Genomic DNA, 50,623 nt, shown 5'->3' with positions numbered 1-50,623 from the left:
CAAAAAAAATATTGCCGGCAAATGAGTTTCAAATCGAGAGTGCAGGGATTGAAACTCATGGGTTAAATCTAAATGCTGTTAAAGTTATGGCTGAAGATGGAGTAGATATTAGTAGCCACTACTCTAAATTAATTGATCTAAATTATTTGAACACTTCAGATTTAGTTATTACTTTATGTGGTGATGCCAAGGATAAATGTCCTATGCTTCCCCCTCAAACCAAGAGTTTACACTGGCCTTTATCTGACCCAGCGCAAGCCACAGGAACTTTAGAAGAACAACTACAAGAATTCCGTAAGGTTCGTGACGAAATTAAAAAATTAGTTACAAGTTTGAATAACTACGTTCATTAATAAAAAAACGCCATATAGTGCCGCAGTAAAACAGTCCAATTAATTTATTGACTTCTAAGGAAAATACCAGGGCTTTGGTTATGAGCTAGATATGTGACTAGGCACTCACTAAAATGCCCTTCCATTCAGGGTCTATAATTATAGGATGACTCCTAAATCTAAAAAGACAAGGCCCATTAATTTATTAACTAATAATATTGAATTTCAATTTCATAGGAAAACTGGTAAACTATTCAACACAATAGTTGAAAAGGTGGAAAGAAAATGTTTGAACAAGCAGTTAACTACAAAAATGGACTATATAAAGAACTATCTAAAATTGGTAAGGGGCTAAGCAGTGATCGACGATTAGAAATTCTTGATCTTTTAACTCAAGCACCCAAATCAGTTGAAACTATTGCCAACGGGGTCGGAATAAGTGTAGCTAACGCCTCACGCCATCTACAAATATTGAAGGACAGTCATCTGGTTAAAACAAAACGAAAAGGCAATCATATTATTTATAGCCTTAGTTCTCCCAAAATTAGTGATTTTGTGCACCTATTAACCGATATTGGCAACAGTGAACTTTCAGATATGAAAACAATTCAGGATAAATCAGACGCTCAAGATAACGTTAAAACCATTTCCTTAAAGCAAGCTCAAGAAGAATACAAAAATAGCTTTGTCCTTGATGTACGACCTTCTGATGAATATGCAGCAGGCCACATACAATCGGCAATTAATGTCCCATTGGAAACATTAAAAGAATCAATGCCCAAATTACCTAAAGATCAAAAAATTATTGTTTATTGCCGTGGAAGACTATGTGCTAATTCCAACATTGCCACACAGATCTTAAATAGAAATGGTTTTGACGCAGTTAGTTTAAATTCAAGTTACTATGATTGGAATAAAATAACAGAATAAACAGTTTAAGCACGATTTAGTCATTTATTGATTAAATCGTGCTTTTATATTGACTTACAAAAAGTATGTGATATTATTAAACTATTCAAGCAAACAATTGAATAATTGAAAGGCGGTGACATAACTTGTCTACTATTGATAAAACGCTAACCTTAATTAATTTTGAGAATAATTGGTGCGCCCAGTGTTACACGCAGCGACCAATAATAAATAAGATTAGCCATGACTTTAATTCATATTTAAACGTTCGGGTAGTGAATTCAGATGCTCACCCAGAACCAGCAAAAAAATACAATGTTTATTCCGCACCCAGTACTATTTTGCTGCGTGATGGAAAAATCGTTGAAAAAATTACCCGTTTTATTGATCAATCACAATTAACAACTTTAATTAAATATTACCTATAAAGGAGCGACTCTTATGGTTAAGAACTTAACTGACAAAGACTTTGTGAAAGAAACTAGTACCGGTGTTACATTAACTGATTTTTGGGCTACTTGGTGTCCTCCATGTCGAATGCAAGGACCGATTATTGAACAACTTGATAAAGAAATTGGCGATAAAGTCAAAATTACTAAAATAGACGTAGATGCAAATCAAAAAACACCAATAGCATTTGGAATTATGTCTATTCCAACCTTAATTATCAAAAAAGATGGCCAAGTAGTTGATAAGCTGGTTGGCCTCCACAGTAAGGACCAACTTAAAACCGTTCTTGCTCAATATACTAATTAGGTTAAGAGGGGAGAAGCTGAATGGAACAACTATCAGTAATGAATAAAAAAGAATTTGATAAAAAACTGAAGAATGGAAAATATATTTTAGTTTTTATGGCTTCTTGGTGCCCTGATTGTAGCTTTATCAAGCCTCATCTACCAGAGATTGAACAAGAATTCAAAGATTACACTTTCATCAGTGTCGATCGTGATGAGAATACCGAATTGGCTCAAGAACTAAATATCTTTGGTATTCCAAGCTTCGTTATTTTTAGAGATGGGCAAGAAATCGGAAGACTTGTCAATAAAGATCGGAAGACTAAAGAAGAAGTCGAAAATTTCATTACCAACACTATTAACTAATGAAGAAGTTTTTTACTATTCTTGGCGGTATGGGGACGTTAGCAACTGAAAGTTATGTCCGACTCCTTAATAAGAAAACTGAAACCCATAAAGACCAAGACTATTTAGATTATATAGTGGGTAACCATTATTGATGCACAAGAAGTCATTGTTAATCGTTCATTGGATAAGGGATTAGCGTTACGTGACGACTAATAAGTAGATTGGAGTGAAATTTAATGAGGAAATATGATGTAGTAGTGATTGGGGCCGGTCCTGGTGGAATGACCGCTGCCTTATATGCAGCACGAGCTAATTTAAATGTAGCAATGCTTGATCGCGGTATTTATGGTGGACAAATGAACAACACCGATGACATTGAAAACTACCCTGGTTTTACAACAATTAAGGGGCCTGAACTTGGTGAGAAAATGTATCAAGGAACCGTTAAGGCCGGAGTAAATTTTGTATACGGTGATGTCCAAAACGTTACCGTTGATGATCAACAAATGAAGCATATTCAAACCGATAGTGACGAGTTAGTAGCAAGCGCAGTAATTATTGCAACAGGATCTAATAATCGAAAATTAGGTGTACCAGGTGAAGAAAATTTCTCCGGAAAAGGGGTTTCTTACTGTGCAGTATGTGATGGTTCTTTCTTTAAAGGAAAGAACGTGACTGTAGTTGGCGGTGGTGATTCAGCAATTTCTGAAGGATTGTACTTAGCTAATGTCACTGATGGAGTTAATGTCATTCATCGTCGCGATCAGTTACGGGCACAAAAGGTATTACAAAATCGTGCTTTTGATAACGATAAGATAGATTTCACTTGGAATACTAGTGTGACAGAGATTTTAGGTGATGAAAATCATGTTACTGGAGTAAAAATTCATAACAATCAGGTCGGTGATGATACAACTCTAGACACTGATGGAGTTTTCGTTTACGTCGGTAACTTTCCAAACAGCCAAATTTTCAATAATTTAAATATTACCGATCAAGCTGGTTGGATTATAACTAACGATCAAATGGAAACAACAATTCCTGGAATCTATGCAATTGGTGATGTCCGGCAAAAGCAACTGCGGCAAATTACAACTGCGGTTGGCGATGGTGGTATTGCTGGGCAAAACGCCTTTGAATATTTCGAAGCCATAAAGCATCGGCAAACGGTTAAAGATTAAAGAGAGGAAAATTACTTTATGGAAATCAAATATTGGTCAGACATTGCTTGCCCCTTTTGTTATATCGGTTCTAACCGAATGAAACGAGCAATGAAGGAAATTGGTATTTATGACACAACTGAATTAGAGTTCAAATCATTCGAGCTTAACCCTGCAACACCAAAGGAAACCGATGAAGGATACATTAATCACTTCACTCAGGGAAATAAGGCAATGGAGCCACAGGCCAAAAAGCAAATGGCTTACATCGAACAAATGGCGCATAACGATGGTCTACCAATGGATCTTGACAGTGTAGTACCTACAAATACTATGGATGCGCACCGGATTATTAAATTCGCAGAAGCTAAAAATGATCCTGATTTGACTGAACGAGTAATTAGACGCTTCTACCAAGTTTACTTTAGTGATGGTCAATCGATTTCTGACCATGATGTGCTATTAAATGCGGCAATGGAAGCTGGGCTTGCTAAAGACGAAGTAGAAAAAGTGCTTAATTCTAACCAATATCATCAAGCTGTGGTCAATGACGAGGCAGAGGCTCAACAATCCGGTATTCATGCTGCACCTTTTTTTGTAATCAATAATAAGTATGCAATTAGTGGTGCTCAACCATATGAAGTCTTTGTTAAAGCCTTAAAGGGCGTTCAAGCAGAAGAAAATTAGGAGGAATTTACGATGACCGAAGATAAGCCACAATTTAATACAATATTTGGCGATAATAATGATGCTGCTGTATGTGGGCCAGACGGTTGTAATATCGCTGAACATCAAAAGCAAACTGAGGATAAGAAGAAAACAAAATAAATGGAGGAAAGCTATAAATGAAGTTTGACTACGTTGTTATTGGCAGTGGGCCATCAGTTTATCGTTTCCTATTGGGAATGCAGAATAGCGGAAAGAAAATCGCGGTTGTTGAAAAGAATCGGTTTGGCGGAATTTGCCCTAACGAAGGCTGCGAACCCAAGATTTTCTTAGAAGGAGCAGCACGAGCAACCTTAACTTCAATGCGTTTGCAAGGTAAGGGAATTACTCAACCAGCTAAGCTTGACTGGAAAGAACTTATTCAGCAAAAGAATAAGGCTATGGCGTCATTCCTAAATAATATGCAAAGTATGTATGAAGGCCTGGGTGCGACTACCATCAAGGGTGAAGCATCATTTGTTGATCAACATACCATTGAAGTTAATAATAAAAAAATCACTGCTGATAATTTTGTAATCGCAACCGGAAAAAAGCCGCATCCTCTTAACATTCCTGGCCACGAGTACCTACTTACTAGTACTAACCTTTTTGAACTCGAAGATACTCCAAAGAACGTCGCAATTATCGGAAGTGGTTACGTTGGTATGGAATTTGCTACATTGTTGTCTGCTGCCGGGGTTAAAGTAACAGTTATTGTCCGATCCGGCCAACCACTAGAGGGATTTTACAGCCAACACGTTCATCAGTTAGTTGATGAAATGAAAAACTCACTTGGTATTAATTTTATATTTAACACAAATGTTACAGCTGTTACCGAAGCACAAACTGGCTATGAGGTTCAATCAGCTAACGGCAACCTTGGCACTTTTGATAAAGTTATTAATGCCAGTGGTAGAGTTCCTGAAATTAATGCATTGAAACTTGATAATGCTGGTGTAGAGTACAGCAACCGCGGAATTAAAGTTGATAAATATTTGACCACATCAGCAAATAACATTTACGCAATGGGCGATATTGTTGATAAAACCGCACCAGCATTAACCTCTACGGCACAGTTTGAAGCAGACTACTTAAGTGCCTTACTTACTAATAAAACAACTGAACCTCTTAGGTACCCAGTAATTGGAACCGTTACGTTCACATTCCCCCAACTCGCTCAAGCTGGAATTAGTATTGATAAAGCAAAGGAAGACAGTAATTATTCAATTAAAGATATTGATATTACTCAAGGTGACTTTCTTTATGCTGGAACAGATGATCACGCACGATTATCATTAGTCTTTGACAAGCAAAATCATCTCGTGGGCGCTGCTGAAATTAGCCAAACAGCAGTAGATGATATCAATTCACTAATTCCTGTTATGGCAATTGATGTTGATCCAGAGGTTTGGAAAGAAAAGATGCTAATGGCTTTCCCTGGTTTAGCATATAAAATTAGAACATTAATTTAACAACAAGAGGGTCTATTTGTGATTAATGACTCCTCGAAAAGACTATTAAAACAGCCCCCATTATCTGACTAGTAGATAATGGGGGCTGTTTTTTTGTTCGGCGGTATAATAGCGCCTAAAAAAAGAGGTCGATGATCACATGCCCAATCACATATTTATCAGCCGAGAGTCAGGGAATGATAACATTTCAATATTCTATGACGAACCATCATTTGTGGTCATTGCGAATAAAGACGATTTAGCTAGCATTCAGTTGATTGATGAGTCTAAAAAACCTGGCATCTATATATTGTTGGGTGATGATAAACGATATATTGGTCAAGCATCAAATGCTATTTTTAGTAGACTGCAGCAACTGCTTAATAAACTAGCGCTGGTGGGCGTGTTGTTGACTTGACTGGGGCCGATAAGCGGCAACTAAACCTGTCACAGCGTCCAAAGTCATAATCAGACCCATTCATAATCAGACCCATTAACCACATCGCTGCCATATTGTGCATGGTACCAATTAGAATCAGCAGCACCACATTTAACGCCAGCATGAGCCAGCCCATTGTTTTCGACATTTGTTGCATGAAAATCCTCCTCAAGTGTATGGATAAGACCTATACCATTTTTCGATACTACTTTAGGTTAATTCTAAATTATGTTTATGGCAACCCTAAAAAGTGTTAAAATTCTTGTCAGAAGGAGAAATCACGATGAAAACCTATACGAACTATTTCTTTGATGAGCCAGCGTTTGATCTCCACGATGGCGGGTACGTGCCGCTTGAGGTCAGTGATGCGCCTGAGAAGCCCTTAAATGTGCCGCCGTTGTTGAAACCGGATAAAGAGACGGCGACCGACGTTTATTACACGGTGACAGCAGAGGCTGGGGAAACGCAACTGTTACCTGGGGCGAAGACCAAGACGTGGGGCTATAATACCAGTCTGTTAGGTCAGACGATTGTGTATCGCCGTGGTCAGCATACGCATGTGACACTGAAAAACACCCTGCCTGAGTTGACCACTTTTCATTGGCATGGGGCTAATGTCAGTGGCCCTTATGTTGATGGCGGATGCCATGCGCCGGTTTATCCGGGTGAAAGTAAGCATATCGACTTCACATTGGAACAACCGGCGACGACTTTGTGGCTGCACGCGCATCCGTGCCCATCCACAGCCGAGCAGGTTTGGCATGGTTTGGCTGCCATGGTGATTGTCAAAGACGACCATGAAGCCAGCCTGCCATTGCCAAGGAACTATGGCGTTGACGATATTCCGGTCATTTTGCAAGACCGGCGTTTTCATGAGAACAACCAGTGGGACTACCGGGCTGATTATGATCCTGACGGTGTTGCTGGGCCAACTGCAATGATTAACGGTACAATCAATCCCTATTTTGATGTCACCACGCAAAAGGTCCGGTTGCGTTTTCTGGATGGTGCTAATCGCCGTGAATGGCGGTTGCATTTTTCCGATGACCTGCCATTTACGCAAATTGGCGGGGATGGCTCACTATTACCGGAGCCGGTCAAATTTACCCATTTGATGCTGACTTGTGCTGAGCGTGCCGAAGTGATCGTTGATTTTGGCCAATACCATGAAGGCGACGAGGTCACCTTATATACGGATGATGTGCCATTGCTGAAGTTCCGCATTCATGCGTTCAAACCGGATCAGACTACCTTGCCTGATAAGTTGTTCGATGTGAAGGCACCAGTGGTTGACCCGGCTTTGCCAGTTCGCCACGTTGTGATGCAGGGGATGGACGAAGGTGTTGCGATTGATGGTAAAAAGTTTGCCATGCAGCGGATTGATGCCACGCAACCAATTGGCAAAGCCCAGTACTGGGATGTTACCAATAGCAATGATGCGCCTGGAATGGTTCATCCATTCCATGTGCATGGAACCCAATTCTTAGTCTTGTCGCGGAATGGGCATGCGCCGTATCCAAATGAACATGGTTTCAAAGATACCGTTGGCGTGAATCCTGGTGAAACGGTTCGGCTGCTGGTTCGCTTTGATTTGCCAGGGGTTTATATGTATCACTGCCATATCATTGAGCACGAAGATGGCGGCATGATGGCACAGATTGAAACATTCGATCCAGCCAAGCCAAAGCAAGAATATAAATTGATGGATATGGATACGTTAATGATGGCCTTGGCTAAAGAACGTGGCGTCAAACCATCTGAGATTTGGATGGGCGGTATGCAGTCTTATGAAAAAATGGGAATGAAAATGTAAACGTCCCACAATACTAATATAGAAAAAGATGATTTTAATATGAACTCTCCAACGATCAAACATCGCGGGGCTTTGCTCAGAAGTCAATAAATTGGACTATTTTTATTCAGTTACTTAGGCAACATTTGAGATACGATTGCGATTATAAAAATTGATATACCAACCAGTGGCTGCTTGGACTTCAGTTAATGTTTGGTATGCCTTCAGATACACCTCTTCACGCTTCAATATTGAACGAAACGCTTCCATACGGCCATTATCGTACGGATGGCCTTTGAGTGAATATGAATGTTTCAAGCCATAATTTTGACATTTAATATTAAATTCAGCACTCGTGTATTGCGCCCCCATATCTGAATGAATAATTAATGGCTTTCGATGCTTATCTAACGCCATCTGTAAGGCACTTGTGGCTAGCTCGGCTGTCATTGTATCGCCAATTTTATAGCCCAATACTTTTATCTTCTCAGGATCCAAAACGGTCGCTAAATAGACCCATCTGTGATTAGTCAACTGAATATAAGTGATATTTGTCTGCCAAACACCGCTCAAATGCTCTTATACTTAATGTTATTTTCCTATTGTGCGCCGTAATAATCTTAATTTACATGATGATCGAAAACAAGCTCACCTCAGATAATTCCTTTTATATCATTCTGACAATCCTGGTTGTAATCCATACCAGTTTTGATTTATTAAAATGGTTACCAAAAAAACGCATGTAGTTGGTTTACAGGGTATAGGGGTAATCATTTGGGATTTAAATTAATACGCTGGAAAATTATATTAGCATTCAAAATCAGTTGAGATAGATACAGATACTATCTCAACTGATTTTTTTATGTGGTTAAGCTGACATCAGCTTGCCCCACGCGGGTAGCGTTCTGCATGACATGCTCCCGCTGAAGGTGATCTTGCAATGATAAATTGCCCCGTCACGGCGTGACCCGCCGGAGGTTTTACAAGCCGGATAAGTGGCGCTGTAAAATAGCAGTTTCCCCAGCAGGAAGGGGAAACGCTACTGTCAGCGCTTGTCGATGACTCGCCTCGCAGAGCCTGTCCAAAATAGAATTTTGGTATAACAGGCTATACCAGATTTTTAACGGTGTTATACTGGTCTCGGAAAACCTTTTTTGAGGAGGCATTTTTTATGGCGCATTTAAAGAAAAATACCCGTGGTGCAGTGCCCGGTTTAGCTGTTCATTTTGAACGTAAAACTGACCATCACAGCAACAAAGAGATTGATGTGGCGAAAACATACCTCAATCAAGATCTCATGACGGATGGTTCAGATATGCTGTCCCGCTTCAATGAGCGGTTAAATGCCGTTTATTGCATGAAAAGAGACGATGTGAAAGCATTAGCGACTTGGATAGTCACTTTACCTGAAGAGTTATCAGAATCGTCCTATGAGCAACAGAGCGCCTTTTTTGAAGCCACCAAACAATTTCTAGACAATCGCTATGGGAAAGAAAATGCCATGGCCGCTGTCGTTCATTATGATGAGACAACACCCCATTTGCACTATGCCTTTGTGCCAGTGGTTTTTGATGCAAAAAAAGAGCGTTATAAAGTTTCTGCTAAAGAAGTCCTCACACGGCATGACTTACAAACTTTCCATGATGATTTAGATCAGGATTTAAAAAAGGTGCTACCCTTTTATGAGAAAGGCGTTCTGAATAACAAAACCTTACCGTTTGAGAATGTCGCTGAAATTAAAAAGTACAATGATCAATTTAAAGCGTTAAAAGAGGAATTAGCTAATGTCGAGGAAAATATCAGTGCTAAAAAAGCCTTACTCAAAGTTACGAATCAAGCTCTAACTGAAGTTGAATTAGCTGAAAAACAAATTGATGACTTTAAACAGGCGTTATCTAAAAATTTATTTGGTAAGACCGTCATTAAACCCGATGATTTAGATCTATTTAAAAGCGTTTTAGCCAATATGAAAAAAGCCACCCTGCAAAGCCAACGTGATGCAGCAGATAGCAAACAAGACTTATTAAAAAGCAAAGCCCAATTAGCAGAGTTGCAAGCTGACTATCAACAGCTGAAAGATAGGCATCAAGCACTTCAGCAGCGAGTGAGAGAAAAGCAACAGATGGACTATGCGATGCGGGATATGCTTAAAAATGATTATGGCGTCGAAAAGATACCCCATAGTGATGTAGAGGCCCGGTATGTCCTTTATAAGCTGGATCATGAAGAACTCACTAAAAGTAAAAAAGAGGCAACGTCCTGGTTAGCTACGCTAAAGACTGCGCGAGAGAATCCAGATAGCAAAATCCTCTCTACAAGATTAGAGCGAGGGATTGAACAAGTTAAAGCATTAATTAATCGGATTATCGAATTAACACGGGATCTATTTAAAGGGCCAAGTCTATAGATTTAAAACGCTTTATTAGCCGTTTTAAGCGTTTTTAACGATTTGATTAATAAATACTCAACAAAGATGTTAAACGCGCTCTATGAGCTTAATAAGTGGTGATAATGTTAAATCGTTATTGAGACGTCAGTTGAAAGATACAATCATCAAAAAAGAGAACATCGCAGCTATTCAATTTTGTTGCCAATGTTCTCTTTTTGTTTTTTTAGGGGGTTAATAAAAAGGCGAAGCCTATTATAAGTTTATCTTTTATATTTTAATCTTTTGTTCTTTTGCGCGGTTATAAAGTCAGTATTATCAAGGGTTTACAAGATTATGTACCCACAAAATACTATGTATACACCCACAAAATACTATGTATACACCCACAAAACACTATGTATACACCCACTTTTAATTTAAATAAGTGGGTGTGTAGGATATAATAAAAAGCATAAAGAAAATCCTGTCTAGAAGTTTTTCTTTATACTTTTTCAGTAACACGCACAAAGGAGCGTATTTATATGTCTATTCTACCAGAAAATAACGTAAGGCAGGTGCAGAGCTTGAATGAACTGTCCAAACGAAAAGTGGTTGAACATAATAGTTTAATCACTTCGATTGCCAAAATGGATAAAACGCCACTAAAAATGTTTGAATTGGCAGTTTCTTTAATTGACACTGAAAATCCACCTAAGGATCATACGGTGTATTTATCAAAGCGAGAGTTATTTGCTTTTTTTAAGGTCAATGATAGCAACAAACATAGTCGTTTTAAAGAAGCCGTTGAAAAAATGCAGAAACAAGCTTTTTTTCAGATTAAAAAAGAACAAGATAAAGGCTTTAAATTTATTAGTATTGTACCAATCCCTTATGTTGAATGGACGGATTATAACGATGAAGTAAAAATTGAATTTCATCGTGAAATCATGCCTTACTTAATAAATCTTAAAAATAATTTTACACAACATGCATTGTCAGATATTGCAGAATTGAATAGTAAATATGCCGTTATTTTGTATCGTTGGTTATCGATGAATTACAATCAATACGAGCATTACAGCGTTAAAGGTGGACGGAGAGAGGAACAGGTTGAAAGTTACCGTAATCCTGAAATAAGTATGCGAGATTTACGTCAAATGACAGATACAATTGATGAATATAAACGATTTGATCATTTTGAAAAAAGAGTACTGAATGAACCATTGTCAGAAATTACTAGACACACAACGTTCAATGTAACTTACGAAAAGCTCAAAAAAGGGCGGAGTATTGATAGTATTGTCTTTCATATCACTAAAAAGCAGGTAGCAGATGATAGCAGTTACAAGTTAGATGATCAAGCTTATATTGACGGTAAGATAAGGCAAGAAGAAAGCGAAAAAGACCTTGTATATGAAGCTATGAAAAGTCCATATACAAAGTTGCTGATGGAGCATTTCTTATTGTCATACATTGATTTGACGGATACGGCTATTTTGTCAGGGCTACAGAAAAATGTTTATCCACTCTATGATGAATTAAAAGACTTACGTGGCCTAAATGGTGTTAAAGAGCATTTGGCATATATCAGAGATAAGCAAGATGATTATTCCAAAAAGAACATTGCTAAGTACCTTAAAAAATCGATTGAACAGTATCTACCAGTCGTTAAAAGGCAGGATATAGGTCATGAGTGAAAATTTAAAAACAATTCGAGAACTCGCTGAGGAGTTAGGTGTCAGCAAGACTGCAATTAATAAAAAAGTATCAGATAAAGAACGAAAACAATGGTTTTCGAAAAACGGAAACCGGTTTTTGATTAACGAAAACGGACAAAAGGCTATAAAATCAATGTTTTTAGATGGTTACGAAAACCAGAAACCAGAAACCGAAAACTCCGAACGACAACAAGAATCAAAAACCGAAAACTTACGTAATGATGACAATATAAATTATGTACGCGATATTATTAATTATCAAAATGCACAGATAGAAGATTTAAAAGAAACTAAAGCTCAACAATTTAAACAATTAAATCAGATGCAAAATCTCCTAGATCAGCAACAACGGTTAGCGTTACAAGACAAAAAACTGCTGGAAGAATACAAAGCTGAAATTAAAGACTTAAAAGCTTTAACAACCCAGACACAATCATCAACGGATGAACAGGGGTCTGTGAATGAGCAAAGTGATGTAGAAGAACCGAATCATCCAGAGACAGCTAAGTCTAAAAAATGGTGGCGTTTTGGTAAATAACTATTAATTGCTCTTATGATGAGATTCCGTACTAGTTTTTCTAGTTTGGTAAAATATCATCATAGGAGCATTTTTATTTATGGTTACATGTTATGAAGAGGACTTTAAAAAGTCCATCGTCGAGATGGTTAAAGCGGGACGTCAGACCGATGAATTAGCCAAAGAATAAGGCCCTTCAACCGATTCAATTCGGAACTGGGTTAAAAATTACTCGCCCGTTGAGATCAACGGTGAATCTATCTCAGCGGATGAGTTGAAAAAATTGCGCAAAGAACGCGCAATTTTAAAAGAGGAAAATGAAATTTTAAAACGAGCGGCGGTGTTACTGGCAAAACATTAGTTTTGCGCGGTAGAAGTGTTGTTTTGTGCTCTTATACTAAAAAAATGGACTATTTTTATTCAGTCCGTAAAATGAAAGTATAGGAGTATTTTTATGTCAATTCGTTATTCACAAGATTTTAAAGATTCACTGGTTAAACTTTACCAAGAAGGACGTTCACTTAAATCATTAGCAGAGGAATTTGGACCTTCAAAAGATTCTATTGCGATTTGGGTCAAGCAAGCTACCCCAGTCATGATTCAGGGTCAGTCAAAGACGTTAAAGGATGTCAAGCAATTAGAGAAGCGCCTCGCTATTTTGGAGGAAGAAAACGAAATTTTATCACGCATAGCCTGACAGGCATTGAGCGGCCATCTTCCTAGCCAAAAAATTGATTGTCCAAAAATATCTGAATATATGACGCTCAAATTAGGGCGTGAATTAGGGATTAAATTACGCATGCAAAAACGTTATCGCAAGCCAAAAAATGTGGTGACTGTTAATCAAAAGCCCAATCTGATTAGACACTTGCATGATTTGAGCGGTGTTTGGCAAACAGATATCACTTATATTCAGTTGACTAATCACAGATGGGTCTATTTAGCGACCATTTTGGATCCTGAGAAGAGAAAAGTATTGGGCTATAAAATTGGCGATACAATGACAGCCGAGCTAGCCACAAGTGCCTTACAGATGGCGTTAGATAAGCATCGAAAGCCACTCATTATTCATTCAGATATGGGGTCACAATACACGAGTGCTGAATTTAATATTAAATGTCAAAATTATGGCTTGAAACATTCATATTCACTCAAAGGACATCCATACGATAATGGCCGTATGGAAGCATTTCATTCAATATTGAAGCGTGAAGAGGTTTATTTGAAGGCATACCAAACATTAACTGAAGTCCAAGCAGCCATTGGTTGGACTATCAATTTTTATAATCGCAATCGCATCTCAAATGTTGCCTAAGTAACTGAATAAAAATAGTACAATTTATTGACTTCTGAGCAGTTTCTTATGTGACAAGTAAATCGGTCAAAGGTTTAAAAAGATTGAGGCGTCAGTTCCAATCTTTTTCATGTTAAAATAACGTGTACAGGAGATCTCTATGGTAACAATACAAGATATTGCAAATAAATCCGGATTTGCTATTTCGACGGTTTCGCGCGCGTTGTCTGACTCACCGAAAATTAGTGCTAAAACAAAGGAACGCATAAAAAAAATTGCACAAGATATGGGATATACGCCAAATTTTGCTGCACGGAACTTAACACAAAGTGAAAGCAACACGGTTGGGGTTGTTTTTCAACCACAAGCTGAAGATAGTGCTGAAAATGTTTTCTCAATGCAATTACTATTCGGGATTAATTCTCAACTCGTTGCCCGACAATACTTATTGACCACTGCGACGGGCAACAATTGGTCTGAAGTCTACAATGCCGTTAAAATGATGGTGGAAGCTGGACAAGTTCGCCGTTTTATACTGCTTTACACTGTTGAAAATGATCCAATTTCTGAATTATTACGAGAAAACAACGCCCGGGTTGTTGTCACTGGTGAACCCGAGCAAGCTAATGATGTTTTATATGTTGATAATGATAATCGTCGAGCTGGTGAAGAGGCAACTAGACAGTTAGTTGGCCATTTTAACCTAAAAGCACCGCTTCTTGTTCGCACTTTGGCTGATTGGCGTTATGAGCGAAATCGTGAAATCGGCTTTCATATTGCACAACCAGACGGTCAAGTCTTATCTTTACCACTTGATTTTCAAGCGCAAAAACAGGTATTGGAAAGTTATTTCGAATTGCATCACGAAATTGACGGCATTATTGCTAGTGATGACGAAATCGGTTATCTGGCACGTAATCAAGCACAAGCTCATTTACCCACACATCCAAAATTGCCAACGATAGCTTTTAATCGTTCTGAATATGCACGACTTGGTGGTAAGGATTTCTATTCAGTTGATGTGTTGCCACGTAGTTTGGGCAGTGAAGCGGTTCGATTATTGTTTAACGATCAGCGTTCTGTCCTGGAGCAAACTAAGGCAACCAGCGTGATTGTGCCGTACCGTTTACCTGAATTTTGTGATGAGACGTGGTGAATTAAAATAATATTGCACGAAAGGCGCATGTCTCAAAAATGACACTTAGCCATGTAATTAATCATCCAGATCAAGTGTCACCTGAACTGATGGTGCGAGTACAACATGCAATAAAAAAAAGACCGTTGGCTATCTGCCAAATCAAGTCGTACGGTCATTAGTCAACCAACGCCATTATGTCATTCGTTTCTTACTTTTAGAAGATGTTACAACAGTTGAACCGAATTATTGATTCGATTAGCTATAATTTACAACAAAAAGGTTAGACACTGAAAATTAGCTTAGATATTACGGCAGAGACACAATCTATTGACGTGAATAATCGAGCAGGCATTGAATAAACGACTGAATATATGTGCCGGCAGGGATATCGTGATATTTATTATATTGTTTTATCGTTAGATTAGTATTGAACTTAATGCACAATTTCTAATTGCCGACTACGATTATCCGTGCGAGCGATTAGATTGCACTTGTTGTGCTAAGTGCGGTTCAGCCGAAATTAAACACCCATAAGACAAGCGCTTGCCTTAATTGTTGAAAAAATTGTCGCACAAATTATTTCTTAAATTGAATCAAAAAACGATAGAATTAGGAAATACCAGCATTTCAGCAGCTATAGCTGTTCGATAAACAATAAATTTGCATAATGTTATCGTTAACATTGTGCAAACGCTTCCATTAATTATCCAAATGGTCTATACTATAAAATGTAAGCGGTCACATATATTGGTGTTCAGAACATGTTCCTGATTTCTAAAAAAAACAGTTTCATCACGAATTGTTCATATAAATGGTGCATGATTAAAGCAAATCAGTTATGTTTCAAAAAAATTTTGGAGGAAGTAATGATGGTAGATAAGAAAAAAGGGCAGGGGTTGCCAAACCTGCCGCTAAGCACCATTTGGATGCTGAGTTTTGGATTTTTGGGTGTGCAGATGGCATTCTCATTGCAGAGTTCCCAAATGGGACGTATTTTTCAGACATTGGGTGCTGATCCCACTAAGTTAGGATTTTTCTTTATCCTACCACCGTTGGCAGGGTTGTTTGTTCAACCACTAGTTGGTTATTTCTCAGATCGCACATGGACAAAACGTTTTGGTCGTCGTATGCCTTATTTATTGGTTGGCGCTCTTGTGTCAGTTATCGTAATGTTCTTGTTGCCTAACTCAGGTAGTTTTGGTTTTTCAACTACTGCTGGGTTATGGTTTGGAGCTATCACAATTTTGTTCATGGATTTGAGCTCTAACGTTGCGATGCAGCCCTTCAAGATGGTTGTTGGTGACATGGTTAATGAAAACCAAAAGTCATACGCATACTCAATTCAAAGTTTCTTATCTAATGCAGGATCTGTGTTGGCAACTATTTTCCCATTCTTGCTGACAGTGATTGGTGTTGCTAACACAGCGCCTAAGGGTCAAGTGCCAGCATCTGTAATTATTTCATTCTATGTTGGTGCAATCGTCTTAGTTGTCTTTTCACTGATTGCGGTCTTTAACGTAAAAGAATACGATGATGCCACTTATGAGTTATATCATGGCTATGCTTTGAACACACCAAATGATGGTGAAGGTGGCTTCTTGACTTTGTTAAAGCGCGCGCCAAAAACATTTTGGATGGTTACTTTGACTCAGTTCTTCTGCTGGATGGCATTCCAATATTTGTGGACCTACGGTACTGGTGCTGTGGCAGACAATATTTTCCATGCAACTGATCCAACAACGGCTGGTTACCAAAATGGTGGAAACTGGTTTGGTATCATGTCAGCGGTTTATGCTATTGCAGCCGTTGTGTGGTCGCTAGTATTATCAAAGATTCCAGCGAACAAAAACAAAACAGGTTATGCTTTGTCACTATTTTTGGGGGCAATTGGGTTCACATCAGTCTTCTTTATTCATTCACAGTATTTGTTGATTGGCTCATTTATTCTAATCGGTATTTCATGGGCAGGCATGATGGCATACCCATTCATTATGGTAACCAACGCATTGCCCGGTGATCATATGGGGACTTATCTAGGATTGTTTAACGGTTCAATTTGCTTGCCGCAAATTGTAGCCTCAGTTGCTAGTTTTGCACTATTCCCAGCACTTGGTTCACATTTCCCATCAATGATCTTAGTATCCGGAATCTTAATGTTAATTGGTGCTGTTAGTGTTGGATTTATCAATGAAATTCACAGTAATCCAGTAGATGCACAATAATGGCTAACGCTTCGGCGTTAATATGTGCGACCGGTCGTCGTAGATATTAGCGCTGAAGCTAAGCATTAGAAAAATTGAAGAGGTAGAAATCCTTATGAAACGAATTTTTGAAGTTGATCCTTGGACAGTTACGTCACATGATTTGAATCCCGAAGATAAACGTCTCCAAGAATCTATGACGAGTTTGGGCAACGAATACATGGGCATGCGTGGCATGTTTGAAGAAGTCTATTCCGGTGACACACATCAAGGAATTTACGTTGGTGGTGTTTGGTTCCCAGATAAAACACGTGTCGGTTGGTGGAAAAATGGTTATCCGCTTTACTTTGGAAAAGCTATCAATGCGCTAAACTATGTCAAAGCAGACATTTACGTTGATGGCAATCAAGTTGATCTAGCTAAGAATGATGTGACTGATTTTGAAGTATCATTGGATATGAAAAATGGTGTTTTGAATCGAACGTTTACTGTGTTTGGCGTAACGTTTAAAATCACGCGCTTAGTTTCAGCAGCAGTTAAGGAATTGGCAGATATTCACTATGAGTTGTCATCTGCTGATGGTCAAACGCACACAATTCGTTTTGATGCTAGTATCGACGCCGACGTTGTCAATGAAGATTCAAATTATGATGAAAAGTTTTGGCAAGTTTTGGATGCAGGTAATGACACTGATTCATCATTTATCGCTACGCAAACAATTGAAAATCCGTTTGGTGTGCCACAATTTACAGTTGTTGCCCGTCAGAGCTTTGTTGGCGGTGAAAAGCATGGTGTGAACCGCTCTGAAAAAGAAGTGACTGATAACTTTGACGTTGAAGTACCAGCTAAAAGTTCAGTTAGTTTTGAAAAGCGCGTGATTGTGACAACTTCACGTGATTATGATGGCCTAGCTCAAGTGATTAAAGCAGGTGAAACACTAACTGCGGATCTTGCCGCACAAACATACGACGACATATACACAGCGCATGCACAAGAATGGGCTAATCGTTGGGAAAAAGCTGATGTTCAAATCGAAGGAGATGATGCGGCGCAGCAAGGTATTCGCTTCAACCTATTCCAGTTATTCTCAACTTACTATGGTAATGATCCACGCTTGAATATCGGACCAAAAGGTTTCACTGGCGAGAAGTACGGTGGTGCCACTTATTGGGACACCGAAGCGTTTGCTATTCCTGTTTACCTTGGTGTTGCTGATCCGTCTGTGACCCGTTCATTGCTACAATATCGTTTTGATCAGTTGGATGGTGCATTCCACAATGCCAAAGAACAAGGCTTAAAGGGTGCTTTGTACCCAATGGTGACCTTTGATGGTATCGAGTCACACAACGAGTGGGAAATTACTTTTGAAGAAATTCACCGTAATTCGACAATTGCTTATGCGATTTATAATTATACAAACATCACGGGAGATCACTCATGGCTTGACGGTGATGGCGCACAAGTTTTGTATAATATCGCCCGCTTCTGGGCAGATCGTGTCCACTATTCTGCCCGAAACGATAAGTACATGATTCATGGTGTCACGGGTCCCAACGAGTACGAAAACAATGTTAATAACAATTTCTATACAAATTGGATGGCTAAGTGGGTTTTGCAATACTCACTTGAACACTACGATGAAATTAATGCTGATGAAAAAGCTAAGTTGGCTTTGACAGATGAAGAATTAGCAAAGTGGCAAGAAATTGTTGATAAAATGTATTTGCCAGAGGCTGATGTTGAAACCAAGACGGGTAAAAAGCATATCTTTGTTCAACACGATACATTCTTGGATAAAGATTTGACTCCAATCGCTGATATGCCACAAGATATTCGTCCAATTAACCAAAACTGGTCATGGGATCGCATTTTGCGCTCACCATATATTAAGCAATCTGATACATTACATGCCATGTTCTATTTCCCAGACGCGTTTACAGAAGAAGAAAAGCGTAACAACTTTGAATTCTATGAACCATTGACAGTGCATGAGTCATCATTGTCGCCATCTGTTCACTCAATTTTGGCTGCTGACTTACAAATGGAAGATAAAGCAGTTGAAATGTACGAACGTGCGGCCCGTTTGGACTTAGATAATTATAATAATGATACGTCAGATGGTTTGCATATAACCGCTATGACAGGTTCATGGTTAGCGATTGTGCAAGGATTTGCCGGCATGCGTGTGCGTGATGGTAAACTCCACTTGAAGCCATTCTTGCCAAAGAATTGGACAAAATATGCTTTCCGTTTGGTATTCCGAGGTCATGTTTTGGAAGTGTCAGTGGATGGTCAAGGTGCACATGTTGACTTGATTTCAGGTGAACCATTAGTTATTGACCTATTAGGACAAGATGTCGAATTGACAAAGTAATAAGCCTGATGATGAGCGAGAAATCGCTCATTTGCTGTATAGCAGGAAAGGATATCATGAAAGTAGTAGAGAAGGATTTTGGACAATTACCTGACGGAAAAATCGTGACGGCGTTTACCCTAGAAAATATTAAACACACACAGATTACTGCGATTTCGTACGGAGCAACTTGGCAGTCATTTTCCGTTGAACATGATGGTGTCAAACAAGAATTATTAGTACAATTTAATGATTTAGCCGCGTATTTAGATAATCCATTCCATTTTGGAAACACAATTGGTCGCGTTGGTGGCCGTTTATCAAAAACTGACTATGATATTAATGGGGCACATTTTACATTAACACCAAATGATCATGACAATGTTTTACATTCTGGCATCAATGGCTTTGATGCGGTTAATTGGCACGGTGAAGCAAGAAATTTGGGTACAGCAGCGGAAATTAATTTCACACGTACTTTTGATGATGAATTCGCCGGACAATTAGCTGCCCAAGTAACCTATCGATTGGACGATGAGGATCGTCTAGATATTATATTTAGTGGCGTTTCAACTGAAAATACATTGTTCAACCCAATGACGCACGTCTACTTTAATTTAGTTGGTAAGGATCAAGATATCAGTCAGCATAAATTACAAATTGCGTCACATCAACATCTTGAAGTTGATAATCACGCGATTCCAACCGGTAACGTGCTTGATAATCAAAATACAAAATTTGATTTTGCGCATTTGCACGCCTTGGGACAAGAGCATTATGATGATGCTTGGGTATTAGATCCAAGCCGTCAAGGGGAGGGAGTAGGACTAACTTCACCCGATGAAAGTTTGACCTTGACAGTGGATTCAGATCGCAATGGTGTTGTTGTATTCACTGCCAATCCTGACGATAGCAGTGACATTAAAACAGCGCTTGCTATTGAGATGCAGACTTTACCTGATGCGGTTAATCATGAAGGTTTTGGTGATATTGTTTTGCCAGCAAACGAAACAAAAACTTATACCGTAACTTACCAAATTAAAAAAAATGAGGATAAATAAAAATGACTAAATTTTCAGATATTAAAGGTTTTGCCTTTGATTTAGATGGGGTTATTGCTGATACGGCGCGTTTCCATGGCGAAGCTTGGCATCAAACAGCTGATGAGGTTGGCACAACTTGGACACCAGAATTGGCTGAAGGTTTGAAGGGCATCAGTCGCATGGCTTCCTTGCAAATGATTTTGGATGCTGGGGATCATGCCGATGATTTTTCTCAAGCAGATAAAGAAGCATTAGCAGAAAAGAAAAATCATCATTACCAACAACTCATTTCAACATTGACTGAAGATGATATTTTACCTGGCATGAAAGATTTCATTCAATCAGCTAAGGCGGCCGGCTATACAATGTCGGTGGCATCAGCTTCTAAAAACGCACCAATGATTCTAGATCATTTGGGATTGACCAAGTATTTTGTTGGCATTGTTGATCCCGCCACTTTGACAAAGGGAAAACCTGATCCTGAAATCTTCGTTCGTGCTGCGGAAGTCTTACATTTAAATCCAGAAAATGTTATTGGATTGGAAGATTCAGCTGCTGGTATTGTCTCAATCAATGGCGCAGGTGAGACATCACTAGCCATTGGTAACGCAGATGTTTTGTCAGGAGCGGACTTGAATTTTGAGTCTACTTCAGAAGTGACCTTAGCAAATATTGAAGCTAAAATGCAATAGATAACTAAAAAGAGTGTCAGTACATAAAAACACTGACACTCTTTTGTTGTTTTAATTAACATTTGCCACCGTATTGCCCTGCTTGAGTGTGATATCGGTAAAAGTTACGGTATGCGGTGTTGTATGTGATCAACGAGAGCCGTAATAGCTAATTCATCCATCTGTGTAAATTTTTACTGCACAGGTGCTAAAATAGGACGTGCTAATTGGGTTAATTCTGTCCAATCGATGATCACAATTGATAGATTCTCAGAGACAGAAATGCCAACACCTGCTCCTATGCTATTAGTTTACAGGGCAGAAGAAAATCTGTCCATAATCTTGACATCAGCGCCCTATACTAGAAAACATCAGTACATTCCTTAACTCAGGGTCTATAATTATATAATGACCCCTCAAAAAGACTATTAAAACAACCCTCATTATCTGACTAGTAGATACCGGGGGTTGTTTTTTTATAAAATGATATAATACTCCCTAGATAGGAGAAAACGTATGTCTAGACAAAAACGATCAATCAAGGAAAATAATGATAAATTAAAAGTTCAATTAGAACTCCTCCGTAGTTATACGGAACACTTTGACTCAGGTATGATTCATATGGCTTTGCCAATGGCTACACAGGTTCGTGTATTAATACATCAAACATTATTGACTTCTGAGCACTTTTTCATCCGGCTGTTGTCGGCGCCGATCATTGTGCGATCGGGGGTGGGCATATGAATTCATTGATTAGTTTAGAAAAAGTTAATTATCAAATCGCTGATCAACATATTTTACATGATGTTGATTGGCAGATTCCAGCTGGGGCTCATATTACATTGACGGGACCATCCGGTGGTGGGAAAAGTACGTTATTACGGATCATTGCGGCCATGATTTCTAAAACAAGTGGGACCTTGATTTTTGATGGGCAGCCGATTGAAAGTTATGACCCAATCATGTATCGGCGGCAAGTCTCATATTGTTTCCAACAACCGACGTTATTTGGTGAGACGGTGGCAGATAACTTAGCTTTCCCGTACCAAATTCGTAAGCAAGTCATGGATACGCAACGAGTGGTAACGGCGTTAAATAATGTTGGGCTGTCCGAACGAACCCTGCATCAGCCGATTATCGAGCTTTCCGGTGGTGAACGGCAGCGGGTCGCGCTGATTCGCAACATCTTATTCTTACCAAAAGTGTTGTTATTAGATGAGGTGACAGCTGGTTTGGATGAAAATAATAAGCAAATCGTGCACGCCTGGTTACGACAGTTAAATGAGCAGGATCACGTGACAACGATCTTGATTACTCATGATGCGACAGAGATTGCTGCGGCAGATCAGTTAGCGAAAGTGGTTGCTGGCAGATTGGAGGTACACGCATGAATTTAGCAGTTAATAATACGTCGCTATTTTTGGCGGCAATGTTAGTGCTCGTCGCGTTAGGAATTAGTTTGTGGCAGAAACTTGGCTTAGATAGGGACATCGTCATTGGTGTCGTGCGGGCTGTTGTACAACTATTTATCGTGGGTTACTTGCTAAAGTATATTTTCCGAGTCAACAATTTGTGGCTAACGCTGGCGATGATAGGCTTCATTATCTTCAATGCGGCTTGGAATGCGAAAAAACGGGGGCCGGGGATTGACCATGCATTAGCCATTTCGTTATTAGCCATTTTTGTTAGTACGGGGGTAACACTCGGCGTCCTCGTGCTATCTGGTGCGATTAAGTTTGTGCCATCGCAAATGATTCCCATTTCTGGTATGATTGCGTCGAATTCAATGGTCGCAATTGGGCTGGCTTATCGCAGCCTCAATAGTCAGTTTCATGACCAGCGGCAAGGTGTGCTTGAACGGTTGGCGTTAGGGGCTGGTCTACTTGATGCTTCGATTGCCATCGTGCGTGAGGCGATTCGTACGGGGATGTCACCAACCATTGATTCGGCAAAGACTGTGGGTCTAGTCAGTCTGCCAGGGATGATGTCCGGTTTGATCTTTGCAGGGGTCGATCCAGTACGGGCCATTAGGTATCAAATTATGGTCACGTTCATGCTCTTATCAGCGACTAGTTTGGGGTCAATCATTGCGTGCTATTTAGCTTACCGTAATTTCTATAATGAACAAAAACAGTTGAAGTAATGACTCCTGATTGCAGTCCCGCGGGGAGTCCTTTATGATGGAAACTGATCTTTTTTGTCCGAACAGCGTTCGGATTAATTTTACAATCTACCACTACGATAAAAATAATTGGTCATTCATTGACAAAAGTGAACCAATTATAGGCAAGGACTGTTCTATTATTGAGGTTAAATAGATATGCAACAAATCGTACTCCCAATCAAAGACTCTAACGTCTTAAAAATGGTGCAAGACACCTTACTAGATAGTTTTCGGGCAGGTCGCCGTAACTACACCATCTTTCAAGTTGGCAAAGCCACCCTGCTGCGGGTGAGTGATGTGATGACGTTAAAGAAATCCGATGTCTATAATCCAGATGGCTCTGTTAAACACACGGCCTTTATTCATGATAAAAAGACCGGTAAAGCAAATACACTATATTTAAAGCCCGTGCAACAAGACTTGTTGCAATATCATGATTGGCTAGTCCAACAGAATATCAATTCAGACTGGTTATTTCCCTCAACGGCCCATCCAGACCGTCATATCACTGAGAAGCAGTTTTATAAGGTGATGGCACGCGTTGGTGATCTCTTAGGCATCAACTATCTGGGCACACATACCATGCGTAAAACAGGCGCCTATCGCGTTTATACGCAATCAAACTACAATATTGGTTTAGTCATGCACTTATTGAATCATTCGAGTGAGGCTATGACGCTTACTTATCTGGGGTTAGATCAAGCAAGTCGCGAAACAATGTTAGATCAAATTGATTTTGGGTAATAACGCCAACTAATCTCCCTAAATTAGCACGTATTTGTTCATTTTGACGCCACTATGGAGGTATTTTTAATGACTAGGATTACTAAGGCACAATTAGACAACATCATTACACGTTGCCACCATCCGAGGTAATTGGTGCCCCATTGTCTGAAACTGCAACTAAAGGGTTGCTAGGTAATACTTTTTGAGTCATAATTTTAGACGCTCCAATTTTTGAGTATTTGGTTTGTTTTTCACTAACAAAATATCATAACAAAGAGCTCCTATGGTTTTCACCCAACGGGTGAAAGCGCAAAACCCGCTGAAACGGTATTAACTTGCTGTTTCAGCGGGTTTTTGTTTGTCTTGATGAATAATCCGGGTATTAAGTTCTACACCATCTCACTTTTCTCGACCATAGAGCGTCTTTCTAGATATCCCCGAACAGATTTACTCACCTGTTTGGGGTTTTCTTTACAAAAAAGTGTTTTTTGTCAGCAGGCGTGTTGGTAACCACTAAAAGTAACTCCCTAAGGACACCATTTTCGATGACGTAATATAACATATCGTTTCTTTGTATACATGGTTAGCTATTACAGGTCGACTCAATTAAAGGTGTTCTAAAAATATGATTTAAAATTTTACCCGGATTATTTCTAACGAATCGACAGGCAAGCACCCTGATGCGCTATACTCTGCTGATTTAATGAACGCAGCTAAAGAAGAAGCTAAGCATCGAGGATTGTTTGACTTAAATAATCTATAACTGATTACCATATAACTAAATATCTAAAAAGAAAAACGTCTTGAATATTCAAGGTGTTTTTTTGTCTACAAATAATAATTCAGTAAGATACCAACGCCATAAGCAACAATTGCAGCGACGTACCCGACAGAAAGTGTGCGTAGAATTTCTGTTCTTACTTTCTGCTCTGACAGGTTGGCCTTCACCCAGCCTAGCAACGCCAAAGAGACACCGACGATGACAAAGGCGATTGGAAAGGCGATGTCTTTGTCGTGAATGAGCGCATTTGTAATTAAGTAGGCACCTAGTGGAATTAAACCGAAGACGTTAAACGAAATGAATGTCGCGATACCAGCTGCCAATGCTTTACTTTTTGATTGATTGTTATCCGATGTTGCTGACAGGTAGGCACCGGCCCCCATTGAAAAGCCATCGGCTAATAAGTTTGAGAATCCCAAAATGATGATAACGATGTTTGAAACGTTACCACCGACCGATCCAGCAACGACTGCGAACGTCGTGATAATGCCATCTAAGCCACCGTAGACGATGGCTGAAACGTGTTTTTTCATTTATTTTCTCCAGTTTCTCTCAGTGGTGATAAAACCAATATATAAGAAAAAAGTGACCAATTATCGGTAATTTCACATCGGATTAAAAATGTTTCAAAAACGAAACAAATAAAACCCGGATTATTCATGCACTAAATTTTTAACCACAGCTAAATCAGTAAAATACGATAAAACACCTTGAAACTGCCATTACCTTGGCACAGTTTCAGGGTGTTTTTTCGATTGAGCGTTTTTTGAGAAAAATAGGAACACTAAAACCAGCCAGATTTTGCTATTTTTTTTAAAATCTACTTCGTTGTTTTATTGCCACAAAGCATTTAGTCGTTCCCAAGCTCGCCAGAACAGACCATCGAATTGTTCTTGGATGCGGCTATCTAACGTCAAAATCACCTTGCGGGCGTGCTTAGTGACACACGTCCACCGATTTTTAACAAACGGTCTCGAAAGGTATTGATTGTCCACGATTGTTGCTGGTCGTCCAACGCAATACTCTTCATCAACCGCATCAAGTTTGATGCAATTACTGAGATCCACATGCGCGCTTTGTTGGCGAAAAATGAACTGCTATCAGTTTTGCCAAAGGCAAATCCACCTTTAAGCTCGCGAATAATATCTTCAATCGCCGCAAGCTTGCGGTAAACACGGACGATGTCTTTTTGTGGAAGACTTAGGTTAGTGACGATGAACTGTGTACCGCCATGTTCATCATTTAAAACGATATCCTTATTTTTAAGTATAAATCGACTTAACTTGATACAAATAATAATTCATCTAAATCAAATATCTCAACACATTTTTGGGTGTGCCGTTTAATTAGACCTCTCTCTTCCAATGATGAGAACTTACGGCTTATTGTTTCTGGAGTTGTCCCCAGGTAAGTAGCCAAATCTTTTTTTGACATGGGTAAAGTCACATAAGTATGGTTTTTTTCATCTTCAACATTTTCTGATAGAAAATCAATAATTCGAGCTTCAACAGGTTCAGTACTGACTTGCACAGTTTGTTTTTCTGATAACTGTAGTCGTTTTGTAATATCCGATAATATTCGTCGCATGATTTCTGGATAGCGATCTAAATATTGATCTAAATCCTTTTTATGAATCCTACAAATACTTGTTTCCGATATTGCTTCAGCATAATTCGAATGATAACCCTCAGTCTGTAAAACAGCAACTTCCCCCATAAAATCACCCGGATGTAGGATACGTATGGTTTGCTCACGACCAGATTCACTTAGGCTATAAATACGTACACGTCCATTGTTTATGATATATAATGTGTCATCTTTATCACCAAACCTAAATAATAGCTCATTCTTTACGTATTGTACTTCATGCGCTGATTGAGCAATTAGATGCATTTGTTCATCATTGAGATGATTGAAAATCGGCACTAAACGTATACAATCTACATGACTATGATGATTATGGTCTGCCATACCTTTTTCCTCCTAATTAATCGTTATCTATATAGTCATCGTCTTCTAAGGCATCCTTATTAATAAATGCTTGAAGTTGCCAAATATTTACGTCTAAATAAGCTTTATAACTAATTAGTGAATCTTCCGAAGCATCATTTTCTTCTTCCTGTGCTAAGCGAATTGCACGAATAGTAAATTCACGATTAGATCTAAAATCTTCTACTATCTGTAGGACCATCTCATCAGCAGTGTAATATTTTTCCGAAGAATCTTCAGAAATCGTTGTAAATTCTTGAAATTCAGTAGTTGTTGATGCTGGCTTAAATCCTGAAGCTAGTAAACGTTCTGCAATTTTATCAAACCATGCCTCATTCTCGTTATATAAATTTTCAAAAACATTATGCAATGCATAGAAATTTTTGCCTTTTACATACCAATGATATTGATGCAATTTTACATGTAATGTATGAATATTAGCAAGTATATGATCTGTAACAGCTGCAGAATTAATCTTAGTATGATGAATGTGTTCTTTATATGCTTGTTCGGCAGCTAATTTTTCTTGCCTTTCATTTACCGTTGTCATTTTATGCACCTTCCTTTACTTTTGAACTAATTACTGGGTATCCTAAGTCTTCAATTGCTTTTTCAATTGTATTCAAATTGACCTGATTTTCATCAAAATCCACTTTTACCTTACTCGCATTGAAAAGTACTTTTACAGAATCTTTTTTTACACCAGCAGTCTGTTTTAAACCACGTTCGATTTTTTGTAAACATGATGGACAAGTTAATGTTTCTAATTTTAATGTTGCTTTAGTCATATCTATCACTCCTTTAAATAAATTATATAGGCCATTCTTTTTAAGATAATTGATATAGATCAATTATCTTAATTGATAACCTCTTAATCTCATTGCATTTAAAATAACTACTAAAATACTGGCCTCATGAACCAACATCCCAATTGACATAGACATCCATTCACTAAATATTAAACTAACCAATAGTATTATCACGACGCCAACAGCAATTAGAATATTTTGTCGCATATTCGCATATGTTCCTTTTGCTAGGCCTAAAGCATGAGGAAGGCGGTTAAAGTTAGAATTCATTAAAACAATATCTGAACTTTCAATTGCGACATCTGTTCCATTCCCCATAGCTATACCTACCTCTGCAGTAGCCAGAGAGGGACTGTCATTAACGCCGTCACCGATAAAAACGACTATTTCACCTGAGTCCTGTCGTCTTTTTAGAAATGCTTGCTTGTCCTCTGGTAGCATATCACCATGGGCTTCGGTTAAACCTAGTTCCTTTTTAACTGAATTAACTGTACCTTGGTTATCACCTGATAATACAATGAGATTTTTAATACCAAGTGATTTTAATTTTTGTAAGTCCTGTTTAACACCTGGTCGAACTTTGTCGCGGATACCCATTAACATGATTAACTTATGATCAACTGCCGTTAATACAATTGAATTACCGGTTCTTTCTAATTTATTCAATTTTTTAAGAACATCATCAGATAGCGGTATACTTTCTTGTTTCATTAAGGTTTTATTTCCTACTGAAACAACGTGCCCATCTACGTGAGCAATTACGCCCCCACCTTTTACAACCTGTGTATTTTCTATAGGCCTTACTTTATATTGTGCTAATTTATTTGCAATAGCGACAGCTAATGGATGATCAGACTCACTTTCAACTGAAAGCAATAGAGATAAATCCTCCTCCTGATTATTTCCATAATGAATAATATCGCTCACTTCAGGCTTTCCTTCAGTTAAGGTACCTGTTTTATCGAATAACACTGTATCTGCATTGGCAAAATGACTAATCACTTCAGAACCTTTAAATAGAATACCATTTTTTGCGCCATTTCCTATCCCCGCAACATTTGAAACAGGTACACCAATTACCAAGGCTCCTGGGCAACCAAGTACTAATACAGTAATCGCAAGTTCTGTATCTTTGGTTAATACCCAAACCAACAGCCCAATTGTAAGTACTGCAGGTGTATACCAGCGAGAAAACTGGTCAATGAATCGTTCTGCTTCTGATTTAGAATCCTGTGCTTCTTCTACCAACTCAATAATTTTTCCAAATGTAGAATCTTCCCCTACTCTATCAGCCACTATTTGAATAGTACCATTGTCCATAATAGTACCGGCAAATACTTCATCGTCTTTTTCTTTCTTTAAAGGTAAAGATTCACCTGTGATATTAGCCTCATTTACATATCCTTTTCCAGTAGTTACCCTACCATCTACGGGAATCTTGGCACCAGTCTTTACTAGGAGAATATCCCCTTCTTCTACTTCATCAATATCTACTTCTGCAAATTGTCCCCCTGTCAATTGCTTAAAAGCAGTTTCTGGAGCCATTTCCGTCAACTCTTTAATAGCTGATCGTGTTTGGTTAAGTGTTCGTTGTTCTAAATATGATCCAAATAAAAATAAAAAAGTAACAATTGCTGATTCTTCATAATTTTGAATAAAGAGAGCACCAATGACCGCTATCGTTACTAAAACATCAATACTTACTACTTTTACTTTCATAGCCTGATAAGCCTGTAAAGAAATGGGGGTAGCGCCTAATATCGAAGCTATAATAAAAGCACTATTAAAAATTATTGTATTGGCAAAAATAAAGTGTGAAATTAGTCCTAAGGCAATGAGTAAGCCAGTGATACTCATAATTTTATTTTTATATTTAAGAATATTATGTTGCATATGATTTCTCCCTTAATTTTAGTTCAACTAAAGTGTATTAACTTTTGGGAGATATAAACTTGACGTCCATCAAGTTTATGAAATAGTTCTAAATAAGTAAAAATATTATAATATTGGCTTAGTCATGCACTTATTGAATCATTCTAGTGCGGCCATGACACTGGCTTACCTTGGTTTAGATCAAGCCAGCCGTGAGACTATGTTGAATCAAATTGATTTTGGTTAAGCTCATTAGCTATAACTACGGCTATAGTTGTAGTTATAGCTAAGGTTTGCTTATTTTTAGTAGGCTTCATATGGGGCAGAAAATCGCAAGAAAATTATATCCTTGATCTAGCAAATGATGTTGATCGCCTAGAACAAGCACAAAAATAATACATAACTATTTTCCATTTTAAACCTATCATCATACACTATAAATTATTGAAATTAAGACTTAAAATATCTGTTAATTGCATAAAACAAACTAATTACGTTATAATATATGTACATTAACTAATAGGTTTGGAGATTCCAATCCTTTCGAGCTCATCGCTGGCAGGCGACGAGCTTTTATTTTACAAAAAAACCCCGTCTGGCAGGACGAGGCACATGCATTAACGACGATCGTCGAAATACTTTTGCAACCAGATTAACGTTATGCCAACAAAAATTTGCCATAATGCAGCGTTGAGCAGTTGCAATTCATTAACTAATAGTATCAAGGAGACCCACCTCCCTTCACGGCGCTTAATCTTAACGCCTCGGTAACTAATATAACAGATTTAATTTTTGTTGACTATTTCAATAATTTTCTTCTAAGGTTACTTTTATAGCGTCCGTTTTGTTTGTTAGTATTTTTCGTTCATCAACCGTCCGCTTATCAAAATTGATTTTAATTCAAAAAGGGATTGGGAATTTCCCAAACAAAAGCATATCAATATTGATATGTTTTCACCTCATGTGTGGCCACACATAGTATGCTCGCAACAAGAATTTTTGATAGTTTTTAAGTTGTCGCCTATAGCGACTTCTGACACACTGCTTTCTAGCAATTAATCAACCAGTTTCTTGGTGGAGTGTAAGTGCGCATTGACCTAAAAAATAGGTCATACGGACTACCATAGAATTTTCTATGTGTAAGTGCGCATTAAACTCATTTTATTCGTTTTGCTGACGGATTATTTTGCTTATTAGTATAATTAGACTAGATACCATTTTAAAGACAACAAGGAGCTTAAATTATGGCTGATAAAAATATTTTTGAAGAGTTGTTTTTGGAAGCTGAAAAAAACAACTTACAAGTATTAATGGACAATGCTTTAAACGAAAAGGATCCTGATAAGAAAAAAGTCTTAATGGAAATTTACACCTATGCCATTGGTAAGAAACAAAAAGAATTACTTAAAAACAAAGAATTTGTGATTTGAAAAGAAAGGTAGTTTATGTTTTCAATGCTAGTCGATTTAATCAGTTTAATAACCGATACACTTTCAAACTATCTATGGTATTCTGATGAACAAAAAAATAAATAATAACTACATCCATTATTTAGCCTAGATTTAATCTAGCTATTTTATACTCAATACATAGTCAATTAGATGACTATTCTCTTCTCTCCCATAAATTTTATTCATCAATTATTCTCTCAAAAATTCTCTCAAAAAAAAGCCATTCCCCCAGAATGGCCTTTTTTATTGAAAGTAATTATCCAAAAGAATAAAAAGTACTAACACCAAATAATAAGGTATCAGTACGTATGTTAAAAATTGCAATTTATTTTTTCTCAAGAATTTCTGTAATTTGTTTCAAATATTTTTCTGTATTGGTTTCTTCAACAACTTTTTCTTCAACACGTTTCTTATTTACTTTGTTAAATACTTTAACCATTATAAATATTGAAAAAGCAATAATCAAAAAGTTAATAATTGTCTGTAAGAATGATCCATAGGCTACAGTAGCTGTTCCAACTTTTACAGCCATCTTAGAAATATCAATCCCTCCAATTAATATACCCACAAGTGGCATAATAATATCATTAACCAATGATTTTACAATTAATCCAAAAGCACCACCTATAATGACAGCCACTGCTAGATCGACGACATTTCCCTTAAAGGCAAAGTCTCTAAATTCTTTCCACATAAAAAATCTCCCTTATATTTTAATTAGAACGCCCATACGCCCATACATTATTATCTTAAAAAATCATAAAACTAGCAAGATTAACGCTTACCATTATTACTATACTTAATTTTTCTGCTAAAAAACAATTAACTTATGGTAGATTGCAAGAATTAACCGAACACTGCAAACTGCTGAAAAACCTTTCGTGGTGATTGCCAGTTGAGTGTTTTCATTGGTCTCGCATTGATCCAATGATTAATTTGATCTAATTCTTTGGCGCTAACTGTTTCAATTTTGCGTTCTTTCGGTATAAAACGACGGACGTATCGATTTAATATCTCATTACTCCCACGTTCTTCTGGTGAATATGGGTGCGCAAAATAGACTGGAATGCCTAGTTTTTGCTCGATTTCGTTATATTTTGCAAATTCTCGCCCACGATCAACAGTGATTGACTTGGCATTTTTGATCCCTTGAAAAAAATGAATTAAGACTGGTCTCACTGCCTGACTATTGCGCCCAGTGACCTGTCTCACGATATGTTGCCGGCTTAGTCTTTCAGTAATTGTCACCAGCACATCGCCACGTCTTTTACCCGATTGCATGGTGTCAACTTCAAAATGTCCAAAGGTTTGTCGTGCTTTCACACTTTCAGGTCTCGTTTCAATCGAACAACCATGCACAAATACTTGTCGTCTACCATCAGATTGACGCTTTTGACGGATACCTTTGTCAGGTAAATCAGCCAATGATAGTTTGAGTCGACCAGCATTGAGCCAATTATAAATCGTTTTGAAAGGTAACCCTAAAACATGCGCAGCGGTTTCTGGTGACCACTTCAATATACCAATGTGGTGATTCAAAAAGACAGCGATAGCTGGTGTTAGCGTGTCATGACGACCACGTAGATGACGTTTTTTCAATGCCAACGCATGAGCAATCTCAGCTTTATAGGGTGTAACTTGATGAATTTCAATCGAAACGGTTGAAGGAGAGCGTTTAATAAAGCGCGCAATGGCACGAACAGAATAATTCAATTCGAGTAAAGTTTGAATGACAGTGCGTCCTTGAGATGATAAACTAGTCATGAGTCGCAGTTCCTTTATGGTTGTTTTAGACAATTACCATTAAAGGCGCTGCGGCTTTTTTATTCAAGTGTTCGGTTTAATTTTACAATCTACCATATAAAAATCCTCAAGGACTTATTCCTTGAGGATCTCTATTTTAATTTGTTATAAATGATTTATTAGATTTGATCAAACAAATCATTTAATGCCTCTGTCATTGTTGGATGGGTGTATATTTGATCGCGCAAAGCTTCAGCTGGAAGGTGATTCTGCATCGCTAGGCTAATGATATTAATCGTTTCAAATGATTCTTCAGCATAAATTGTTGTACCCAAAATCTGATGACTCTGTGGATCTATCAATGCTTTATAAATGCTTCTTGGATTACCAATTACTTGTGCTTTAGGCACACTAGCTGCAGATATTTTCAATACTGTATAATCAATGCCTGCCTCACGGAGCTGTTCCTCTGTTCTTCCAATACTACTAATAGCCGGATTTAAAAAAATAGTGTTCGCGAATACTGGTCGATTTAAACGACTTCGTGTCTTATTACCATACAAATTATTAGCAATAATGCGCCAATCATCTAATGAAATATACGTGAATTGTGGTCCACCAGTAACATCGCCTAAAGCATAGACATCTTTAGCATTTGTTTCTAGTACATCATTGACTAAAATTTCACCGTGACTACCTGTTTTAATGCTGGTTCGTTCTAGGTGCAAATCGGTCACATTAGCTCGACGACCTGTAGCAACTAGTAGTCCATCTGCCTGTATTTCTTTCATTCCTTCTGGTGTGCTTATTGTTAATGTAACACCATTTAGCGTGTCATTTACATTAGTTATATGGCTTTCTAACAAAAAGGATATCCCATCCTCTTCTAAATCATGTTTAGCTTGTTGAGCAACCTCAGGTTCAAATTTCCCCAAAATCTTAGGTGCCTTATCAACGATCGTTACATGGCTACCAAATTGTGTATACATTGATGCAAATTCTAATCCAATGGGACCACTACCTAGAATAACTAACTCTTTTAATTGTTTATCTTTTGCAAGTAGATCTGTTGATGAATAAACCTTTTTACTATTAAGCAATCCATCAATATTAGGCCAAACTGGTGTGGCCCCTGTATTAATAAAAATTCGATCTGCTTGCAATGTTTCCTGCCCTGAATTATCAGATACTTGCAGTGTATGATCATCTAAAAATTCAGCAGTAGCTGTCAAAACTGTTACGCCGCTTAAATCAGCCACCTTATGATAATTTTTATTACGTAGCTTTGCAGTTAGATCATTTTTCTTTTTTAAGGCAGCTTCATATCTTATGCCACGGTGTGCATTGATAATCATATTTTTAGTTGGTAAACAAGCAATATTTATACACGTACCACCATACATGTTGGGGTCTTTTTCAATAACTAATACTTCTTCACCATGCTTTGCAAGTGTGCCTGCAAGTGTTTTACCCGCTTTTCCAAATCCGATAATAATATTACTAAAATGTTTCATTATGCACCTTTCTATTCAATAATTTAACTATGTGATCAAATCTCAAATCAGGATCTAAAATAATTAAGTAATTAAATTTATTTAGAAATAACTTTGCAAATAATTCCCAATTTGTATGTTATTTTTTTGTACAAGATTATTGCAACAATATTCTGATATTTTCATGATCTGATTCCCCCTCAATCAATTATAGATAATTCAATTATTTTAGCGCAAATTTCTTTTGGATAACAAATAGTCGTAAAGAGGCATTCATTGGTGATAATCTATCCTTGTGGAATGTTAGCCAACCAGCAACTATCAAAGTAATTGTAAACAAGAATGATCATATACTCAAAAAAACCATCCATTTTTTGAATATATGATTCATCTTTTTTACTGTATTTTATGTGGTTAAGCTGACGCCAGCTTGCCCAACGCGGGTAGCGTTCTGCATGACATGCTCCCGCTGAAAGCGATCCTGCAATGATAAATTGCCCCGTCACGGCGTGACCCGCCGGAGGTTTTACAAGCCGGATAAGTGGCGCTGTAAAATAGCAGTTTCCCCAGTACGAAGGGGACAAGCTACTGTCATCGCTTGTCGATGACGCGCCTCGCAGAGCCTGTCCAAAATACTATTTTGGTATAACAGGCTATACCAGATTTTCAACGGTGTTATACTGGTCTTGGAAAACCTTTTTCGAGGAGGCATTTTTGATGGCGCATTTAAAGAAAAATACGCGTGGCGCAGTACCCGGTTTAGCGGTCCATTTTGAACGTAAAACCGACCATCACACTAACAAAGAAATTGATGTGTCGAAAACCTATCTGAATCAAGAGCTCATGGCGGATGGTTCTGATATGCTGTCACGCTTCAATGCGCGTTTAAATGACGTTTATTGCATGAAAAGAGACGATGTAAAGGCGTTAGCGACTTGGATTGTCACTTTACCTGAAGAACTCGCAGAAGCGCCCTACGAGCAACAGAGCGCCTTTTTTGAAGTAACCAGCAATTTTCTCAATGACCGTTATGGTCAAGAAAATGCCGTGGCAGCTGTCGTGCTCAGAAGTCAATAAATTGGACTATTTTTGTTCAGTTAATTAGGCGACATTTGAGATACGATTGGGATTATAAAAATTGATATACCAACCAATGGCTGCTTGGACTTCTGAGCAACCCAGACTGATGTCGACTATTTAGTGAAACCAAAACAATTTTAATCCAAATAACATAGTATTAGTATTTTCAGAAATAGCTTTTGAATCAAAGCCCTTTCAATCCCTTTAAAAGCCGCTTTAAGATATAATAACTTTGCATAGTCTATTGATACACAAAATCTTAAAAAGCGCCTCAAATCGTTAACCAGCAACCATTAATTACTAAAGTACGTAAAAAAAACAGCCTTTCTGTTCAAAAAAAGAACGAAAGGCTGTTTTTAATCCAAATCACACGTGACTAAAAAGAATTTTTCTGTTGTAAGCGCCAAATACACCACTTTAAAAATTCGCTTTCATTCAAAATTTCAACGCTGTGCGTCTCAGCATACTTAATTTTTTTGGTGGTTAATATTTCGAACATGGACTGCTCTATTTGACCAGCAATCACATACTTTATTTTTTGATTCATGTTAGTTTGAGGAAACGCCCCTAACATCGCTGCCAATTGTTGGGCTTGTAGTCGTGTCAAACTGTTAAGTTTACCAGTAAAGATAATCGGTTGTTGCGATAAATCTTTCATGCCAACACTTCCTCACTAAAAATGACTATAAACACTGATTCCTGATTATAAAAAAATGCAATTTAAAGTCTGAATAGATTATGCCAAGTCACGTGGAGAACAGACTGGTCAGTTTTAAAAGGTAGCCTAATCGTCCTGGTTTATTGTATCGAATATAGGTCAAGACGCTTCTTATGTCATCACAATATATAAATATTTACTAACTGGGAGACTAAAAAAGTATCTATATCTTAGCAAAAAAACGAGGTTAATAACAGATCCCGAACATTGCAACAATATACAACTAAAAATTCACAATATTAGTGTTGATAAAACAGTAATAAAGAAATTCATAGTCATAAAAAGTGGCTACTTATATTCATTACAATAGTTGACATATGCCGATTTAAATGATTGTTTTATTATATTGTCTCATTTTTGAAAACATATTATAGGACATGCTAGGTAATTTTGCACATTGATACAAAACTCCTGTAACCCTTAACCCCCATACGAACTTGGGGGTTTTACTAGTTGTCTTTCGGTTAATTTACCCCCCCTATTAGTAATTTGGGGGCTACGCGATTTTTCTCATCTTTAGCACCTTATCCTTATAATAAAGCACTTTGACCCATCACCGGTCCACGACCTATCGGTCTTAGTCCCTGGTCACAGCAGAGCTGTTCCCTGATGGGTCACGCGAAAAAAATAATTACCTTAAGTATACCATATTTTATTACCATGAATATATGATTAAAGATCACAATAGCTAAAAAGATCGAAATATATACAATCCGTCGTAATTAAAACAATTAGGAGCAGGACTTCTTCCTGCTATGATATATCTTAGGCGTTGTGATTAGACGCCCAGAAGGGAGGTGTTCCTTCGTGAAAGCTTCTATAATTGTACTGCAACAGCTACAAGCCACACTTTGGCAGATTTTGGCTGGCTTAGTGTTAATCTCGTTGCAGAATTATATTGAGGATCACAATCATTAATTTACAACCCCCCTCGTCTGGCAGTATGGGGGTTATTTTTTTAAATCAAAAAGCTTATCACTGGCAGGTGACAAGCTCTGGATTATCTGCCACTAGAAACGGAAACCGCGCAACTGCCAACACAACAGTTAAGCTCGCCCGTGGTTATTATTATTATTGTGGCTTTTTTTAATGTCTTTAAATCAAAACCAATAGAGAAAACTAAAAGAAGTTATTGACACAAGCAAGTCACAAATGCTTGATTGAGAGTGAGGGAAGTTTAGAGCCGAAGAAAGTTTTTCCCTTGTTTTGGGAAGAAAAAAACTTTAATCAAACAAACACTTGACCGATCGTTCAGTCGTCCGTCACCTTATCCATACAAGCTTTGGTTTTACCCACTTGCTTTAATCAATTACTTAGTCATTGAACCAATAAAAAAACGCCCTTATTGGCGCTGTATCACTATATTTATTCTCTTTGTCACGATACAGTTTAAAGACAAGCTCTGTGTCCTTGAACACCGTTTTACCTGCCGAGCCGTTAATGGTCGCTCTCACCCTACTACACGCCCAGTATGGATTGTTTGTGTAGCACCCAAATATTTTTGTACAGTAGTGTCTGGGAAAATGGCACTTGTCTATTTTTTCGTATACCTGATACAGCAATTTGGATCTACCGAGTTGCAAGAAACACAACTACCCCCTACCTGTCATATCAACCATACCCCTTAAAGTGTTTGGCTTCACTCTTTTTGAAATCACCCACATTTACAACACAAAGGTTATGTTGTATAATAGAGCTACATTGATCAAACAAATAAGATGTATGTAGCTATCAAGGACGGCAATCCTTGGTGGCTTTTCTTTTATTCTTTTTTATTAACACTATCAATATAATACACCCTAATCACCCTGTCAACAATATATTTGTTTAATAGTGATATTTAACTATTTAACTATTTATAAACACTATAAAACCAGTATGTACAGCCGGTTAAATAGTTAAAAAGTTATATTTATCTATTGATATATTTATATATAGTGATATAGTTATATTTATAAATAGTTATATAGTTATATATTATTTTTTTATAAAGGACTAATCATGGAATTAAAAACAAATAGAAAACAAGCAATCACGCTAACAGTTGGAAACTTCAAAGGTGGTGTAGGAAAAACTACTAATAGTATTCTAATAGCATATACATTAGCGCAAAAAGGAATTAAGACCTTAGTTATTGATCTTGATCCCCAAGCAAACGCCACAAAAACACTAACTTTAACAAAGTTAAACCAAGATGAAGACGGAATACTCACGTTTGAAAAAACACTTATGCGTGGTATTGCTGACAATAAAATTGATGATCTACCAATAAAAATTATTGATAATTTATTTTTAATGCCTTCAAATATTGATTTCGAAGAATTTGCCAAGTTTTTATACCAAAACACAGACAATCAAACAGACGAAGATTTTTATTTTTCAAAACTATTAGATCCAATAAAAGAAAGCTTTGATATTATTATTATTGATGTTCCACCAATGTCTAAAGAAATTACACGTAATGCTGTTACTAGTTCTGACTATGTTTTAATTTCACTACAAACACAAGAACATTCACTAACTGGTGCTGAAAATTATATCGAAGAGTTAAATAAACTAAATGAAAAATATGATCTAAATCTAACAGTTGTAGGTTTACTGCCAGTTCTTTTAAAAAATACTGGAACAGTTGATGAATATATTATTGAAAATGCCAAAGAAATTTTCGGTGAAAGCAATATTTTCTCAACAATTGTGCCACAAATGGAACGTATTAAACGCTTTGATATAAATGGAATTACAAATCATGATAGACATGACTTAAAAGTTCTACAAAAGTATAACGAAGTCACAGATGAGCTAATTACTAGACTAAATTTTTATGAAAAAGAGGTAAACTAAAATGAGTAATAGCGTACTAAAAGGAATGAGCCCAAGAGTACAAGGTAACATCCCAGCTAAAGAACAATTTTCTTTAAATGATAGTAGAGAAAAGAAAGTAGCACCAAAACCACAATCTACAATTAAAACAGATACTATTGAAACTAAAAACAAAAAATCTAATAAAGAAAAATTTGTCAATCAAAAGTCGCAGATTAAAATTTCTGAAAGTATTAAAACGGAATTAGCTGCACTCAAAGCTATTAACAAAACAAAGTTTGACTACGAAGTAATAGAATTATTGATTGACAGTTATGTTCAAAATTCACTAACATCAACACAAAAAAGAAAATTTAAAGCATTAACCAGTGACGATTTTTAAATTGGTATAGATTGTGAAAAAAGCTTAAACCTGACTTTGTGAACTGTCGGAAAAGGTCAGGGGGATCACAATACACAAGTGCTGATTTTAATATTAAATATCAAAAGTCTGGATCGAAACATTCATACTCGCAGCAATGGCAAACATACGACAAGGGACATATGGAAGAGTTATATTGAAAACATACCAAACATCAACTGAATTCCAAGCAGCTATCGGGTGGTATACTAATTTTTATAATCGCAACCTTACCTCAAAATTTCAAATGTTGCCTAAGCAACTGAACAAAAGTAGTTCAATTTATTGATTTCTGATCATAAAATATCGCCGACAATTCAATATTATCAAAACTAACATTCCTAAAATTTGTATCTTCTTTACTTTTTTCATCATTTCTCCTCATACACTGAAAAAAAAGCGCTTATGCGCTTTTGTCAAATAAATGTATGCTTTGTTAAATTACTCTTCAGAGCCTTCAAGCTCCCCTTCTTGAATGATAGCTTCTTCCTTGGTCGATTCTGTAACACCGTGTTCATGCTTAACTGGTGAATAGATAGAGTAGCACTTCATAACCTGATCACCAACATTGATAACATTGTGCCAAGTATTATCAGGAATAATAATGGCCTCACCAGGAGTAATATCCTTATCAATAGTCAATTTCTCTCTATCTTTTCCCATCTGAACATGTCCGACACCTTCAACTAAATAAATAAACTGGTCATTACCATGATGAATTTCCATTCCAATATCACCACCATTAGGTGGAATTGCCATTAAAGTAACTTGAAAATGATCTCCTGTCCACAAGGTTGTGCGATAATTAACATTTTTTATAGCCGCCTGATTAAGGTCAACAGCAAATGGATGTGGTCCGTAATCTTTCAACTTCATCTCATTGTTAGTCATTATTTAATTCCTCCTTTGCTCATTATAGCACAAATACATGATCTTATACTTAATTAGTGGGCGTCAAATAATGAGACCAAACCACTTATTTGATCAGTATAAGATCAATGAAAATAATCAACTGTGTATCACCACGGCATGTTTTGCAGTAATTTGTAATGTTCATTTAATTCTTGTAATTAACCGTAAAATAAAATGTTATAATTTACACATGGATATACAAATTAGTAAAAAAATAAATATTCTACGTGCCATTGTGATGGGAGCGAACGACGGTATTATTTCAATTGCTGGCGTTGTTTTTGGTGTTTATGGGGCCTCAATGAATACTTGGACAATTTTTCTGGCTGGCCTGACAGCAACAATCGCCGGTACTTTTTCAATGGCCACAGGTGAGTATGTATCCGTAAATTCACAATTAGATTCAGAGCGTTCAGCTAAAGACGAACAAAGAAGTGCGCTAGTTAATAATTTTTCACAAGAAGCTCAATTTCTGATACAACACTATCAAACAGATGGCATCAGTGAGGAAAATGCACGGTTACTTGCGCAACAAAGCATGCAAAAAGATGCATTAGGAGAAACCTTACACGCACGCTATGGCATAAATGAGGATGATTTTATCTCGCCAGCTGAAGCTGCTATTGCTTCAATGATGGCTTTCCCCCTTGGTGCCATCTTGCCAATGGTCGGTATGATCTTTGTCCCGATGACATACCGTGTCGTCATAACTCTTATTTTTGTAATTTTCGCCTTGGTTTTAACCGGCTATTTCTCAGCCGTGTATGGAAATACACCAAAAAAAACAATGATTTTACGAAACGTACTGATGGGGCTATTAACAATGTCCGTGACATACTTAATTGGCTTATTAATGGCTGCGTAATATGGAATACAAAAAATTGACTTTATCAGAAAAATTAAATATTATTCGTGCTGGAGTGTTAGGTGCCAATGACGGAATTATTGGTGGCGCTGGTGTCATCCTCGGTATTACTGGTGCGACTACCAATAATACAGTCGTCTTTGTAGCTGGTATTGCTGAAATGCTCGCTGTTGCTTTTTCTATGGCGTCAGGGGAGTTTGTTTCGGTTTCGTCACAAAAAGATACAGAAAAAGCAGTGGTTGCAAAAGCTGAGACCCTTTTGGCCACCCAACCTACAATTGTGCATGATGAAATTGCTATATATTATGAACAACGGGGTGCTGATCCTAAATTAGCCACACGTGTGGCGGATGACCTGATGACAAATGATGCTTTGAAACACTATGTACAAATTAAGTACGGTATTGTAGTTGGAAAGTATTTAAGCCCTGGACATGCCTTAGTATCATCATTTATTGCCTCAATATCTGGTGGTATCTGGCCATTACTATCCGTGATATTACTACCCGACAATCTGAAAGTTATAGGAACAATTTTGGCAACGCTTTGGGCACTTTTTTTAACTGGTTGGCTAAGCGCTTGGGCGGGACGAGCACCAATAATTCCAGCTATTTTGCGCAACATATTCACAGGAGTGCTCACAATGGCCTTCACTTATTGGCTTGGAACCCTATTTAAGTAGCAAAATGAAATTTTATAACGCATAACCTGACAGAAACCAATCAGCCATCTGCTAATATAGCAACTTTTATAATTGTAATATCAAATCTTTTTGAACAGTGGTTTCATGATTATCGGAGCTACTATTGTTGAAACGATGACAGCAACAATAAACTCCGCTGAAGTATAATCATCAATAATATGTGATGATATACCTATTTGAATAATCACAAGGACCATCTCACCTCTAGAAATCATGCCTGCCCCAATTGCACTTGAAACTCTGGTATCTAGACCAGAAATTTTTGCTCCCCATAACGAGCCAACAAATTTTGTGACAATAGCTAAAATACTAAAAATTATAATAGCTGTTATCTTATCTCCCAGTCCCTGGATTACGATTTCAAGACCGATGGACCCGAAAAATACAGGGTAAAAGAAAGAATTACCCATTTTCGTACTGATAACACCAATTTTATCAGAAAAATTATACTTCCTGAGTAGTATACCTAACGCAAAAGCGAGTAATGGTAAAATACTGTTTATCCCCAGTGCACCTCCACCTACTAAAACAGAAAATAAAGTCACCGCAAACAAAGCAATTATGTCATCTATTACAGCCGCCGAAAGTATGATTGCTCCTATTGCAGTGGCTAATTTTTTTTGTTCCGATAGTACAGCTAACGTTATAGATATTGAAGTTGCAGAGAACACAACACCGGCAAATATGGAAGTCTGTATATTATATCCAAGCAATAAAAATGCAATCGGAAAAGTAATTAAGGGTAGTAGTACCCCCATAACTGCAATGAGTGACGATGCTTTAATGTATCTTTTCATTTCCTTTAAATCCGACTCTAGTCCCGAATTTAACATCAGTAAAAAAATACCTATCTCAGCTATCAAGTGGATTAAATTACTTGACTGTACTATATTAAATATGCTGGATCCTAAAATGATACCTGAAAATAGTTGCCCAACAACTTCAGAAAAACCAAACCAGGTGCCTACCTTTCCCAGAAAAATAGTAACTATGACTAAGAACATGATTAATAGATATTCCATTATTTCTCCTAATATTTAAAAAGCTCCAAAAAATGCTAGTTCCCCGACTAACAATTCTTGAAGCTTGCGCCCAACCGTTTAAATTAAATTAAGTTAAATATACCATAGTTTTATTATTCAAATCAAATTTCGCTATATATTATTGTCCTGATCCTACGATATAATTTTTAAAAAGACATTTTCTGTCTCTAATTAAAAAAATATGATTTTTTATTAGCAAAAAAGGAATATATAGAAATTGTTTAAACAAAGAACTTACACCAAAAAAAGCTGATGGTTAGTACAAAACTAATTTTTATATCATCATACTCCACCTCTTCTTAGGCAAATTTTTATTTTGATACAATTATGTTGAATATAATTTCACTATTACGATGTGCTCACTCAATCAAAACACTCTAAATTACGATAAAGCGATGTTATCTCAATTGAATTTGAAACTAAAGCTGGTTCCAATTATTTGTAAAAAAGAATCTCCTGGTAATTATTTCTGTAATTGTAATTTAATTGATAACGAATTTATCTTTTCGACGCAAAAACTCTAAAATCGTGTTTTTGAAATTTATTTAGTTGTTAAGTGATAGTTGATTTCTAGTAATTTTTGCATCTTTTTGGTTCATTCTAATATAAATAATATCACCAGCACGTAATACTAAGTCTCCTTTGGGAATCAGTACATTTTCAGATCTTCTGACCAGTGTAATCAAACTATTTGATTCCAGTTGTAAGTCTCTTATTTGTTGATCTTCTAGCATACCACCAGCAAGAACAGTGACTTCCATAGTTATCATGGAGGACATCGCTAGATGCGCTGGTTTTCTTTTCAACAAACGTTCTAATAAAGATTCATATATTGGTGCACCATTTAATAGATCAACTACTAAGTAGGCTACTAAACTTACAAGTGCTAAAGGTAAAATGTGGGTCACACTCCCAACCATCTCAAAGATAAGAATAATTGCAGTAAATGGTGCTTTACCAATACATGCGAAATAACCTGCCATACCGATCACAATAAAGTTTAAAGCATAATTTGCACTCATGAGATGTAAATAGACAAATATATGAGCCATCAATGCGCCACTTAGTGCACCTAGAGTCAAAATAGGTAAAAATATTCCCCCTGGCAGACCGGAACCGTAACTAATCATTGAGAAAACAAATCGAACTAACAAAATTACGATGATCATTTTCATTGTCATAGGTGCTTCTTTCAGTGATAAAATTAAATTATTTCCCCCACCTAAAAGATTTGGCCATAAAATTCCAATCGGTATCACCAAGATAAACGGCACGATACCGTATAAATATTTAGGAACCCTAATTTTACTGTAACAATTTAAGCTGAATAGTAAAAATTTTTGATATAAAAAGCCAAATAAGCCTAATATAATACCAAATACCAACAATAAACCATATAACTGTACCGGGAAAACGCTTAAGTGTCCAATAGATAAAACTGGTGTTTGGCCAAACAAAACCGTAGAGACAAAATCCGAAACGCTTGCGCCTGTCAATGCACCAACCCAGACAAAGGGAGAAATACTGTGATAGACTTCCTCCAATACAAACATAACGCCGGCTAAAGGTGCATTAAATGCAGCTGATAAACCTGCAGCGGCACCACTGGCTATAAGCCCTTTCGATTGATTATGACTAAGACGTTTATATGATGCCACACCCTGACCAATTGATGCACCCAGTTGAATTGAAGGACCTTCCCGCCCCAGCATTAAACCACTACCAATAGCCAAAATTCCTGATATAAATTTCCGCCACAATGTCGACCACCAGTTTATTTTTAGTTCACCCAATAATAGACCTTCAACCTGTGGAATGCCGGAACCGGATATATTAGGTTCTTTGTTTAACATCCATGAAACAATTAAAAAACAAATTAAATTAGCAGTTATCACTAAAAATATTAACGCTATATTGCCATGTGAAATATCGAGATACAGCGTTTGCACAAATTGAAGCAATTTTTCAATTGTCCAGCGGAAGACACTAACAACTATTCCTGTTAAAAAACCTATAAGTGTGCCATATAATACTACTGACAGCTTTGATGTATTGAGTCTAATTCTTTTTTTAAACATAAAATCAGTTTACAACAAAAAGGGGGTTGATTCCAAATACAGAAAAATTTAACGATTTTCTTTATATATTCTCATTCTTTGATTAAAACAGAATCAAGCGAATTCGTTTTGTGTATGTATTAACAAAACATCAAAGACATTTAAAACTGCGTGTTTCACATTCAAAGTATTTCGTTAAACGTGTATGTGTATAGCTACAATAAATAAAAAAATTCCTAAGACTAATGTCAATGCAAAATATACCATACTCCGTTTAAAACTATTAAACTGCTCTCCCTGTGTCATCATGGTGCTGAATGTCGTCAGGCCGCCAATAAAACCCGTTCCAATAATAATATGCCAGACGTTGCTGTTCATATTAACTGATAATACACCCATCAAAAAAGCACCAATAATATTAACATAAAAAACACCTGTGAAAAAATTTGTAATCCTTGGCATAAAACTTATAACTAGATATCGAATAACAGCACCTAGCCCAGCAGCTAAACAGAAATACAAATAAAAGTTAAAAAAATTCACTGATTTAATCTCCGATTTTTTCCTACATTTTTCCCAAAAACAACTGCAATGTAAGCCAGTATAAAACTAATTAATGTATAAATAATACTAATTAAAAAATTTTCTCTACCTAATTGATTAATTTGAAGTATAAATGTGCTGAATGTTGTAAAGCCACCCATGATACCCGTCCCTATAAAATTTTTTAAAATTAAAGAATAGTCATAGCTGTCAGGAATGACTGCTCCGATATAAGCAAGGAAGAATGATCCTAAAACATTGATGACTACTATAACCCAAGGACTACTCCCAATATGTGGAATTTCGGTAATTAGTAGCCTGAACAAGCTACCTAATGACCCACCAAAAAATACTACAAGACAACTAGTCAGCAGGGTACTATCTTTTAAATATTTCATGTTTTCTCCTAAACAATACTTGTTAACACTTTAAAAAGTATAAAAATCAAATATTTATATTTTATAGTGTCTCTTCAAAAGTAAAAATTACAGATGTGGAAAATAATTTACTGATATCATCATGTATCTAAAATGCACGTTATACCAACCTAAATTGGGATACTACATGAAAATAGAAAAGAGATAATTATGATCAGTTCAGTACAATTTGAAAACACAAAATGTTATTCAAACCTATCAAACAAAGACTGCATTGCAAGTAAGGAATTCGTTTTTTTAAAAAAATGATTCTTGCGGAAAATGGCTACAAAATAGATAACATTGAAAATAACTTAGCACCAAAAATTGCAAATATAACGCTTTCTGATGACAATACCGCCCTTAAGCAACGTATATACGTTGAGTCAACAATATCAAATAAGATTCCGAATTTCGTATACTTAATATATCAAGAACGCCATACACCCGATGAAGTATCGCTTAGTACGACCATTTCATTACTAACCCCATTTAGTATTAATGGATTATTAAACAACACACCTGAAAATTAGTTTAAAAATGCTAAATAAAAACAAGCAAAATGATCTATGAAATAGAAATAATTGGCAAAAACAGTGAAAGTGGTATAATATAAATATAAACAAAAAGACCCATGTTAGGTACATGACCTTTTAAGTCACAAGCGTGCTTCAGCGTTGGTAGTTGTTATTTTGTTAATAAACTAAAATAGTCATTTCACGAAAACCCCTAGAACCGGCCAAAGTTAAGGGGTTTTTGTTTACCTATTTTTTAGACTTGTTAATTTCTTTTAGTAGTTCGACTACTTTCGTAGCTAAAACAACCAGAAATGTGATCAACACAATTACCGCGGTCTAACAGACCATTTGGTGTTATCCTTTCAGGTAGCCTTGAGTTTCAACAATAAGCGTCACCCCCAACTATCAGATTCCACCAGTCCTTAACTTGCTTGTAAATAAAATTATATCATAACCTAATCTTCACAAAAAAATATGACAGCTTTACAGTTATTAGTGCAATAAACTTTTGAGTAGTTTGCACTTTTTCAAAGTCATGCTATACTTGGCTTTATATACTGCAATTTAGTTATGCAATTTTAAAGAGGTATAAAATGACAGTTTATGGTTATGCACGGGTTTCAACAGCTGGACAATCTTTATATGAACAAAAAGAGACTTTGAAAAATGCCGGGGCTGAAATGATTTTCAGTGAAAAATATTCAGGTACAACTACATCACGACCACAGTTTAAAAAACTTGTCAATCTAATTGAACCTAATGACACATTGATCGTCACCAAGTTAGATCGCTTTGCTCGAAATACACGTGAAGCATTAAATTTAATTGATGATCTCCTGAAACAAAAAATTGTGATTAAAGTTCTAAACTTAGGAACAATTGACAATACCCCAATGGGTCGCATGATTGTAAGAACATTACTTTCGGTTGCGGAAATGGAACGCGACATGATTATCGAACGTACGCAGGCTGGTAAGATATTTGCAAGGCAACACAATCCCAACTATAAAGAAGGTAGACCCAAAAGAAAAAAAGATAGCCGAAACACAGCTATCTTTGAGTATTCTCAAACGCACACAATAAAATCTACAGCAGAAGCTTTCAATATTTCTGTTAGAACAGTACAATATATTAAAAAATTGTTTATTCAAGATTAATTATATTAAATTAATGGCAGATGACAAAAATATACGTCTTCCAATTGATATGCATATATGATATCAGTTCAGTAACATGGACAAACGCTTATACCAGACTCACACTTTATTATAATCAACCAATTTTACCTAGATTTACAATGCTCGTATACTGAAAATCAGGACTTCTTTATTTCTAGGGCATAATCCGATGCTAATATACTAAAAAATGGACTATCTTTATTCAGTCCGTTATTCACAAGATGTCAAAGGTTTCTTGGTTAAACTTCACCAAGAAGGCCGTTCACTTAAATCACTAGCAGAAGGATTCGGACCGTCGAACGATCCTATGGATATTTGGGTTAAACAAGCTACTCCAATCTTGATCAAGGGTCAGTCAAAGACTTTAAAATACGTCAAGCAACTAGAGAAGCGCCTCACTATTTTGGAGGAAGAAAACGAAATTTTATCACGCATAGCCTGACAAGCATTGAGCGGCCATCTTACTAGCCAAAAAATAGTCCGTAATGTGGGATTGCCGCTAGTTAACCAATTTTTAGCACAAGGCTACGCGCTTGTGCGTATTTTAAGTCCACTTAAAATCAGACCTAGTACCTATTACAACTGGCGCCATTGGCAGTTCAGTCGACAAGAAAAGTTTAGAGAATGCCTAAAACCTTATATTTTAGACGTTTGGAAAACCTTTAAATTTTATGGTTATCGTCGTATTGCTGCTTATAGTCAACTAACCAATGACTGCCCGAAAATATCTGAGTATATGACACTCAAATTGATGCGTGAATTAAGGATTAGATCAAGCATGCAAAACGTTATCGCAAACACAAAACCGTTGTGACGGTTTCTCAAATAACTAATCTGATTAGGCACTAGCATGATTTGAGCGGTGTTTGGCAAACAGATATCACTTATATTCAGTTGACTAATCACAGATGGGCCTATTTAGCAACCGTTTTGGATCCTGAGAAGAGAAAAGTATTAGGCTATAAAATTGGCAATACAAGGACAGCCGAACTAGCTACAAGTGCCTTACAGATGGCGTTAGATAATCATCAAAAGCCACTAATAGTTCATTCGGATATGGGGTTACAATACACGAGTGCTGAATTTAATACCAAGGGTCAAAATTATGGCTTGAAACATTCATATTCACTCAAAGGACATCCATACGATAATGACTTTATGGAAGCGTTTCATTCAATATTGAAGCGTGAAGAAGTTTATTTGAAGGCATACCAAACATTAACTGAGGTCCAAGCAGCCATTGGTTGGACTATCAATTTTTATAATCGAAATCGTATCTCAAATGTCGCCTAATTAACTGAATAAAAATGGTCCAATTTATTGACTTCTAAGCAATAGACTGGGCTACTAGAAATATCTATTTGAGAGGAGCTAACACAGAATTTTAGAATAATCATAATTACCTAAATGAGATTGTTTAACATAAAGTAATTAAAAAAATAAACTCATAATGAAAAACTAACATATTCATTATAAGTTTATTTAGCATAAATCCTATTTTATAAGATACCTCACCGGTCTATCCCACGTATCCTTTGAAAATTTATGGATTGATTGAGGAGGCAACACTAGCGAAACCGTTATACCATTATACTCTGCCAACGTTGCGTCAAAGAAACCTGCACCGTAACCTATCCGATAATTATCTTCGCTAAAGGCTACACCGGGAACCACCATTAGATCTATTCCCTTCAAATTTTGTGCTTGATTTTCATCTTGTGTTGGTTCTAGAATTCCGAATTTTGATTTACTCATTAAACTTTCTATATAGTCAAACCATAATAATTTTCCACTACTCACCCTAGGTACTACTACTTTCTTATGGCTTCTCAACGCCTCCTGAATAATGACATCAGTACTCAATTCGTGTTCCATACTTATAGTTACAGCCACTGAATTAGAGTTATTCCAATATGCCTTAGAAAACAGAATTGCCTGTAATCGCTCTTCTTCAGTAATCTTGCTATGGTAATCATATAATTTTAGTTTATCCAAGGTCATTTTTCTTATTTCTTTTTTACTAAGCACTGCTACAAACCTCCTCCAAATTATCTTCAAACTAGTCCGATAAAATCTTACTAATTATCTCTTTTAATTCTGGCACAACCTCTTGTTCAAACCACGGATTTTTTTTAATCCATATATTATTTCTTGGTGAAGGATGAACTATCGGAAAATAAAGAGGCAAGTAATTTTTGTAGTTCTTTATTACATCGGTTATCTTGCTTTGATAACCAAGATTCAGATAATATTTCTGAGCATATGATCCCACCAATATAATTAACTGAACATCGGGCATAAGCTCCAATAATTTTGGGTGCCATTTGTTAGCTACTCCTCGTCTGGGCGGTAAGTCACCCCATTTTCCTTTTCCTGGATAGTAAAAGTCCATGGGAATTACGCCAATTTTTCCTGAATTATAAAAGGTATCTTTACCAACCCCGATCCACTCTCTTAATCGATCTCCCGATGCATCATCCCACATTATACCCGAGTTTTGAACTCGTAATCCCGGTGCTTGACCAATAATGACTAATTTTGCTTTTTTCGATACGTGAAATATTGGCCTTAATCCTTTTTTAGTAAACTCCATATTCATTTGATCTGCTGCTATATCATCAATAATACTCATATTCCCCCTCCTAACCAATGTATAATAATTATTATAAGCTACTTTATCAAACTTATATTGATTTATTAGTTCACAACTAAACTATAAAAGTCTACCAAGAGTCGTGCAACTTCTTTCTGCATCGCATTAAATTCGGCACGAGTCACTGGCTTACCGGTAACGTCCGTCCCAATGATTTGGGCTTTCTTCACCCAACCCGTGACGGTTTGTACAGCCAAATGGTATTCATTGGCTAGAGAATTAGCAGAACGTCCCTCGTTATACAAGGTGACAATTGATGACTTAAATTCTGTTGAGTATCGCTTAGCTTTCATAATATAAAAAAACTCCTATACTTGATTATCTCGGATTATGCCCTAGAAATAAAGCGGTCCGGATTTTCAGTATACGAGCACCTATGTTGATGAAAGCATTGCATTTAAGTTTATGGTGTATCATGGTGTTATACAAATTAAAATTATAGGTGGTTTAGAATGAAAAAAATTTATTTTTTATGTACAGGAAATTCTTGTCGCAGTCAAATGGCTGAAGGATATG

Annotated in this window: 53 protein-coding genes and 3 pseudogenes; 36 read left to right on the top strand and 20 right to left on the bottom strand. The window is 36.9% G+C overall.

The features are described from left to right. From AB3K24_RS10345 to AB3K24_RS10295, 11 genes and pseudogenes are all read left to right on the top strand, one after another. Positions 1–353 (top strand): arsenate reductase/protein-tyrosine-phosphatase family protein (locus AB3K24_RS10345; protein WP_367975646.1); only part of this gene is annotated, 353 nt, incomplete at its 5' end. Between the two features lie 264 nt (positions 354–617). Next, positions 618–1,262: an ArsR/SmtB family transcription factor gene (locus AB3K24_RS10340; protein WP_004909452.1), complete on the top strand. Its 645-nt coding sequence runs from the start codon at positions 618–620 to the stop codon at positions 1,260–1,262. 125 nt (positions 1,263–1,387) lie between these two features. Then, a complete protein-coding gene (locus tag AB3K24_RS10335) occupies positions 1,388–1,669 on the top strand; it encodes a thioredoxin family protein (RefSeq protein ID WP_013984969.1) in 282 nt (93 codons plus the stop codon). Between the two features lie 13 nt (positions 1,670–1,682). Beyond that, on the top strand, positions 1,683–1,997 hold the full coding sequence (gene trxA, locus AB3K24_RS10330) for a thioredoxin (RefSeq protein WP_004909451.1): 315 nt from the start codon (positions 1,683–1,685) through the stop codon (positions 1,995–1,997). Between the two features lie 20 nt (positions 1,998–2,017). Then, positions 2,018–2,341 (top strand): thioredoxin family protein, encoded by a 324-nt coding sequence (locus AB3K24_RS10325; protein ID WP_004909449.1) that lies wholly within the window; start codon positions 2,018–2,020, stop codon positions 2,339–2,341. Further along, positions 2,341–2,469, top strand: a pseudogene (locus AB3K24_RS10320) (aspartate racemase); the annotation flags it as partial. The gene AB3K24_RS10325 and the pseudogene AB3K24_RS10320, both read left to right, overlap by 1 nt. A gap of 90 nt (positions 2,470–2,559) precedes the next feature. Continuing rightward, the gene (gene trxB, locus AB3K24_RS10315) at positions 2,560–3,504 is read left to right on the top strand and encodes a thioredoxin-disulfide reductase (protein ID WP_004909445.1); all 945 of its coding nucleotides are present in this window, start codon (positions 2,560–2,562) and stop codon (positions 3,502–3,504) included. Between the two features lie 18 nt (positions 3,505–3,522). Next, positions 3,523–4,170, top strand: coding sequence for a DsbA family oxidoreductase (locus AB3K24_RS10310; protein ID WP_013984970.1), 648 nt, complete (start codon positions 3,523–3,525; stop codon positions 4,168–4,170). 12 nt (positions 4,171–4,182) lie between these two features. Continuing rightward, positions 4,183–4,311, top strand: coding sequence for a hypothetical protein (locus AB3K24_RS10305; protein ID WP_004909440.1), 129 nt, complete (start codon positions 4,183–4,185; stop codon positions 4,309–4,311). A 17-nt stretch (positions 4,312–4,328) separates the two neighbouring features. After that, complete coding sequence (locus AB3K24_RS10300; protein WP_004909438.1) at positions 4,329–5,660, top strand: dihydrolipoyl dehydrogenase family protein; 1,332 nt, start codon at positions 4,329–4,331, stop codon at positions 5,658–5,660. A 139-nt stretch (positions 5,661–5,799) separates the two neighbouring features. Further along, on the top strand, positions 5,800–6,057 hold the full coding sequence (locus tag AB3K24_RS10295) for a GIY-YIG nuclease family protein (RefSeq protein ID WP_004910776.1): 258 nt from the start codon (positions 5,800–5,802) through the stop codon (positions 6,055–6,057). Here the strand turns inward: AB3K24_RS10295 and AB3K24_RS10290 are convergent. After that, a pseudogene (locus AB3K24_RS10290) lies at positions 6,028–6,235 on the bottom strand (hypothetical protein). The gene AB3K24_RS10295 and the pseudogene AB3K24_RS10290 overlap by 30 nt on opposite strands. A 126-nt stretch (positions 6,236–6,361) precedes the next feature. Between AB3K24_RS10290 and AB3K24_RS10285 the strand changes: the two are divergent. After that, entirely contained in the window at positions 6,362–7,891 is a 1,530-nt protein-coding gene (locus tag AB3K24_RS10285) for a multicopper oxidase family protein (RefSeq protein WP_036068639.1), read from the top strand. A gap of 114 nt (positions 7,892–8,005) precedes the next feature. Here AB3K24_RS10285 and AB3K24_RS10280 read toward each other — a convergent pair whose 3' ends face one another. Next, positions 8,006–8,443: a DDE-type integrase/transposase/recombinase gene (locus tag AB3K24_RS10280; protein ID WP_147000550.1), complete on the bottom strand. Its 438-nt coding sequence runs from the start codon at positions 8,441–8,443 to the stop codon at positions 8,006–8,008. 598 nt (positions 8,444–9,041) lie between these two features. Here AB3K24_RS10280 and mobV point away from each other — a divergent pair. The 15 genes from mobV (at position 9,042) to AB3K24_RS10205 (ending at position 24,081) form a co-directional block, all read left to right on the top strand. Next, complete coding sequence (mobV, locus tag AB3K24_RS10275) at positions 9,042–10,277, top strand: MobV family relaxase (RefSeq protein ID WP_367975642.1); 1,236 nt, start codon at positions 9,042–9,044, stop codon at positions 10,275–10,277. 503 nt (positions 10,278–10,780) lie between these two features. Further along, positions 10,781–11,935, top strand: coding sequence for a RepB family plasmid replication initiator protein (locus tag AB3K24_RS10270; protein WP_150289171.1), 1,155 nt, complete (start codon positions 10,781–10,783; stop codon positions 11,933–11,935). After that, a complete protein-coding gene (locus AB3K24_RS10265) occupies positions 11,928–12,494 on the top strand; it encodes a DNA-binding protein (protein ID WP_150280949.1) in 567 nt (188 codons plus the stop codon). Before AB3K24_RS10270 ends, AB3K24_RS10265 begins: the two co-directional genes overlap by 8 nt. Positions 12,495–12,927: 433 nt before the next feature. Next, positions 12,928–13,170 carry a transposase gene (locus AB3K24_RS10260; RefSeq protein ID WP_150289170.1) on the top strand — a complete coding sequence of 81 codons (243 nt, stop codon included), beginning with the start codon at positions 12,928–12,930 and terminating at the stop codon, positions 13,168–13,170. Between the two features lie 60 nt (positions 13,171–13,230). Next, entirely contained in the window at positions 13,231–13,788 is a 558-nt protein-coding gene (locus AB3K24_RS10255; protein WP_150260781.1) for an IS3 family transposase, read from the top strand. Between the two features lie 139 nt (positions 13,789–13,927). Continuing rightward, positions 13,928–14,923 carry a LacI family DNA-binding transcriptional regulator gene (locus AB3K24_RS10250; RefSeq protein ID WP_099045192.1) on the top strand — a complete coding sequence of 332 codons (996 nt, stop codon included), beginning with the start codon at positions 13,928–13,930 and terminating at the stop codon, positions 14,921–14,923. A gap of 38 nt (positions 14,924–14,961) precedes the next feature. After that, entirely contained in the window at positions 14,962–15,084 is a 123-nt protein-coding gene (locus AB3K24_RS10245; RefSeq protein WP_259680458.1) for a helix-turn-helix domain-containing protein, read from the top strand. A gap of 690 nt (positions 15,085–15,774) precedes the next feature. After that, complete coding sequence (locus AB3K24_RS10240) at positions 15,775–17,127, top strand: SLC45 family MFS transporter (RefSeq protein WP_367975648.1); 1,353 nt, start codon at positions 15,775–15,777, stop codon at positions 17,125–17,127. A gap of 94 nt (positions 17,128–17,221) precedes the next feature. After that, entirely contained in the window at positions 17,222–19,480 is a 2,259-nt protein-coding gene (locus tag AB3K24_RS10235; protein ID WP_150281174.1) for a glycoside hydrolase family 65 protein, read from the top strand. A 56-nt stretch (positions 19,481–19,536) separates the two neighbouring features. Continuing rightward, on the top strand, positions 19,537–20,520 hold the full coding sequence (locus tag AB3K24_RS10230) for an aldose epimerase family protein (protein WP_150281173.1): 984 nt from the start codon (positions 19,537–19,539) through the stop codon (positions 20,518–20,520). A gap of 2 nt (positions 20,521–20,522) precedes the next feature. Then, a complete protein-coding gene (gene pgmB / locus AB3K24_RS10225) occupies positions 20,523–21,194 on the top strand; it encodes a beta-phosphoglucomutase (RefSeq protein ID WP_150281172.1) in 672 nt (223 codons plus the stop codon). A gap of 495 nt (positions 21,195–21,689) precedes the next feature. Continuing rightward, the gene (locus AB3K24_RS10220; RefSeq protein WP_115231427.1) at positions 21,690–21,917 is read left to right on the top strand and encodes a hypothetical protein; all 228 of its coding nucleotides are present in this window, start codon (positions 21,690–21,692) and stop codon (positions 21,915–21,917) included. Then, complete coding sequence (locus tag AB3K24_RS10215; RefSeq protein ID WP_090091172.1) at positions 21,914–22,564, top strand: ABC transporter ATP-binding protein; 651 nt, start codon at positions 21,914–21,916, stop codon at positions 22,562–22,564. The genes AB3K24_RS10220 and AB3K24_RS10215 overlap by 4 nt, the downstream gene beginning before the upstream one ends. Next, entirely contained in the window at positions 22,561–23,316 is a 756-nt protein-coding gene (locus AB3K24_RS10210) for an ABC transporter permease (protein WP_010276774.1), read from the top strand. Before AB3K24_RS10215 ends, AB3K24_RS10210 begins: the two co-directional genes overlap by 4 nt. 177 nt (positions 23,317–23,493) lie before the next feature. After that, a complete protein-coding gene (locus tag AB3K24_RS10205) occupies positions 23,494–24,081 on the top strand; it encodes a site-specific integrase (protein ID WP_006844813.1) in 588 nt (195 codons plus the stop codon). Between the two features lie 810 nt (positions 24,082–24,891). On the opposite strand, the gene AB3K24_RS10200 is transcribed toward AB3K24_RS10205, so the two are convergent. The 6 genes from AB3K24_RS10200 to AB3K24_RS10175 form a co-directional block, all read right to left on the bottom strand. Further along, positions 24,892–25,377, bottom strand: a complete 486-nt coding sequence (locus AB3K24_RS10200; RefSeq protein ID WP_010276755.1) for a VIT1/CCC1 transporter family protein — start codon at positions 25,375–25,377, stop codon at positions 24,892–24,894. A 386-nt stretch (positions 25,378–25,763) separates the two neighbouring features. Continuing rightward, positions 25,764–26,060 (bottom strand): transposase, encoded by a 297-nt coding sequence (locus tag AB3K24_RS10195; protein ID WP_081579538.1) that lies wholly within the window; start codon positions 26,058–26,060, stop codon positions 25,764–25,766. A 62-nt stretch (positions 26,061–26,122) separates the two neighbouring features. Then, positions 26,123–26,815 (bottom strand): Crp/Fnr family transcriptional regulator, encoded by a 693-nt coding sequence (locus AB3K24_RS10190; RefSeq protein ID WP_013102138.1) that lies wholly within the window; start codon positions 26,813–26,815, stop codon positions 26,123–26,125. Between the two features lie 16 nt (positions 26,816–26,831). Next, a complete protein-coding gene (locus tag AB3K24_RS10185) occupies positions 26,832–27,383 on the bottom strand; it encodes a Dps family protein (protein WP_013102137.1) in 552 nt (183 codons plus the stop codon). A 1-nt stretch (position 27,384) separates the two neighbouring features. Further along, positions 27,385–27,621, bottom strand: a complete 237-nt coding sequence (locus tag AB3K24_RS10180; protein WP_004909683.1) for a heavy-metal-associated domain-containing protein — start codon at positions 27,619–27,621, stop codon at positions 27,385–27,387. Positions 27,622–27,684: 63 nt separating this feature from the next. After that, a complete protein-coding gene (locus AB3K24_RS10175; protein WP_013102136.1) occupies positions 27,685–29,535 on the bottom strand; it encodes a heavy metal translocating P-type ATPase in 1,851 nt (616 codons plus the stop codon). A 1,223-nt stretch (positions 29,536–30,758) separates the two neighbouring features. Here AB3K24_RS10175 and AB3K24_RS10170 point away from each other — a divergent pair. Continuing rightward, positions 30,759–30,944: a hypothetical protein gene (locus tag AB3K24_RS10170; RefSeq protein ID WP_013102134.1), complete on the top strand. Its 186-nt coding sequence runs from the start codon at positions 30,759–30,761 to the stop codon at positions 30,942–30,944. Positions 30,945–31,290: 346 nt separating this feature from the next. Here AB3K24_RS10170 and mscL read toward each other — a convergent pair whose 3' ends face one another. The 3 genes from mscL to AB3K24_RS10155 form a co-directional block, all read right to left on the bottom strand. After that, positions 31,291–31,659, bottom strand: coding sequence for a large conductance mechanosensitive channel protein MscL (gene mscL / locus AB3K24_RS10165; RefSeq protein WP_013102133.1), 369 nt, complete (start codon positions 31,657–31,659; stop codon positions 31,291–31,293). A gap of 152 nt (positions 31,660–31,811) precedes the next feature. After that, entirely contained in the window at positions 31,812–32,729 is a 918-nt protein-coding gene (locus AB3K24_RS10160; RefSeq protein ID WP_013102132.1) for an IS30 family transposase, read from the bottom strand. Between the two features lie 158 nt (positions 32,730–32,887). Then, positions 32,888–34,222 (bottom strand): FAD-dependent oxidoreductase, encoded by a 1,335-nt coding sequence (locus AB3K24_RS10155; RefSeq protein ID WP_013102131.1) that lies wholly within the window; start codon positions 34,220–34,222, stop codon positions 32,888–32,890. A 696-nt stretch (positions 34,223–34,918) separates the two neighbouring features. Here AB3K24_RS10155 and AB3K24_RS10150 point away from each other — a divergent pair. Continuing rightward, positions 34,919–35,263 (top strand): annotated as a pseudogene (locus tag AB3K24_RS10150) (plasmid recombination protein); the annotation flags it as partial. 394 nt (positions 35,264–35,657) lie between these two features. Here AB3K24_RS10150 and AB3K24_RS10145 read toward each other — a convergent pair. Continuing rightward, on the bottom strand, positions 35,658–35,939 hold the full coding sequence (locus AB3K24_RS10145) for a BRCT domain-containing protein (protein WP_013102150.1): 282 nt from the start codon (positions 35,937–35,939) through the stop codon (positions 35,658–35,660). 2,061 nt (positions 35,940–38,000) lie between these two features. Here AB3K24_RS10145 and AB3K24_RS10140 point away from each other — a divergent pair. After that, the gene (locus AB3K24_RS10140) at positions 38,001–38,840 is read left to right on the top strand and encodes a ParA family protein (RefSeq protein ID WP_012304962.1); all 840 of its coding nucleotides are present in this window, start codon (positions 38,001–38,003) and stop codon (positions 38,838–38,840) included. A gap of 1 nt (position 38,841) precedes the next feature. Continuing rightward, on the top strand, positions 38,842–39,201 hold the full coding sequence (locus AB3K24_RS10135) for a hypothetical protein (RefSeq protein WP_013102149.1): 360 nt from the start codon (positions 38,842–38,844) through the stop codon (positions 39,199–39,201). 459 nt (positions 39,202–39,660) lie between these two features. Here AB3K24_RS10135 and AB3K24_RS10130 read toward each other — a convergent pair whose 3' ends face one another. Further along, positions 39,661–40,110: a cupin domain-containing protein gene (locus AB3K24_RS10130; RefSeq protein WP_013102148.1), complete on the bottom strand. Its 450-nt coding sequence runs from the start codon at positions 40,108–40,110 to the stop codon at positions 39,661–39,663. A gap of 211 nt (positions 40,111–40,321) precedes the next feature. On the opposite strand from AB3K24_RS10130, the gene AB3K24_RS10125 reads away from it, so the two are divergent. After that, the gene (locus AB3K24_RS10125) at positions 40,322–40,996 is read left to right on the top strand and encodes a VIT1/CCC1 transporter family protein (RefSeq protein WP_013102147.1); all 675 of its coding nucleotides are present in this window, start codon (positions 40,322–40,324) and stop codon (positions 40,994–40,996) included. Position 40,997: 1 nt separating this feature from the next. Further along, on the top strand, positions 40,998–41,678 hold the full coding sequence (locus tag AB3K24_RS10120) for a VIT1/CCC1 transporter family protein (RefSeq protein ID WP_013102146.1): 681 nt from the start codon (positions 40,998–41,000) through the stop codon (positions 41,676–41,678). A gap of 80 nt (positions 41,679–41,758) precedes the next feature. Here the strand turns inward: AB3K24_RS10120 and AB3K24_RS10115 are convergent, their stop codons facing one another. The 4 genes from AB3K24_RS10115 to AB3K24_RS10100 form a co-directional block, all read right to left on the bottom strand. Next, positions 41,759–42,721, bottom strand: coding sequence for a cation:proton antiporter (locus tag AB3K24_RS10115; RefSeq protein WP_367975639.1), 963 nt, complete (start codon positions 42,719–42,721; stop codon positions 41,759–41,761). 566 nt (positions 42,722–43,287) lie between these two features. Next, positions 43,288–44,820: a ClC family H(+)/Cl(-) exchange transporter gene (locus AB3K24_RS10110; protein WP_013102145.1), complete on the bottom strand. Its 1,533-nt coding sequence runs from the start codon at positions 44,818–44,820 to the stop codon at positions 43,288–43,290. Between the two features lie 174 nt (positions 44,821–44,994). Then, positions 44,995–45,342: a FluC/FEX family fluoride channel gene (locus AB3K24_RS10105; protein ID WP_013102144.1), complete on the bottom strand. Its 348-nt coding sequence runs from the start codon at positions 45,340–45,342 to the stop codon at positions 44,995–44,997. Next, a complete protein-coding gene (locus AB3K24_RS10100; protein WP_010277807.1) occupies positions 45,339–45,740 on the bottom strand; it encodes a fluoride efflux transporter FluC in 402 nt (133 codons plus the stop codon). Before AB3K24_RS10100 ends, AB3K24_RS10105 begins: the two co-directional genes overlap by 4 nt. Before the next feature lie 1,129 nt (positions 45,741–46,869). On the opposite strand from AB3K24_RS10100, the gene AB3K24_RS10095 reads away from it, so the two are divergent. Both AB3K24_RS10095 and AB3K24_RS10090 read left to right on the top strand, forming a co-directional pair. Beyond that, entirely contained in the window at positions 46,870–47,433 is a 564-nt protein-coding gene (locus tag AB3K24_RS10095) for a recombinase family protein (protein WP_010277799.1), read from the top strand. A gap of 876 nt (positions 47,434–48,309) precedes the next feature. Next, positions 48,310–48,747, top strand: coding sequence for a DDE-type integrase/transposase/recombinase (locus tag AB3K24_RS10090; RefSeq protein ID WP_013102140.1), 438 nt, complete (start codon positions 48,310–48,312; stop codon positions 48,745–48,747). Positions 48,748–48,948: 201 nt separating this feature from the next. Here AB3K24_RS10090 and AB3K24_RS10085 read toward each other — a convergent pair whose 3' ends face one another. The 3 genes from AB3K24_RS10085 to AB3K24_RS10075 form a co-directional block, all read right to left on the bottom strand. Next, the gene (locus tag AB3K24_RS10085; protein ID WP_010277786.1) at positions 48,949–49,482 is read right to left on the bottom strand and encodes a 5-formyltetrahydrofolate cyclo-ligase; all 534 of its coding nucleotides are present in this window, start codon (positions 49,480–49,482) and stop codon (positions 48,949–48,951) included. Between the two features lie 31 nt (positions 49,483–49,513). Beyond that, positions 49,514–50,086: a uracil-DNA glycosylase family protein gene (locus AB3K24_RS10080; protein WP_010386640.1), complete on the bottom strand. Its 573-nt coding sequence runs from the start codon at positions 50,084–50,086 to the stop codon at positions 49,514–49,516. Positions 50,087–50,151: 65 nt separating this feature from the next. Further along, a complete protein-coding gene (locus tag AB3K24_RS10075; protein ID WP_013102139.1) occupies positions 50,152–50,400 on the bottom strand; it encodes a transposase in 249 nt (82 codons plus the stop codon). A gap of 159 nt (positions 50,401–50,559) precedes the next feature. Here AB3K24_RS10075 and AB3K24_RS10070 point away from each other — a divergent pair. Further along, positions 50,560–50,623, top strand: a 64-nt coding sequence (locus AB3K24_RS10070) for an arsenate reductase/protein-tyrosine-phosphatase family protein (RefSeq protein ID WP_457852240.1), incomplete at its 3' end; no start/stop codon positions are given.

Source organism: Leuconostoc aquikimchii, from assembly GCF_040838325.1.
Lineage (GTDB): Bacteria > Bacillota > Bacilli > Lactobacillales > Lactobacillaceae > Leuconostoc > Leuconostoc aquikimchii.
The sequence above is the reverse complement of the archived record's forward strand: the minus strand, read 5'-3'. Positions and strand labels throughout refer to the sequence as shown.

What these genes read in the sequence shown, in the direction of transcription:
- AB3K24_RS10325 (WP_004909449.1), top strand. Translation starts at nt 2,018, where the DNA reads ATGGAACAACTATCAGTAATGAATAAAAAAGAATTTGATAAAAAACTG.
- AB3K24_RS10295 (WP_004910776.1), top strand. Translation starts at nt 5,800, where the DNA reads ATGCCCAATCACATATTTATCAGCCGAGAGTCAGGGAATGATAACATT.
- trxA (WP_004909451.1), top strand. Translation starts at nt 1,683, where the DNA reads ATGGTTAAGAACTTAACTGACAAAGACTTTGTGAAAGAAACTAGTACC.
- AB3K24_RS10240 (WP_367975648.1), top strand. Translation starts at nt 15,775, where the DNA reads ATGGTAGATAAGAAAAAAGGGCAGGGGTTGCCAAACCTGCCGCTAAGC.
- AB3K24_RS10260 (WP_150289170.1), top strand. Translation starts at nt 12,928, where the DNA reads ATGTCAATTCGTTATTCACAAGATTTTAAAGATTCACTGGTTAAACTT.
- AB3K24_RS10245 (WP_259680458.1), top strand. Translation starts at nt 14,962, where the DNA reads ATGACACTTAGCCATGTAATTAATCATCCAGATCAAGTGTCACCTGAA.
- AB3K24_RS10145 (WP_013102150.1), bottom strand. Translation starts at nt 35,939, where the DNA reads ATGAAAGATTTATCGCAACAACCGATTATCTTTACTGGTAAACTTAAC.
- AB3K24_RS10095 (WP_010277799.1), top strand. Translation starts at nt 46,870, where the DNA reads ATGACAGTTTATGGTTATGCACGGGTTTCAACAGCTGGACAATCTTTA.
- AB3K24_RS10265 (WP_150280949.1), top strand. Translation starts at nt 11,928, where the DNA reads ATGAGTGAAAATTTAAAAACAATTCGAGAACTCGCTGAGGAGTTAGGT.
- trxB (WP_004909445.1), top strand. Translation starts at nt 2,560, where the DNA reads ATGAGGAAATATGATGTAGTAGTGATTGGGGCCGGTCCTGGTGGAATG.
- AB3K24_RS10270 (WP_150289171.1), top strand. Translation starts at nt 10,781, where the DNA reads ATGTCTATTCTACCAGAAAATAACGTAAGGCAGGTGCAGAGCTTGAAT.
- AB3K24_RS10190 (WP_013102138.1), bottom strand. Translation starts at nt 26,815, where the DNA reads ATGGCAGACCATAATCATCATAGTCATGTAGATTGTATACGTTTAGTG.
- AB3K24_RS10170 (WP_013102134.1), top strand. Translation starts at nt 30,759, where the DNA reads ATGGCTGATAAAAATATTTTTGAAGAGTTGTTTTTGGAAGCTGAAAAA.
- pgmB (WP_150281172.1), top strand. Translation starts at nt 20,523, where the DNA reads ATGACTAAATTTTCAGATATTAAAGGTTTTGCCTTTGATTTAGATGGG.
- AB3K24_RS10200 (WP_010276755.1), bottom strand. Translation starts at nt 25,377, where the DNA reads ATGAAAAAACACGTTTCAGCCATCGTCTACGGTGGCTTAGATGGCATT.
- AB3K24_RS10130 (WP_013102148.1), bottom strand. Translation starts at nt 40,110, where the DNA reads ATGACTAACAATGAGATGAAGTTGAAAGATTACGGACCACATCCATTT.
- AB3K24_RS10135 (WP_013102149.1), top strand. Translation starts at nt 38,842, where the DNA reads ATGAGTAATAGCGTACTAAAAGGAATGAGCCCAAGAGTACAAGGTAAC.
- AB3K24_RS10205 (WP_006844813.1), top strand. Translation starts at nt 23,494, where the DNA reads ATGCAACAAATCGTACTCCCAATCAAAGACTCTAACGTCTTAAAAATG.
- AB3K24_RS10160 (WP_013102132.1), bottom strand. Translation starts at nt 32,729, where the DNA reads ATGACTAGTTTATCATCTCAAGGACGCACTGTCATTCAAACTTTACTC.
- AB3K24_RS10155 (WP_013102131.1), bottom strand. Translation starts at nt 34,222, where the DNA reads ATGAAACATTTTAGTAATATTATTATCGGATTTGGAAAAGCGGGTAAA.
- AB3K24_RS10305 (WP_004909440.1), top strand. Translation starts at nt 4,183, where the DNA reads ATGACCGAAGATAAGCCACAATTTAATACAATATTTGGCGATAATAAT.
- AB3K24_RS10215 (WP_090091172.1), top strand. Translation starts at nt 21,914, where the DNA reads ATGAATTCATTGATTAGTTTAGAAAAAGTTAATTATCAAATCGCTGAT.
- mscL (WP_013102133.1), bottom strand. Translation starts at nt 31,659, where the DNA reads ATGTGGAAAGAATTTAGAGACTTTGCCTTTAAGGGAAATGTCGTCGAT.
- AB3K24_RS10115 (WP_367975639.1), bottom strand. Translation starts at nt 42,721, where the DNA reads ATGGAATATCTATTAATCATGTTCTTAGTCATAGTTACTATTTTTCTG.
- AB3K24_RS10310 (WP_013984970.1), top strand. Translation starts at nt 3,523, where the DNA reads ATGGAAATCAAATATTGGTCAGACATTGCTTGCCCCTTTTGTTATATC.
- AB3K24_RS10120 (WP_013102146.1), top strand. Translation starts at nt 40,998, where the DNA reads ATGGAATACAAAAAATTGACTTTATCAGAAAAATTAAATATTATTCGT.
- AB3K24_RS10080 (WP_010386640.1), bottom strand. Translation starts at nt 50,086, where the DNA reads ATGAGTATTATTGATGATATAGCAGCAGATCAAATGAATATGGAGTTT.
- AB3K24_RS10185 (WP_013102137.1), bottom strand. Translation starts at nt 27,383, where the DNA reads ATGACAACGGTAAATGAAAGGCAAGAAAAATTAGCTGCCGAACAAGCA.
- AB3K24_RS10300 (WP_004909438.1), top strand. Translation starts at nt 4,329, where the DNA reads ATGAAGTTTGACTACGTTGTTATTGGCAGTGGGCCATCAGTTTATCGT.
- AB3K24_RS10125 (WP_013102147.1), top strand. Translation starts at nt 40,322, where the DNA reads ATGGATATACAAATTAGTAAAAAAATAAATATTCTACGTGCCATTGTG.
- AB3K24_RS10250 (WP_099045192.1), top strand. Translation starts at nt 13,928, where the DNA reads ATGGTAACAATACAAGATATTGCAAATAAATCCGGATTTGCTATTTCG.
- AB3K24_RS10180 (WP_004909683.1), bottom strand. Translation starts at nt 27,621, where the DNA reads ATGACTAAAGCAACATTAAAATTAGAAACATTAACTTGTCCATCATGT.
- AB3K24_RS10230 (WP_150281173.1), top strand. Translation starts at nt 19,537, where the DNA reads ATGAAAGTAGTAGAGAAGGATTTTGGACAATTACCTGACGGAAAAATC.
- AB3K24_RS10100 (WP_010277807.1), bottom strand. Translation starts at nt 45,740, where the DNA reads ATGAAATATTTAAAAGATAGTACCCTGCTGACTAGTTGTCTTGTAGTA.
- AB3K24_RS10075 (WP_013102139.1), bottom strand. Translation starts at nt 50,400, where the DNA reads ATGAAAGCTAAGCGATACTCAACAGAATTTAAGTCATCAATTGTCACC.
- AB3K24_RS10220 (WP_115231427.1), top strand. Translation starts at nt 21,690, where the DNA reads ATGTCTAGACAAAAACGATCAATCAAGGAAAATAATGATAAATTAAAA.
- AB3K24_RS10140 (WP_012304962.1), top strand. Translation starts at nt 38,001, where the DNA reads ATGGAATTAAAAACAAATAGAAAACAAGCAATCACGCTAACAGTTGGA.
- AB3K24_RS10285 (WP_036068639.1), top strand. Translation starts at nt 6,362, where the DNA reads ATGAAAACCTATACGAACTATTTCTTTGATGAGCCAGCGTTTGATCTC.
- AB3K24_RS10210 (WP_010276774.1), top strand. Translation starts at nt 22,561, where the DNA reads ATGAATTTAGCAGTTAATAATACGTCGCTATTTTTGGCGGCAATGTTA.
- AB3K24_RS10175 (WP_013102136.1), bottom strand. Translation starts at nt 29,535, where the DNA reads ATGCAACATAATATTCTTAAATATAAAAATAAAATTATGAGTATCACT.
- mobV (WP_367975642.1), top strand. Translation starts at nt 9,042, where the DNA reads ATGGCGCATTTAAAGAAAAATACCCGTGGTGCAGTGCCCGGTTTAGCT.
- AB3K24_RS10340 (WP_004909452.1), top strand. Translation starts at nt 618, where the DNA reads ATGTTTGAACAAGCAGTTAACTACAAAAATGGACTATATAAAGAACTA.
- AB3K24_RS10255 (WP_150260781.1), top strand. Translation starts at nt 13,231, where the DNA reads ATGACGCTCAAATTAGGGCGTGAATTAGGGATTAAATTACGCATGCAA.
- AB3K24_RS10235 (WP_150281174.1), top strand. Translation starts at nt 17,222, where the DNA reads ATGAAACGAATTTTTGAAGTTGATCCTTGGACAGTTACGTCACATGAT.
- AB3K24_RS10110 (WP_013102145.1), bottom strand. Translation starts at nt 44,820, where the DNA reads ATGTTTAAAAAAAGAATTAGACTCAATACATCAAAGCTGTCAGTAGTA.